Annotated in this window: 53 protein-coding genes and 2 tRNA genes (1 of these 55 running past the window's edge); 31 read left to right on the forward strand and 24 right to left on the reverse strand. The window is 60.5% G+C overall.

Features of this window, described 5'->3' with window-relative positions:
* The 3 genes from HA46_RS11885 to HA46_RS11895 form a co-directional block, all read right to left on the reverse strand.
* The coding region (locus HA46_RS11885) for an isochorismatase family protein (protein ID WP_084884437.1) at positions 1–691 on the reverse strand (691 nt) is incomplete at its 3' end.
* A gap of 17 nt (positions 692–708) precedes the next feature.
* The gene (locus HA46_RS11890; protein ID WP_084884440.1) at positions 709–2,325 is read right to left on the reverse strand and encodes a (2,3-dihydroxybenzoyl)adenylate synthase; all 1,617 of its coding nucleotides are present in this window, start codon (positions 2,323–2,325) and stop codon (positions 709–711) included.
* Between the two features lie 10 nt (positions 2,326–2,335).
* Positions 2,336–3,514 (reverse strand): isochorismate synthase, encoded by a 1,179-nt coding sequence (locus tag HA46_RS11895; RefSeq protein WP_084884539.1) that lies wholly within the window; start codon positions 3,512–3,514, stop codon positions 2,336–2,338.
* Between the two features lie 176 nt (positions 3,515–3,690).
* Between HA46_RS11895 and fepB the strand changes: the two genes are divergently transcribed.
* Complete coding sequence (fepB, locus tag HA46_RS11900; protein WP_084884442.1) at positions 3,691–4,656, forward strand: Fe2+-enterobactin ABC transporter substrate-binding protein; 966 nt, start codon at positions 3,691–3,693, stop codon at positions 4,654–4,656.
* Here fepB and entS read toward each other — a convergent pair.
* Positions 4,651–5,901, reverse strand: a complete 1,251-nt coding sequence (gene entS, locus HA46_RS11905) for an enterobactin transporter EntS (RefSeq protein WP_084884445.1) — start codon at positions 5,899–5,901, stop codon at positions 4,651–4,653. The two genes, fepB and entS, sit on opposite strands and share 6 nt — an antisense overlap.
* Before the next feature lie 144 nt (positions 5,902–6,045).
* Between entS and fepD the strand changes: the two genes are divergently transcribed.
* The 3 genes from fepD to HA46_RS11920 are packed head-to-tail and all read left to right on the forward strand — an operon-like array spanning position 6,046 to position 8,809.
* The gene (fepD, locus tag HA46_RS11910; RefSeq protein WP_084884447.1) at positions 6,046–7,035 is read left to right on the forward strand and encodes a Fe(3+)-siderophore ABC transporter permease; all 990 of its coding nucleotides are present in this window, start codon (positions 6,046–6,048) and stop codon (positions 7,033–7,035) included.
* Positions 7,032–8,012, forward strand: coding sequence for an iron-enterobactin ABC transporter permease (gene fepG / locus HA46_RS11915; RefSeq protein WP_033793329.1), 981 nt, complete (start codon positions 7,032–7,034; stop codon positions 8,010–8,012). Before fepD ends, fepG begins: the two co-directional genes overlap by 4 nt.
* A complete protein-coding gene (locus HA46_RS11920) occupies positions 8,009–8,809 on the forward strand; it encodes an ATP-binding cassette domain-containing protein (protein ID WP_084884449.1) in 801 nt (266 codons plus the stop codon). The genes fepG and HA46_RS11920 overlap by 4 nt, the downstream gene beginning before the upstream one ends.
* 168 nt (positions 8,810–8,977) lie before the next feature.
* Here the strand turns inward: HA46_RS11920 and HA46_RS11925 are convergent, their stop codons facing one another.
* The 3 genes from HA46_RS11925 to fes are packed head-to-tail and all read right to left on the reverse strand — an operon-like array spanning position 8,978 to position 14,370.
* Positions 8,978–12,907: an enterobactin synthase subunit F gene (locus HA46_RS11925; protein WP_084884451.1), complete on the reverse strand. Its 3,930-nt coding sequence runs from the start codon at positions 12,905–12,907 to the stop codon at positions 8,978–8,980.
* Complete coding sequence (locus HA46_RS11930) at positions 12,900–13,118, reverse strand: MbtH family protein (protein WP_084884453.1); 219 nt, start codon at positions 13,116–13,118, stop codon at positions 12,900–12,902. The genes HA46_RS11925 and HA46_RS11930 overlap by 8 nt, the downstream gene beginning before the upstream one ends.
* Positions 13,119–13,158: 40 nt before the next feature.
* A complete protein-coding gene (fes, locus tag HA46_RS11935; protein ID WP_084884455.1) occupies positions 13,159–14,370 on the reverse strand; it encodes an enterochelin esterase in 1,212 nt (403 codons plus the stop codon).
* Between the two features lie 276 nt (positions 14,371–14,646).
* Between fes and HA46_RS11940 the strand changes: the two genes are divergently transcribed.
* A complete protein-coding gene (locus HA46_RS11940; RefSeq protein WP_084884457.1) occupies positions 14,647–16,881 on the forward strand; it encodes a TonB-dependent siderophore receptor in 2,235 nt (744 codons plus the stop codon).
* On the opposite strand, the gene pmrB is transcribed toward HA46_RS11940, so the two are convergent.
* From pmrB to dacB, 3 genes are read right to left on the reverse strand one after another with little or no spacing between them, the layout of a single operon-like run.
* Positions 16,882–17,940, reverse strand: a complete 1,059-nt coding sequence (pmrB, locus tag HA46_RS11945) for a two-component system sensor histidine kinase PmrB (RefSeq protein WP_084884459.1) — start codon at positions 17,938–17,940, stop codon at positions 16,882–16,884.
* Positions 17,937–18,599, reverse strand: a complete 663-nt coding sequence (gene pmrA, locus HA46_RS11950; RefSeq protein WP_084884462.1) for a two-component system response regulator PmrA — start codon at positions 18,597–18,599, stop codon at positions 17,937–17,939. The genes pmrB and pmrA overlap by 4 nt, the downstream gene beginning before the upstream one ends.
* A 3-nt stretch (positions 18,600–18,602) precedes the next feature.
* On the reverse strand, positions 18,603–20,036 hold the full coding sequence (dacB, locus tag HA46_RS11955) for a serine-type D-Ala-D-Ala carboxypeptidase (RefSeq protein ID WP_033793339.1): 1,434 nt from the start codon (positions 20,034–20,036) through the stop codon (positions 18,603–18,605).
* A gap of 250 nt (positions 20,037–20,286) precedes the next feature.
* Between dacB and greA the strand changes: the two genes are divergently transcribed.
* Complete coding sequence (gene greA / locus HA46_RS11965) at positions 20,287–20,763, forward strand: transcription elongation factor GreA (RefSeq protein WP_033749304.1); 477 nt, start codon at positions 20,287–20,289, stop codon at positions 20,761–20,763.
* Positions 20,764–20,884: 121 nt separating this feature from the next.
* On the opposite strand, the gene yhbY is transcribed toward greA, so the two are convergent.
* Positions 20,885–21,178, reverse strand: coding sequence for a ribosome assembly RNA-binding protein YhbY (gene yhbY, locus HA46_RS11970; protein WP_033749305.1), 294 nt, complete (start codon positions 21,176–21,178; stop codon positions 20,885–20,887).
* A 126-nt stretch (positions 21,179–21,304) separates the two neighbouring features.
* Between yhbY and rlmE the strand changes: the two genes are divergently transcribed.
* From rlmE to HA46_RS12050, 17 genes are all read left to right on the forward strand, one after another.
* Entirely contained in the window at positions 21,305–21,934 is a 630-nt protein-coding gene (gene rlmE, locus HA46_RS11975; protein ID WP_033749635.1) for a 23S rRNA (uridine(2552)-2'-O)-methyltransferase RlmE, read from the forward strand.
* Between the two features lie 112 nt (positions 21,935–22,046).
* Complete coding sequence (gene ftsH / locus HA46_RS11980) at positions 22,047–23,972, forward strand: ATP-dependent zinc metalloprotease FtsH (RefSeq protein WP_033749306.1); 1,926 nt, start codon at positions 22,047–22,049, stop codon at positions 23,970–23,972.
* An 81-nt stretch (positions 23,973–24,053) separates the two neighbouring features.
* Positions 24,054–24,887 (forward strand): dihydropteroate synthase, encoded by an 834-nt coding sequence (gene folP / locus HA46_RS11985; protein ID WP_084884464.1) that lies wholly within the window; start codon positions 24,054–24,056, stop codon positions 24,885–24,887.
* A 7-nt stretch (positions 24,888–24,894) separates the two neighbouring features.
* Positions 24,895–26,229: a phosphoglucosamine mutase gene (glmM, locus tag HA46_RS11990; protein WP_084884467.1), complete on the forward strand. Its 1,335-nt coding sequence runs from the start codon at positions 24,895–24,897 to the stop codon at positions 26,227–26,229.
* Between the two features lie 215 nt (positions 26,230–26,444).
* On the forward strand, positions 26,445–26,780 hold the full coding sequence (gene secG / locus HA46_RS11995; protein ID WP_033793592.1) for a preprotein translocase subunit SecG: 336 nt from the start codon (positions 26,445–26,447) through the stop codon (positions 26,778–26,780).
* A gap of 48 nt (positions 26,781–26,828) precedes the next feature.
* Positions 26,829–26,915 (forward strand) — tRNA-Leu (locus HA46_RS12000).
* 58 nt (positions 26,916–26,973) lie between these two features.
* Positions 26,974–27,050 (forward strand) — tRNA-Met (locus HA46_RS12005).
* 209 nt (positions 27,051–27,259) lie between these two features.
* Positions 27,260–27,712 carry a ribosome maturation factor RimP gene (gene rimP / locus HA46_RS12010; RefSeq protein ID WP_033749310.1) on the forward strand — a complete coding sequence of 151 codons (453 nt, stop codon included), beginning with the start codon at positions 27,260–27,262 and terminating at the stop codon, positions 27,710–27,712.
* 24 nt (positions 27,713–27,736) lie between these two features.
* Complete coding sequence (gene nusA / locus HA46_RS12015; protein WP_033749311.1) at positions 27,737–29,224, forward strand: transcription termination factor NusA; 1,488 nt, start codon at positions 27,737–27,739, stop codon at positions 29,222–29,224.
* Positions 29,225–29,241: 17 nt separating this feature from the next.
* On the forward strand, positions 29,242–31,929 hold the full coding sequence (infB, locus tag HA46_RS12020; protein WP_033749312.1) for a translation initiation factor IF-2: 2,688 nt from the start codon (positions 29,242–29,244) through the stop codon (positions 31,927–31,929).
* 65 nt (positions 31,930–31,994) lie between these two features.
* On the forward strand, positions 31,995–32,402 hold the full coding sequence (gene rbfA, locus HA46_RS12025; RefSeq protein ID WP_033749639.1) for a 30S ribosome-binding factor RbfA: 408 nt from the start codon (positions 31,995–31,997) through the stop codon (positions 32,400–32,402).
* Positions 32,402–33,346: a tRNA pseudouridine(55) synthase TruB gene (truB, locus tag HA46_RS12030; RefSeq protein WP_084884469.1), complete on the forward strand. Its 945-nt coding sequence runs from the start codon at positions 32,402–32,404 to the stop codon at positions 33,344–33,346. Before rbfA ends, truB begins: the two co-directional genes overlap by 1 nt.
* Before the next feature lie 118 nt (positions 33,347–33,464).
* Positions 33,465–33,734 (forward strand): 30S ribosomal protein S15, encoded by a 270-nt coding sequence (rpsO, locus tag HA46_RS12035; protein WP_033749314.1) that lies wholly within the window; start codon positions 33,465–33,467, stop codon positions 33,732–33,734.
* A 307-nt stretch (positions 33,735–34,041) separates the two neighbouring features.
* Positions 34,042–36,177 (forward strand): polyribonucleotide nucleotidyltransferase, encoded by a 2,136-nt coding sequence (pnp, locus tag HA46_RS12040; RefSeq protein ID WP_033749315.1) that lies wholly within the window; start codon positions 34,042–34,044, stop codon positions 36,175–36,177.
* A 131-nt stretch (positions 36,178–36,308) separates the two neighbouring features.
* Positions 36,309–37,193, forward strand: coding sequence for a lipoprotein NlpI (gene nlpI, locus HA46_RS12045; RefSeq protein ID WP_084884471.1), 885 nt, complete (start codon positions 36,309–36,311; stop codon positions 37,191–37,193).
* A 105-nt stretch (positions 37,194–37,298) separates the two neighbouring features.
* Entirely contained in the window at positions 37,299–37,355 is a 57-nt protein-coding gene (gene yrbN / locus HA46_RS21550) for a protein YrbN (RefSeq protein ID WP_100229640.1), read from the forward strand.
* Positions 37,356–37,371: 16 nt separating this feature from the next.
* Positions 37,372–39,276, forward strand: a complete 1,905-nt coding sequence (locus tag HA46_RS12050; protein WP_033793348.1) for a DEAD/DEAH family ATP-dependent RNA helicase — start codon at positions 37,372–37,374, stop codon at positions 39,274–39,276.
* Between the two features lie 69 nt (positions 39,277–39,345).
* On the opposite strand, the gene HA46_RS12055 is transcribed toward HA46_RS12050, so the two are convergent.
* Entirely contained in the window at positions 39,346–40,092 is a 747-nt protein-coding gene (locus HA46_RS12055) for an SDR family NAD(P)-dependent oxidoreductase (protein WP_084884474.1), read from the reverse strand.
* A 180-nt stretch (positions 40,093–40,272) separates the two neighbouring features.
* On the opposite strand from HA46_RS12055, the gene HA46_RS12060 reads away from it, so the two are divergent.
* Positions 40,273–41,175, forward strand: coding sequence for an AraC family transcriptional regulator (locus HA46_RS12060; protein ID WP_033793350.1), 903 nt, complete (start codon positions 40,273–40,275; stop codon positions 41,173–41,175).
* A gap of 18 nt (positions 41,176–41,193) precedes the next feature.
* On the opposite strand, the gene HA46_RS12065 is transcribed toward HA46_RS12060, so the two are convergent.
* The 3 genes from HA46_RS12065 to ubiU form a co-directional block, all read right to left on the reverse strand.
* Entirely contained in the window at positions 41,194–42,204 is a 1,011-nt protein-coding gene (locus tag HA46_RS12065; protein WP_084884476.1) for a luciferase-like monooxygenase, read from the reverse strand.
* Positions 42,205–42,320: 116 nt separating this feature from the next.
* Complete coding sequence (locus HA46_RS12070; RefSeq protein ID WP_084884478.1) at positions 42,321–43,202, reverse strand: U32 family peptidase; 882 nt, start codon at positions 43,200–43,202, stop codon at positions 42,321–42,323.
* 10 nt (positions 43,203–43,212) lie between these two features.
* Complete coding sequence (gene ubiU / locus HA46_RS12075; RefSeq protein WP_033793353.1) at positions 43,213–44,208, reverse strand: ubiquinone anaerobic biosynthesis protein UbiU; 996 nt, start codon at positions 44,206–44,208, stop codon at positions 43,213–43,215.
* 203 nt (positions 44,209–44,411) lie between these two features.
* Between ubiU and ubiT the strand changes: the two genes are divergently transcribed.
* Together ubiT and HA46_RS12085 are read left to right on the forward strand one after the other, a co-directional pair.
* Positions 44,412–44,936, forward strand: coding sequence for a ubiquinone anaerobic biosynthesis accessory factor UbiT (gene ubiT, locus HA46_RS12080; RefSeq protein ID WP_033793354.1), 525 nt, complete (start codon positions 44,412–44,414; stop codon positions 44,934–44,936).
* The gene (locus HA46_RS12085) at positions 44,930–45,436 is read left to right on the forward strand and encodes a GNAT family N-acetyltransferase (RefSeq protein WP_033793355.1); all 507 of its coding nucleotides are present in this window, start codon (positions 44,930–44,932) and stop codon (positions 45,434–45,436) included. Before ubiT ends, HA46_RS12085 begins: the two co-directional genes overlap by 7 nt.
* Here HA46_RS12085 and HA46_RS12090 read toward each other — a convergent pair.
* Positions 45,420–45,707 (reverse strand): GIY-YIG nuclease family protein, encoded by a 288-nt coding sequence (locus HA46_RS12090; RefSeq protein ID WP_084884541.1) that lies wholly within the window; start codon positions 45,705–45,707, stop codon positions 45,420–45,422. The two genes, HA46_RS12085 and HA46_RS12090, sit on opposite strands and share 17 nt — an antisense overlap.
* Positions 45,708–45,797: 90 nt before the next feature.
* Here HA46_RS12090 and HA46_RS12095 point away from each other — a divergent pair, with 90 nt between their 5' ends.
* Positions 45,798–46,244, forward strand: a complete 447-nt coding sequence (locus tag HA46_RS12095) for a YhbP family protein (protein WP_084884481.1) — start codon at positions 45,798–45,800, stop codon at positions 46,242–46,244.
* A gap of 18 nt (positions 46,245–46,262) precedes the next feature.
* Here HA46_RS12095 and HA46_RS12100 read toward each other — a convergent pair whose 3' ends face one another.
* Positions 46,263–46,784 carry a type 1 glutamine amidotransferase domain-containing protein gene (locus HA46_RS12100; protein ID WP_033749328.1) on the reverse strand — a complete coding sequence of 174 codons (522 nt, stop codon included), beginning with the start codon at positions 46,782–46,784 and terminating at the stop codon, positions 46,263–46,265.
* Positions 46,785–46,927: 143 nt separating this feature from the next.
* Here HA46_RS12100 and HA46_RS12105 point away from each other — a divergent pair, with 143 nt between their 5' ends.
* The gene (locus HA46_RS12105) at positions 46,928–47,554 is read left to right on the forward strand and encodes an NAD-dependent epimerase/dehydratase family protein (protein ID WP_033793357.1); all 627 of its coding nucleotides are present in this window, start codon (positions 46,928–46,930) and stop codon (positions 47,552–47,554) included.
* Here the strand turns inward: HA46_RS12105 and nrdG are convergent.
* The 6 genes from nrdG to argF all read right to left on the reverse strand — a co-directional run bounded on the left by nrdG (position 47,551) and on the right by argF (position 53,488).
* Entirely contained in the window at positions 47,551–48,030 is a 480-nt protein-coding gene (gene nrdG, locus HA46_RS12110) for an anaerobic ribonucleoside-triphosphate reductase-activating protein (protein ID WP_084884483.1), read from the reverse strand. The genes HA46_RS12105 and nrdG overlap by 4 nt on opposite strands.
* A complete protein-coding gene (gene nrdD, locus HA46_RS12115; RefSeq protein WP_084884485.1) occupies positions 48,027–50,165 on the reverse strand; it encodes an anaerobic ribonucleoside-triphosphate reductase in 2,139 nt (712 codons plus the stop codon). Before nrdD ends, nrdG begins: the two co-directional genes overlap by 4 nt.
* 198 nt (positions 50,166–50,363) lie before the next feature.
* On the reverse strand, positions 50,364–50,750 hold the full coding sequence (ridA, locus tag HA46_RS12120) for a 2-iminobutanoate/2-iminopropanoate deaminase (RefSeq protein ID WP_033793360.1): 387 nt from the start codon (positions 50,748–50,750) through the stop codon (positions 50,364–50,366).
* A gap of 82 nt (positions 50,751–50,832) precedes the next feature.
* Positions 50,833–51,297 (reverse strand): aspartate carbamoyltransferase regulatory subunit, encoded by a 465-nt coding sequence (pyrI, locus tag HA46_RS12125; protein ID WP_033793362.1) that lies wholly within the window; start codon positions 51,295–51,297, stop codon positions 50,833–50,835.
* A gap of 12 nt (positions 51,298–51,309) precedes the next feature.
* A complete protein-coding gene (gene pyrB / locus HA46_RS12130) occupies positions 51,310–52,245 on the reverse strand; it encodes an aspartate carbamoyltransferase (protein ID WP_084884488.1) in 936 nt (311 codons plus the stop codon).
* Between the two features lie 235 nt (positions 52,246–52,480).
* Positions 52,481–53,488, reverse strand: coding sequence for an ornithine carbamoyltransferase (gene argF, locus HA46_RS12135; protein ID WP_084884491.1), 1,008 nt, complete (start codon positions 53,486–53,488; stop codon positions 52,481–52,483).
* A gap of 163 nt (positions 53,489–53,651) precedes the next feature.
* On the opposite strand from argF, the gene rraB reads away from it, so the two are divergent.
* The 3 genes from rraB (at position 53,652) to HA46_RS12150 (ending at position 56,420) form a co-directional block, all read left to right on the forward strand.
* Positions 53,652–54,080: a ribonuclease E inhibitor RraB gene (rraB, locus tag HA46_RS12140; RefSeq protein WP_033793365.1), complete on the forward strand. Its 429-nt coding sequence runs from the start codon at positions 53,652–53,654 to the stop codon at positions 54,078–54,080.
* A 56-nt stretch (positions 54,081–54,136) separates the two neighbouring features.
* On the forward strand, positions 54,137–54,898 hold the full coding sequence (gene miaE, locus HA46_RS12145; protein WP_084884493.1) for a tRNA isopentenyl-2-thiomethyl-A-37 hydroxylase MiaE: 762 nt from the start codon (positions 54,137–54,139) through the stop codon (positions 54,896–54,898).
* 733 nt (positions 54,899–55,631) lie between these two features.
* Entirely contained in the window at positions 55,632–56,420 is a 789-nt protein-coding gene (locus tag HA46_RS12150; RefSeq protein WP_084884496.1) for a histidine phosphatase family protein, read from the forward strand.
* Here the strand turns inward: HA46_RS12150 and HA46_RS12155 are convergent.
* Positions 56,415–56,570 carry the 3' portion of a GNAT family N-acetyltransferase gene (locus HA46_RS12155; RefSeq protein ID WP_084884499.1) on the reverse strand. 354 nt of this gene lie beyond the right edge of the window, so only the last 156 of its 510 coding nucleotides appear in the window; the start codon falls outside the window, past its right edge; the stop codon is at positions 56,415–56,417. The genes HA46_RS12150 and HA46_RS12155 overlap by 6 nt on opposite strands.

A 56,570-nucleotide genomic window follows, 5' to 3' on the forward strand; every position in this document is an offset into this window, starting at 1 on the left:
CCGGCACGTCGTCGTCTTCCAGCAGCGGCAGAACCAGCGCGCGCAGATCGTCCTTGCTCAGCGGCAGCGGCATCAAATCTGCGGTCATGACGACTTTACCGCTGCGTCCGGCGGTATAGGTCAGCGCCATCATATGTTCCTCGCGGCTAAAGTCCGCCAGCGCATCCGCCACCATAAAGGGCTGGATGTTGCGCATAAAGGCATCGGTCGCGGTGGTGAGACAGCCAATGTGGGCATACACGCCGGTAATGATCAGCTGATCGCGTCCCATCTCCTGCAGGATCGACTCCAGCGGCGAGCGGACAAAGGCGCTGTAGCGCCACTTGGTCAGCACCTGATCATCGGCGTCGGGCGCCAGCGCATCGACAATCTTCTGCTGCTCGGGGTGCTTGTTCAGGCCCGGCCCCCACATATCATTCAGCAGCGCGCGATCTTCATCGCTCTGCTGATTGGGCTGCGCGGTATAAAACACCGGGATGCCCTGCGACTTGCACCAGGCGCGCAGGCGGGCGATGTTCTCCACGACCTGATTGACCAGCGGGCTGTTTTCGCCCCAGAAGTTAAGGAAGTAGGCCTGCATATCATGAATCAGCAGGGCGGCGCGCTGCGGATCCAGCGTCCATTTCACCTTGTTGGCGGGCAGCTCGGCGGCAGCGGGCAGCGAATATGAGGTCAGTTTTGGAATAGCCATAAAATCTCCGGAACAGGTCAGGCTTGCGCTTGTTGATCGGCAAGCTGTTGGCGCAGGCGTTTCTTGTCTACTTTGCCGACGGGCGTCAGCGGCAGCGCATCCACGCAGGTAATACGGTCGGGCAGTTTATATTCGGCGACGCCCAGCTCGCGCAGATGGCGGCGCAGCGCCACCGGTTTGAGCGGCTGGCGCGCGACGATAAAGGCGCAGCTTTTTTCGCCCATCAGCTCGTCATGCATCGACACCAGCGCCGCATGGATCACATCCGCATGGCGCTGCAGCAGGTTTTCGATCTCCTCGGCAGCGATCTTTTCGCCGCCGCGGTTGATCTGATCTTTCTCGCGTCCCTGCACGGTGATGTAGCCCTGCGGGTTAATCTCGATCAGATCGCCCGAGCAGTAAAAACCCTCGGCGTCGAAACTGGCGGCGTTGTGCTCCGGGCTTTTGTAGTAGCCACGGAAGGTATAGGGGCCGCGCGTCATCAGGCGGCCGATGGCGCCGGCCGGCAGCGGAGCGCCGTTCTCGTCGGCTACCCAGACCTCATCGTCCGGCGAAATCGGACGGCCCTGGGTAGTGAGAATGGTCCGCTCGTCGTCGTCGAGCCGGGTGTAGTTCACCAGCCCTTCCGCCATGCCGAACACCTGCTGCAGCCGGCAGCCGATCTCGCTTTGAATGCGTGCCGCCAGCGTCTCGCCCAGCTTAGCGCCGCCGACCTGCATCCGCTGCAGCGACGCCAGCGCCTGGTTGCTGCCCCCTTCCTGGATCGCCTGCAGCCACAGGCTGACGGCGGGCGGCACCAGGCCGGTGTCGGTAACCTTGTGCTTTTCAATCAGCGGGAAACAGTGGGTCGCGCTGGGATCCTCGGCCAGAATCACCTGGCCGCCCGCGTAGAAGACGCCCAGCGCGCCGGGCGAACTCATCGCAAAGTTATGCGGCGCGGGCAGGGCGATCAGATAACGCGTGTCGGCGGTGACCGCGCAGATTTCGTCGCTGGCGCGGATGCTGTAGTAGTAGTCGTTATGGGTGCGCGGGATCAGCTTCGGCGTGCCGGTGCTGCCGCCGGAGAGCTGGAAAAAGGCGACTTCGTCGGCGGCGGTCGGCGTCGGCTGAAAATCGCCCGCGGCTTCAGCCATAAGCGCTTCCAGCGTATTTTCCGGCTGGCTGTCGTTGCGCAGGATCACCTGTCGCAGCGACGGCTGCGCGGCGCACAGCGCGTCGATAAAGCGGTCGTCGGCGAATAGCCCATGGCGGCGATCGGCGATCAGCAGCGCTGGTTCGATCTGCGCGGCGTAGGATTGCAGCTCGGTGCGCTGGTGGCTGAACAGCGCGTAGACCGAGGCGACGCCCAGCTTGAACAGGGCGAAAACGGTGACGTAAAAGTCGGCGACGTTGCCGAGCTGCACCAGCGCGGTGTCGCCGTTTTTCAATCCGCGGCGCCGTAGCGCGGCGGCGAGGTTGTCGCTGCGCTGCGCCAGCTGGCGGTAGCTCAGCCGCAGATCGCCTTCAATAACGGCGATGGCGTCGCTGTTTTCATGCCGCGCCAGGATATCGGTCATCGGCACATCCAGCCAGTAGCCTTTCTCGCGGTAGCGCGCCGCCAGATCGTCTGGCCAGCGATGGTAGGGGATCGACATGGTATTTCCTTTATTGCAGTCCAAAAGCGCGCAGCATGGTGTCGAGTTTGACACCTGTCTCGCGCCATTCTGATTCCGGTTGTGAATCGGCCACGATGCCCGCGCCGGCGAACAGGCGCACCCGCGCGCCGTGCACGGTGCCGCAGCGGATAGTCACGACCCATTCGCCGTTGCCCTGCTCGTCGCACCAGCCGACGATGCCGCCGAACAGACGGCGGTCAAACGGCTCCAGCGTCTGGATCAGCTGCTGCGCGCGCCCGTGCGGGAAGCCGCTCAGCGCCGGCGTCGGATGCAGCAGGCAGGCGAGCGACAGCGCGTTCTCCTGCTCGTCGAGCGCTTCGCCGTCGATCTGCGTCGCCAGATGCCACAGCGTGGCGGTGGTCAGCAGAGAAGGGGCGGCGGGCACCGAGAGCAGGCGGCTGCGCGGCTGCAGCACCTCGCGCATCGCGTCGGTCACCAGCTTGTGCTCGTGGCGATCCTTCGCTGATTGCATCAGGGCGTCGCCCGCGGCCCTGTCGCGCTGCGCGTCGGCGTCGCGTCGCGCGGAGCCGGCCAGCGGGCAGGAGCTGAAATCACGCCCCTCTTTACGCAGCATCAACTCCGGGCTGGCGCCCACCAGCGAACCGCCCTGCGGCAGCGGCAGGTGAAAGTGATAGCTGTTTGGGTTCTGCGCCACGATGCGCTGCATCAGCGCGGCGATGTCTACCGGCTGCTCCGTCACGATATCCATCAGGCGCGACAGCACGACTTTATCCAGCTCGCCGCGCTGCGTGGCGGCCACGGCCTCTGCCACCATGGCGGTAAAAACAGCGTGCTCCGGCACGGCGGCGCGGCGGCGCACCTGCGGCAGCGGCGCCTGAACGGCAGGCAGCGCAGCCTGAAGGTCGGCGCGGTTAAAGGTCTGATGCGATTCCGGAATAAACAGCGCGGCAGGCTGCGTAACGTCGAAGGGGATAGCGCCGACCAGGATCGGATGGGCGATGCCCTGTTTTTTTGCGGATGCGAAGTGGTGTCGCAGCTGCTGTTGAAAGTCGCCGCTCAGCGCGTCGCCATCGGTCGCCGGCGTGGCGATCGTGGTGTAGCAGCCTTGCGTAGCGATACTGCGCCACGGGGATGTGAAGACAAATCCCCGGCACAGCGCGGAGAAATCCTCGAGCAGGGGATTTCCAAACGTCAACGTTTCCACCATAATTTTCACCTATAAATGATAAGATAACTAATAATGATTATCATTTGTATTGTGGTTCTGTAACCTACGTTGATTAAGCTGGAGTGTCAATAAATTCGCGGCATTGAGCGCGCGATCTCAGCATGATTCACAGAGGGACAGGACGTCGTCTTACAGTAAAAGGTGGACTGAATCTTATGTTTAAGCGGATTTTTACCCTGGTGGCCGCGCTGGCTTTCATTACCGTGCTGGCTCACCCGGAGGCGCGGGCGGAAGGCGGCTGGCCGCGCACGCTGCAAAGCGTCGGCGGCAGCGTCACGCTGGATAAAGCGCCTCAGCGCATCGTCTCTACCAGCGTCACCCTGACCGGCTCGCTGCTGGCGATCGACGCGCCGGTCATCGCCAGCGGGGCGACCGCGCCGGGCAGCCGTCTGGCGGACGAGCAGGGCTTTTTCCGTCAGTGGAGCGACGTCGCGAAGCGTAAAAATCTCAAGCGTCTCTATATCGGGGAACCGAGCGCCGAAGCGGTGGCCGCCGAAGCGCCGGATCTGATTATCGTCAGCGCCACCGGCAACGACTCCGCGCTCAAGCTGGCGGATCAGTTCTCGGCTATCGCGCCGACGCTGGTGGTGAACTATGACGATAAAAGCTGGCAGCAGCTGGTGACGCTGCTCGGCGAAGCGACCGGCCGCGAGGCGGAGGCGGCGGCGCGCGTAAAAGCGTTCGATGCGCAGGAGGCGGCGCTGAAGCAAAAAATCACGCTGCCGCCGCAGCCCGTTTCCGCCATGGTGTTTAACGGCGGCGGCCGCGCGGTGAACCTGTGGACCCGCGAATCAGCGCAGGGCAAGCTGCTGGAGCAGCTCGGTTTTACGCTCGCCGTGCCGCCTGCAAATCTGCAGCAGACGCACAGCATGGGCCAGCGCAAAGATATTATTCAGCTCTCCGGGGAGAACGTCGCCAGCGGCCTGAACGGCAACACCTTTCTGCTGTTCGCCGCAGAGAAGCAAGGGGCGAAACAGCTGATGCAGAACCCGTTCCTGGCGCAAACCGCGGCGGTGAAGCAGCAGCAGGTTTACGCGTTGGGCGCCAACACCTTCCGCCTTGACTACTACAGCGCCAGCCATCTGCTGGCGCGTCTGGAGCAGCTGTTCGTTAAATCATGACGCCTCTTCCGCCAGCGTCGGAGCTGGCGGTTGATAGCGCCGCAGCTTCGCCATCAGCATCCACATCACTCCTCCCAGCAGCGCCGCGCCGAAACCGAACAGCGCGGCAGCCTGCTGCGGCAGCAACCATGACCCCAGCGCGCCGATCGTCGCCGCGCCGATCGCATCGCCGGTGACGTTCTGCGCCGTCCACAGGCTGTTGATGCGGCCCAACAGCGCATCGGGCGTCAGCGACTGGATCAGCTGGTACTGCACCAGGCTGTTGACGGCGCTGAAGTAGCCGAACGCCGCCAGGCAGGCGAGCCCAAGGGCGAACTGCGGCATCAGGCTGAAGGCGCCAAGCGCGAGGAAAGCGGCGACGGCGCTGGCTAAGATCACGTTGCCAGGCTGCGGCGTCTGCGCCAGCCGTCCGCTGGTCAGCGCCCCCAGCGCCGCGCCGAGCGGCACGGCGGCGTACATCAGGCCCAGCTCATCGAGGCTGACCTGCCAGTGCGGCGCCAGCGCCGGATAGAGCACGCGCACCGCGCTCGCCAGCGTCACCAGCGCGCCGATCAGCGCCGCCATGCCGACCAGCGGCGCGGCGAACAGGAACTGCACGCCGCTGGCGAGCGCCCGCAGCGGATGTTCGCGCGGCTGCGGCGGCGGCGGCATCACGGGCAGCCGCAGCAGGGTCAGCACGGTGAGCAGCGTACCCAGGGCAGCGAGGCCGTAGTTCCACGCCGCGCCGCCGTGCGCCAGTATCAGACCGCCGACGGCAGGCGAGAGAATGGCGCCGAAGCGCACCGTCAGCATGGTAATGGCGCCCGCCTGCATCAGGTTTTCGCGTCCCACCAGCGCCGGCGTCGCCGCCAGCAGCGCCGTGACGCCGATTGCGCCGAAGAAGCCGTCCCACAGGCCGAGCAAAAAAACCGCGCTGACCGACGGGGACGGCAGCGAGGCATTAACGGCCAGCGCCACGAAGCCGAGGCCGCAGGTGGATCGCGCAATCAGGATCAGTCGCTTGCGCTCATAGCGATCCGCCAGCACGCCGCCGGCCAGCAGTCCGACGAACATGCCCGCGCCCGCCAGCGTAACCGCCAGCCCGACCAGCGCGGGCGAGCGGGTCAGCTGCTGGATCTGCACCGGCACGGCGACGGCCAGCATGCCGAGCGCGAGGATAGAGATAAAACGGGCGATAAAGACGGCGCGAAAAGCGGGATGCGTCTTCAACAGGCTGAGATCGATGAGATGGGAGGGTTTGTTCATTGCTTCGCCTTTTGCTGCGGTTTTCCTCGCTATGGTCGAGGCGAATCATGGTAACATACAAAAATACGAGTAATAACGATAACAAGTATCATTATCAAATTGACGCGTTCGCTGCGTCAGTGAACAGTGAAGGTTCGGAACGTTATGCGCCAACTCACCGCCATAGCCGCCTCGGGGATGCTGCTGTTGCTCCTGCTCGCGCTCAGCCTGATGCTCGGCGCCAAATCGATCGCCATTCATGATGTTTCCCTTGCCCTGACCACCCACTGCGGCAGCGCCGACTGCGTTATCGTGCGCGAAGCGCGCCTGCCGCGCACGCTTGCCGGTTTGCTGGCGGGCTGCGCGCTCGGGCTGGCGGGCGCGCTGATGCAGAGCCTGACGCGCAATCCGCTTGCCGATCCCGGGATTCTCGGCGTCAACGCTGGCGCAGGTTTCGCCGTGGTGCTGGGCATTGCCCTGTTCGGCGCGGATTCGCCGGCTGACTGGCTCGGCTTCGCCTTTGTCGGCGCGCTGCTGGCGTCGCTGCTGGTGGCGCTGACCGGCGCGCTCGGCGGCGGCCGCGTCAATCCGGTGCGCCTGACCCTGGCGGGCGTGGCACTCGGCGCGGTGCTGGAAGGGCTGACCTCCGGTCTTTCTCTCCTCAACCCCGATATTTACGATCATCTGCGTTTCTGGCACAGCGGCTCGCTGGATATTCGCAGCTTTGCCGTGCTGCGTGCCACCTGGCCAGCGGTGGCGGTCGGCGCGCTGATCGCGCTGCTGCTGGCGCGCGCGCTCAATACCCTGAGCATGGGCGGCGATCTGGCGACGGCGCTCGGCACGCGCGTGGCGCGTACTCAGCTGCTGGGGCTGCTGGCTATCGCCCTGTTGAGCGGCGCCGCCACGGCCGCCGTCGGCCCTGTCGCCTTTATCGGGCTGATGACGCCGCATCTGGCCCGCTGGCTGTGGGGCAACGATCACCGCTGGATGCTGCCTGGCACGCTGCTGACCACCCCCTGTCTGCTGTTGGCCGCCGATATTCTGGGCCGCCTGATGGTGCCGGGCGAGCTGCGCGTCTCGGTGGTCACCGCGCTGCTCGGCGCGCCGATGCTGATCGTGCTGGTGCGCCGCAAGCTGGGGAGGGGGCAGGTATGAGTCGGGCGATGATGCACGCCATCTGGCTGCTGGCGGCCTGCGCGCTGCTGGCCTTTTTCGGCGTGACGCGCGGCGCGCTGCCGATTACGGGCGCGCAACTCTGGCAGCTGGTTACCGGCGAGGCGGCGCGCAACGTTCAGCTGATCGTGCTGGAGTGGCGACTGCCGCGCGTGGCGATGGCGCTGCTGCTCGGCGCGGCGCTCGGGGTGAGCGGCGCGATTTTTCAGTCGCTGCTGCGCAACCCGCTCGGCAGCCCCGATATTCTCGGCTTCAATACCGGCGCCTATAGCGGCGTGCTGGTGGCGCTGGTGCTGTTTCAGCAAAACAGCGAGGCGATGACGCTGGCGGCGCTGCTGGGCGGCGTGCTGACCGCTGGCGTGGTTTATCTGTTCGCCTGGCGCAACGGCGTAGAGACCTTCCGGCTGATTATCGTCGGCATCAGCGTGCGTGCGTTGCTGATGGCGCTCAACGGCTGGCTGATTATCAGCGCCTCGCTGGAGGCGGCGCTCAGCGCCGGGCTGTGGAGCGCCGGATCGCTTAACGGCATCACCTGGGCGAAAACCGCGCCGGCGGTCGCCGTGCTGGCGGCGGCGCTGCTGCTGACCGCGCTGCTGGCGCGGCGTATGCGCCTGCTGGAGATGGGCGACGATACCGCCTGCGCGCTGGGCGTGCCGGTGGAGCGCAGCCGGCTGTGGCTGATGCTGCTCGGCGTGGTGCTGACCGCCGCCTCGACCGCGCTGGCCGGTCCCATTTCGTTCGTCGCCCTGCTGGCGCCGCAGATCGCCCGTCGCCTGTGCGGCGGCATCAAGGGCGCGCTGCCGCTGGCGGCGCTGTGCGGCGCGCTGCTGCTGCTGGCGGCGGACTATGCGGCGCAGCATCTTTTCCTGCCGTATCAGCTGCCGGTCGGCGTGATTACCGTCAGCCTTGGCGGGCTTTATTTGATTGCACTACTGATCAGGGAGGCGCGACGCCAATGACAGAGAAGATTGCGCGCCTGCAGGGCGAGGCGCTGACGCTGGGCTACGAGAAGAAGATTGTGGCGGAGGGACTGTCGGTCACCATTCCGGATGGCGAACTGACGGTCATTATCGGCCCCAACGCCTGCGGCAAATCAACGCTGCTGCGCGCGCTGAGCCGCCTGGCGCCGCCGCTGAAGGGGCAGGTGCTGCTCGACGGCGAGGCGATTTCGCGCCTCTCCACCAAAGAGGTGGCGCGGCGTCTCGGGCTGCTGCCGCAGAGTTCGCAGGCGCCCTCCGGCATCAGCGTCAGCGAACTGGTGGCGCGCGGGCGCTATCCGCATCAGCCGCTGTTCGGCCGCTGGCGCGACGAGGATGAGGCGGCGGTGCAGCAGGCGATGCGGGCCACCGGCGTGGCGGATATCGCCGCGCAGCCGGTGGATCAGCTTTCCGGCGGCCAGCGTCAGCGCGTCTGGATCGCCATGGTGCTGGCGCAGCAGACGCCGCTGCTGCTGCTGGACGAACCCACCACCTGGCTCGATATCACCCATCAGATCGAACTGCTGGAGCTGATGCAGGATCTCAATCAGCAGCATGGCCGCACGCTGGTGGTGGTGCTGCACGATCTGAATCAGGCGTGCCGCTACGCTACGCATCTCATCGCGATGCGCAACGGCCAGGTTGTCGCCGAGGGCAGGCCGTCGGAGATCGTGACGCCGGCGTTGATCGAGGCGGTCTACGGGCTGCGCTGCGTTATCGTTGAGGATCCGGTAGCGCATACGCCGATGATTGTGCCGCTGGGACGCGGGCGCAACTGAGGCGCTAGCTAAAACCCGCACTGAATAGGGATGGTTTAGGAGAGAGGTGCCAAAGCGGATGGTATGGCCCGATCGCAAAGTCCATGGCATCCCTGCTCGCTCGGCCCGCGACATCCTTGTCGCGGGACGCTTTGCTCTCCGGGCCATACCATCCGCTTTTCGAGCTAATCAGCTGCCTTTAGAAAACACCATCAGCAACTGCTGCAATTGCGGCCCGATCTGCTCGAACATGCGCGGCGAGATAATCTCGACGTGGGCGCATGCCAGCGGCCGCACCTCCAGCTCGCCGACATAAGGCGCCCAGGCGCGACGCGCATCCTGACCCGGCTGCTGCGTCTCGGTGGCGAGGAACAGCGTGACGCGACCGCTGAAGCGCGCGCTGCGCGCCGTCGCCAGCAGCCGCACCGAGCTGGCGTAGTTGGCCTCGATCGCGTCGAACATCGCCTCCAGGCCTTCGCCTGCCTGCTGACGCTGCGCGGCGACAAACTGATCGCGCTCGCGGTTAACCTCTTCCAGCACCGCCGGATCGAGCTGGTTCTCGCCGCGCTTCTCGTCCCAGTTTTGCGTCTCTGGCGGCCAGGTGTCGAGCAGGCCGAGGAACGCCACCTCTTCGCCGAGCGCTTCAAGCCGCGCGGCGATACCCTGCGCCAGCGTGCCGCCCAGCGAATAGCCGAGGAAATAGTAAGGGCCCTGCGGCTGCTGCCGCCGCAGCGTGGCGAGATGCGCGTCGCACACCTCATCCAGATGCGCCGCCTGATTCAGCGGGGCGCTGGCGTCAGGCGACTGAATGCCGACGATAGACCAGCGCGCATCGAGATAGCGCTGCAGAATGCTGAACTGCCACGCGAAGCCCGACGCCGGGTGGAAGCAGAACAGCGTCGGCCCGCTGCCCAGGCGCAGCGGCAGCACCGGCTCGAAACCGGCGTTTTGCGCTGTCTGCGCATCGCTCAGCAGGGCCGCCAGCTTCTCAACCGTCGAGGCGACCATAATCTGGCCGACGGAAACCGGCAGCTTCAGCGCGCGCCGCAGCTGCGCGGCCAGCCGCATCGCCAGCAGCGAATGGCCCCCCAGCGCAAAGAAGTCCTCCTGCGCGCCGATCGCGTCGCGCTCCAGCAGCGCGGCGAACGCCTCTGCCAGCTGCGTCTCCAGCCCCGGCAGCGGCGCGCGGCCGGCGTCGCCCGCGCGGCTTTGCGGCAGCGGCAGGGCCTTGCGATCCAGCTTGCCGTTGCTGCTGAGTGGCAGCGCCTCCAGCGCGACGATCGCCACCGGCACCATATGCGCCGGCAGCTGCTGCGCCAGCGCGGCGCGCATCGCCTCGCCATCAACCGAGCGGTCTGCCACCACATAACCCACCAGCTGGCGCGCGTCGCCCTGCTGCGCGTCGGCGTTGCCCAGCACCACCGCGTGCGTGACCGCCTGCTGCACGCCGGGCAGCGCCGCCAGCGCATGGTCGATTTCGTTCAGCTCGATACGCTGGCCGCGGATCTTCAGCTGGTCGTCGCTGCGGCCCAGATATTCCACCGCGCCGTTCGCCAGCCAGCGCGCCACGTCGCCGGTGCGATACATGCGCGTGCCGTCGCCAAAGGGGTCGGCGACGAAACGGCTGGCGGTGAGGTCGGGACGATCGAGATAGCCGTGCGCCAGCTGCACGCCGGTAAGATAGAGATCGCCCGCGACGCCTGGCGGAACCGGCTGCAGGCGCGCGTCGAGGATGCGCAGGCCGGTGTTCCAGACCGGGAAGCCGATCGGCACGCTGGCGCCCTCCACCGCCGCCAGCTCCGGACCGAAGGCGGGGTAGTAGCTGACGTCTACCGCCGCTTCGGTGGGGCCGTAAAGATTATGCAGCGGCGTCTGAGTCAGGGCTTCCCACTGACGCGACAGATCGGCCGGTAGCGCTTCGCCGCTGCAGAAGACGCGGCGCAGGCTGGCGCAGCGTCCCACTGCATCCTCGTCCTGCAGCGAGGCGACGAAGGCCGCCAGCATCGAAGGAACAAAGTGGGTGGTGGTGACGCGATAGCGTGCGAAGAGCTGCTGCAGCGCGTCGGGATCGCGGTGCGCGTCCGGCGGCGCCATTACCAGCTGCGCGCCCGTCAGCAGCGGCCAGAAAAATTCCCAGACTGAAACGTCGAAGCTGCTGGGCGTTTTTTGCAGCACGACATCTGTGGCATCGAGCGGATAGCTCGCCTGCATCCACAGCAGACGGTTGACGATCGCCTCATGGCCGACCAGCACGCCTTTTGGCCGGCCGGTCGAGCCGGAGGTATAAATAAGATAGGCGCCGTCCTGCTGGCGCGGCGGCTGCGCATGCGCGGGCGCCGCGACGTCGGGCTGCAGCGCGTCATAGAAGAGCGGAGCAACCGGCGACAGGGCGGCGAAGCGCGCCGCCAGCACGCGGCTGACGATCAGCGTCTTCGGCGCGGCGTCCTCCAGCATCATCTGCAGGCGGTCGTCGGGATAGCCGGTATCCAGCGGCAGGTAAGTTGCGCCGACGCTGACGATCGCCTGCAGCGCCAGCGACAGAAAGACCGTGCGCGGCAGCGCCACGGCAACGATATCGCCGCGCCGCACGCCGCTGGCGATCAGCTGCTGCCCCAGCGCCTCGACCTGCCGCCGCATCTCGCGGTAGCTGAGCCGGTGGCAATCGTCCGCCAGCGCGGGCGCGTCCGGGGTACGCAGCGCCTGCGCCTGCAGCAGGCTGTCGAGCGTGGCCGCCGGCAGCGCCGTCGCGGTCTGGTTGATGTTCTCCAGCTGCTGATGTTCCGCCTCGGTCAGCAGATCCAGCTCGCCGCAGGGGCGATCCGGCTGCGCCGCCAGCTGACGTAGCAGCAGATCGAAACGGCTGGCGTGCTGCGTCAGCGTCGTTTCCTGATAGCGTTCCGCATTAGCCAGCAGCTCTAGCGTCAGCTCGCCCTGTTCGCTGAGGTAGATCGCAATCTCCAGGTCGCGCACCGGCCCGGAGGCGAGCTGATGCGTTATGCCTTCCACTCCGTTGAAGTCGAGCTGATAGTCGAACATCTTCAGGTTGATCACCGGGCCGTAGAGCGGATCGCCGTCGCCGAGCCGTCCGGCGTCGCGCTGCACCTGCTCGGCGTCGAAGCGCTGATGACGACGCATCTTTTTCACTTCCGCGGCCAGCTGGCGCGCCAGCGCGCCGAGCGGCTGGGCGGGATCGTAATGCACCGCCATCGGCAGCACGTTAATCACCGGTCCGGTGGCGCAGAGCGCCGCCGAGCCGATGCGCCGCATAAAGATAAAGCCGGCGGCGAAATCGTTCTGGCCGCTCAGGCGCGCCAGCCACAGCGCCACCAGCGCAAAGGCGGCGTCGGCCGCGCTGACGGCCATCTGCTCTGCCAGCCTCTGGAAGCGCGCGCTATCCAGTGAGAAAGTGTGGCGCAGCAGCGCGGTACTGGCGCTCTGTCCGGCCAACGGCAGCGGGGAGAGAGAGGCGGGCGGCGGCAGCTGCGCGCTCTTTTCGCGCCAGAAGTCGCGATCCCGCTGCCAGTTGGGCGACGCCTGATAGCGTTGATACTCCTCAACTACCTCGCTGAAGGGGGTAAAAGGCGTCGGTTCCGGCGTTTCGTTGCGCATCCACGCGGTATAGAGGTTGGCGATGCGGCGCGTCAGGGCGGTAAAGCTAAAGCCATCCACCACCAGGTGATGATAGCGCTGATACCAGAACCAGCGCCGTTCTCCCAGCCGCATCAGCTGGTGATGCCACAGCGGCGCGCCGCTCAGCACGCGCAGATCGCCAGCCATATCGACGCGCATCAGATGGCGCGCGGCGGCGTCTGGATCGGCGTGCTGACGCAGGTCGACGATGTCAGGCAGGGTAAACGTCTGCGGCGACAGCCACTGCACCGCCTCCCCCTCAAGCTCGCCGAACGCCATGTTCAGCGTATCCGCCTCCTGCATGCCGGCGACGATCGCCTTGCTCAGCAGCGCGCTGTCCAGCTCGCCGCGCAGCTCGACAAAGTGCGCGACCGCATAGGCGTTAGTCTGCCGCGACAGCTGGTCGGCCATCCAGATGCCGGGCTGCGCCGCCACCAGCGGCAGGATTTTCTGGTCGGTATGGCATGGGTTCATCAGCGTCTCAGACATGGTCACTCCGGTTCGCGCTCGGGTGGACCGGGCGAATATCGCGCCAGTTCGCGTTTAGCCAGCTCAGGCATTCCACCTGCGGCTGCGGGCCGAAGAGGCAGCGCCAGCCAGCGGGCAGGGCGCGAAAGGCGGGCCAGAGGCTGTACTGCTGGCGATCGTTGATCAGCACGAGACAATCCTGCTGCGGATCGTCAAAGGGATTAGGTTGCATATCGGTCTCCTGCCCGCAACAGTCGGGCTAGCCAGGCGATTTAAAGAAGATGTTGCCACATTGCTTTCAGTCCATTGAGCAGCCCGCCGCGCCAGCACAGCGCGTCGTGGCCCCCGTCGACCGGATGAAAAACGACCTGATGCCCTGCGGCTGACAGGTCCTGTTGAAGCTGCTGGTTTGCTTTGAATATCAGCTGTTCGCGGCGTCCCGCTTCCAGATAGATGCGCGACGACGCGAGACGGTATTCGCCCTGCTGCAGCTGCTGGATCAGCCTGCCGTTGGGCTGGCCGCGTTCCGGCCACCAGAACGAACCGGAGAGGCTGATGGCGCCGCCGAAATGGTGCGGCCAGTTAAGCACGGCGTAGACGGATGACAGCCCGCCGAAGCTCTGTCCGCTCACCAGCGTCTCGGCGGCGCTGGCGCGATGCGGCGCCCAGCCCTGCAGCTGCGGCAGCAGCTCTTCCTGCAGGGCCAGCCAGAAGTCGGGATTGCAGGGCAGTTCGCGGCTGCGGTGTTCGCGGTCGATGATATCGATCATGACGTAGACCGCCGGCGGTAGTTCGCCGGCGTCGGTGAGCTGCTGCAGCGGCCAGGCGATCGGCATGCTGTTGGCCCAGAACTGGCCATCCAGCAGCAGCGCCAGCGGACGTTCGGTCGGCTGCGCCTCGCCGGTGGCGTAAATCCATACCGAACGGCGATTGCCGAGGCGCGCGCTGTGCCAGATATGGTGCTGAAGCGGCAGCGTGGGCGCGCGACCGCTGTCGACCGCCTGCCAGACGCGCTGATCGGGCGCGTCCGGCAGATGCAGCGGCGAGACATGCATGCCGCGCCCGCCCGTCCAGCCGCGCTGCGGATTGAGCGCATCCGCCTGCGCGGTGGGAAATTTTTCGCGCCACCAGGCGCGCAGGGTCGTCATATCCGGTTCGCCCTCAAAGTCGGCGGGATCGCCGTCGGGCATCAGGCAGTAGCTGCCGCGCCAGCTGGCGGGCAGCTGCGTGCGCCAGAACCAGACGTCGGTGCCAGGGATGCGGCTGAGCGAGCGGGGCGCGGCGCGCTGATGATGATCGGTGACGCCGGTGATATTGATCCAGACGCGACGGGTAGAGGAGGTGGCTTCGCTTCCCTGCGGATCGCGCCAGAAAAAGGTGACGCCGCATTCGCCGCGCTCGGCGGGTTCGATTAAGGGGAGACCCTGCTGCTGTAATGTTCGCCACCAGGATTCACTGCCGGTTTCGTTGGTTAACCACGTCATAGAGAGCTTATTTACTGGGCCAGGCGCACCTGTAGGTACGCGGATGTTATGAAGAATACTATTGATAATTATTTGCATTTGCAATAGGGTGTTTCCCGCTCCGATATCAAGGAGCGCGCGCGTTCCGCCAGCCTCATCAGCCTGTATTGTCAGACGGATGTTCCGCAAAGGAGAGCCTGGGCGCGGCTGGAATGCTTGCTCGCAAGGAAAGACTCTTTTACCGGCGCGCCCGCAGGAGACGGTGAGGTTTCCGCAGGCAATCCAGGAATATAAAAAATGCCTACATTATCCCGTTTGTCATTAGCCATTCTCATTGAACTCGGCCTGGCCGCGACCAGCGCGCAGGCTGCCGACACCAGCACCGCTTCAACTGCCGACGTCGGCGATACCCTGGTGGTCAGCGCGGCGCAGCAGAACCTGCAGGCGCCGGGCGTCTCCACCATCAGCGCCGACGAGATTAAAAAGCGTCCGCCTGCGCGCGACGTATCGGAGATTATCCGCACCATGCCGGGCGTCAATCTGACCGGCAACTCCACCAGCGGCCAGCGCGGCAACAATCGCCAGATCGATATTCGCGGCATGGGGCCGGAGAATACCCTGATCCTGGTGGACGGCATGCCGGTCTCCAGCCGCAACTCGGTGCGTCTCGGCTGGCGCGGCGAACGCGATACGCGCGGCGACACCAACTGGGTGCCGCCGGAGATGATCGAACGTATCGAGGTGATCCGCGGCCCGGCAGCGGTGCGCTACGGCAACGGCGCGGCGGGCGGGGTGGTGAATATCATTACCAAAAAGTATGACGACAAGCAGTGGCACGGATCCTGGAACGCCTATTACAACGTGCCGGAGCATAAAGACGAGGGCGCGACGCGCCGCACCAACTTCAGCCTGGAGGGGCCGCTGGGCGACGACGTCAGCTTCCGACTCTACGGCAATCTGGCGAAAACCCAGGCGGATGCGTACGACATCAACGAAGGGCATGCGGCGGACCGCACCGGCACCTACGCCGGAAGCTATCCGGGCGGGCGCGAAGGGGTGGTCAATAAAGATATCAACGCGCTGCTGCGCTGGGCGTTCGCGCCGATGCAGGCGCTGGAGTTTCAGGCGGGCTACAGCCGTCAGGGCAACCTCTATGCTGGCGACACCCAGAACACCAACACCAGCGCGCTGGTGAAAAGCCTGTACGGCAAAGAGACCAACCGCCTCTACCGTCAGAACTTTGCGGTGAAGTGGACCGGCGCCTGGGATAACGGCATCAGCACCAACAGCTACGCGCGCTATGAAAATACCCGCAACTCGCGCATCAACGAAGGGCTGGCGGGCGGCACCGAAGGCATCTTCTCCAACAGCGGCTTCAACACCATCGAGCTGGACGACGTGCTGCTGCACAGCGAAGTCAGCGTGCCGTTCGAGATGCTGGTGAATCAGACCGCCACCCTCGGCGTCGAGTGGAACCAGCAGCGAATGAAAGATCCTTCTTCGACCACGCAGGCCGCCTCTAACGGCGCGGTGCCGGGCATCGCCAGCAGCGGACGCAGCCCCTATTCGCAGGCGGAAATTTTTTCGCTGTTCGCCGAAGACAATATGGAGCTGACCGACAGCACCATGCTGACGCCGAGCCTGCGCTTCGATCACCACTCTATCGTCGGCGATAACTGGAGCCCGTCGCTTAACCTTTCCCAGGGCTTAGGGGATGACTTCACCCTGAAGATGGGCATCGGCCGCGCCTATAAAGCGCCGAGCCTTTATCAGACCAACCCGAACTACCTGCTCTACAGCAACGGCCAGGGCTGCGCGGCCAGCACCGGCGCCTGCTATCTGCAGGGCAACAGAGACCTGAAAGCGGAAAACAGCATCAATAAAGAGATTGGCCTGGAGTGGAAGCATGAAGGCTATCAGGCGGGTCTGACCTGGTTCCGCAACGACTATCGCAACAAGATCGAAGCGGGCTATGGGCCGTCAGGCAAAGCCTCGAACGGCACCACCGACATTTATAAGTGGGAGAACGTGCCGAAAGCGGTGGTGGAAGGGCTGGAGGGCTCGGTGAATATTCCCGTGACCGACAGCATCGCGTGGAATAACAACTTCACTTATATGTTGCAGAGCAAGAATAAAGAGACCGGCGATCGCCTGTCGATTATTCCCGACTATACGCTCAACTCCACGCTGAGCTGGCAGGCGACGCAGGATTTGTCTCTGCAAACCACCCTGACCTGGTACGGCAAGCAGGTGCCGAAGAAGTATGACTACAAAGGCAATGCCGTTACCGGCAGCGCGACCGATGAGGTGAGTCCTTACTCAGTGGTCGGTCTGAGCGGCACTTATGACGTTAATAAATACGCCAGCGTGACGCTCGGCATCGACAACCTGTTCGATAAACGCCACTACCGCCAGGGCAACGCCCAGACCACCGGCAACGCCAACACCAACTCTTATCTGTATGGCGCGGGCGCGAATACCTACAATGAGTCCGGGCGCACCTGGTACGTCAGCCTGAATACGCGATTCTAATCAGTTAAGCCGTAACGGCAGCACGCAGCGGGCAATCAGCCCGCTGCGATCGCTGCGATTAATCAGCTTTAGCTCGCCGTAGTGCATCTGCAAAATGCGCAGCACGATATTCAGCCCGAGGCCGCTGCCGCCGTAGCGCTGATCGCGACGGCGAAACGCTTTAGTCAGCTCTTCCGCCGCGTCGGGATCGATGCCCGGCCCCTCATCAATCACGCTGAGGACGATCTGGCTGTCGCTCTCTTCGAGCGTAATTTCAATCTGGCCCCCCGTCGGGCTATAGCGCGAAGCGTTCTCCAGCAGATTGCGCAGCAGCAGACGCAGCAGCACCGGTTCGCCCTGGCCTGGCGCCACCGCTTTGTCTGGCCAGATAAGCTGCTGCTGGCGCTGTTCAACCAGTTCGCGCATCTCCGGCTGCAGCGGCTGCAAAATGTCCGCCTGCCAGTGAATAGCCTGCGCATGCCCGCTGGCCAGCGCCTGGCTGGCGCGCGCCAGCATCAGCAGCTGCTCGACGGTATGCATCAGCTGATCGATACGCGCCACCAGCATTTCGCTGTGCGGCACGCCCTGCTGCTGCAACAGCTCAAGATGCAGGCGCAGCCCGGCGAGCGGGGTGCGCAGCTCATGCGCGGCGTCCGCCGTGAAAAGCCGCTCCTGCTGCAGCGTGTGATCGAGGCGCGCCAGCAGCTGGTTAATCGCGCCGGTTACCGCCACCACCTCTTCCATATCGGACTGAATGGCGAGCGGCGTAAGGTTGTCGGCGGAGCGCTGCGCCAGGCTGGTCTGCAGCGCGCGCAGCGGACGCACGATCCAGCTAATCGCCCAGAACGAAAGCACCAGCGTCAGGCCGACCATGACGACAGAGGGCAGCAGCAGCGAGGCGATCGCTTCGCGGATCTCATTTTCGACGCGATCGTTGCGCGCCTTAGCGGAAAGGGTTTCGTTGACGAGAAAGCTGATCTGCTCGCGGCTCTCGTGCCACAGCCAGAAGGCGCTCATGATCTGACAGGTAAGCAGAATCAGCGCCAGCATAATCAGCAAGCGCTGACGCATGCTGTTCATTCGCGGTTCTCCAGCCGGTAGCCGACGCCGCGCACGGTTTTAATGCGATCTTTGCCCAGCTTGCGGCGCAGATTATGGATATGCACCTCCAGCGTGTTAGAGCCGGTATCGTCCTGCCAGCTGTAGAGATCCTGCTGCAGCGTTTCGCGATGCACATTCTGGCCGATGCGCATCAGCAGACGCGTCAGCAGCGCGAACTCTTTGGGCGTGACGTCGAGCGGCTGATTCTCCAGCAGCACCTGCTGCGATGAGAGGTTCAGCGTGAGATCGCCCTGGCGCAGCAGGTTGTCGCTGTGGCCCTGATAGCGGCGGATCAGGGCGCGCACGCGCGCCTGCAGCTCCGCCAGCGCCAGCGGCTTGATCAGATAGTCGTCGGCGCCGGCGTCGAGCCCCTCCACGCGATCGCTGAGCGCGTCGCGCGCGGTCAGGATCAGCACCGGCAGATCGACGCCCGCTCGCCGCCACTGTCGCAGCAGATCGCCGCCGTCGCGATCCGGCAGGCCGAGATCCAGCACGATCAGGCTGTACTGCGCGCTGTGCAGCAGCGCGTCCGCCTCGGAAGCGCTGGAGGCGCAGTCAACGGCATAACCCTGGCTGCTCAGCGCCTGGCTCAGACCGCCCTGCAGCAGGACGTCGTCCTCAACGATCAATATTTTCATGCGTTAGTTGTTCTGATAGATATCCCGATAGAGGCGGCTCTCGAAGCGCACCAGCGGAATGCGCCGCGTGCGCTGATCCTGCGGCGGTACCGCATAGCCCGACAGGTACTGCACAAAGGCGACGCGCGCGCCGCTGGCGGTGGTAATAAAGCCAGCCAGATTATAGACGCCCTGCAGCGAGCCGGTTTTCGCCGACACTTTGCCGTCCACGCCCGCTTCGTGCAGGCCGCCGCGATACTGCAGCGTGCCGTCGTGGCCCGCCAGCGGCAGCATGGAGATGTAGTCCAGCGTCGCGTCGTTTTTCGCAATGTACTGCAATACCTGCATCATGGTGTCCGGCGCGATCAAATCGTGGCGCGACAGCCCCGATCCATCCACCTGAATGCTGTTGCCTAAATCAATGTTGGCTTTCTCACGCAGAATACGGCGGATAGCGTCCGATCCGGCGCGGAAGGTGCCGGGCACGTTGAAATAGTGATGGCCGATGGTGCGGAACACCGTGTCGGCAATCATGTTGTCCGACTTTTTCAGCATAGTACGCAACAGCGAATGCAGCGGCGCGGACTGGGTCGACGCCAGCACGGTGCCAGGCGGCGTGACCTGCGTCTGACGTACCAGGTGACCGCTGTAGTCGATATCGGCCTGACGCAGTTCCTGCTTCAGGATCTCTCCGGCCCAGGCGGCGTCGTCCTGTACGGCGAACGCCAGCGGCAGCGGCTCAGCGCGCTGGCGCATGCAGCCGGTCAGCGTATAGCGGTTGAGCTCGCCCGGCACCACGTCCAGCTCGCAATACTGCGCTTCGCCGCTGTTGCGGCCGAGGGTGCGTACCTGGCTGAACATATGGGCAGGGTAGTAAGAGGCGATGCGCACGAAGGCGGTTTCGCCCGGCGTGCTGGCGCTGTAGAGCGAAACGGAGAAGCAGTTTTTGTCTACGATAGCCGCGCCCGGCGGCGCGCTGAAGCACTGTGTCAGATCGTTCCACGGCCAGCCCGGCGCCATGTCATGGCTGGCGAACACCGACGTGTCGATCACCAGGTTGCCTTTGATATGGGTGACGCCCTGCTTTTTCAGCGCGGCGACCATATTGCGCAGATCCTGACGGCCCAGCGTCGGATCGCCGGCAAAGCGCGCGACCAGATCGCCGTTTAGCGTGCCGTCGCTGATGGCGCCTTTGGTTTCCAGCGTGGTCTGGAAGCGATAGTCGCCGCCCAGCTCCAGCAGCGCCGCCAGCGCGGTAATCACCTTCATGGTGCTGGCGGGCAACGCCATCTGTTTGCCGTGATAATCGATTATTGGGGTGCTGGCGCCGATTTTCTGCACCATCAGCGCCAGATTGGCGCCATCCGGCAAATACTGCATGTATTCATCTACGGGCGCTGCTTGTGCCTGCAGCATAAACGCACAGGTTAGTCCGGTAACAAGTCGTGAAAATCGCATAATCTCGCGGTAACTGGCAGGTGAAGCCGTCAATACTACGTCCCGCAGCGGTGGAAAGTAAACGATGACCCGCAGGGAACTCTGGGTTAAAATACGTATCAAAATGCAAAACCACATTCTGGCCTGGAACCTTTTCCGGGTCAGGATTCTTTTATTTGCAAAACGAGGGTCAGGCCCTGCAGAACCGGTTTTTCTGTGGACACTGGTCAGGATGACGCCGTTAAAACAGGAAAGAGAGCGAGGAGCTTAAATGAATCAGATTCCGATGACGTTAAGGGGCGCCGAAAAGCTGCGCGAAGAGCTGAACGAGCTGAAAACCGTTAAACGCCCGCGCATCATCGCCTCAATCGCTGAAGCGCGTGAGCACGGCGATCTGAAAGAGAACGCGGAGTATCACGCCGCGCGCGAAGAGCAGGGGTTTTGCGAAGGCCGTATTCAGGAGATCGAAGCCAAGCTTTCTAATGCGCAGGTTATCGACGTCACCACCATTCCAAACAATGGCCGCGTGATCTTCGGCGCGACCGTAACCGTGCTCAACACCGATACCGACGAAGAGTCGACCTATCGCATCGTGGGCGACGACGAAGCGGACTTTAAGCAAAATCTGATTTCGGTCAACTCGCCGATGGCGCGTGGTCTGGTAGGAAAAGAGGTGGACGATGTGACCATCATCAAAACCCCGGGCGGCGATGTTGAGTATGAAATTCTTAAAGTGGAATACCTTTAAGAGAGAGCTACGCTTTGAAAAGCGTCGAAGCATTATGTAAAGAATGGAAAAGGCCGCGATGCGGCCTTTTAACCCATGCGGGAGCATGGCACTTTCTCTGGCCGGTTGACCGGCAACGCCTTTAGCGCGGCAGAGAAATCTTGCTCTCTTTAGACGGGCGATACAGCACCAGCGTTTTGCCGATTACCTGCACGTTGCCGGCTTTGGTCTCACGCACGATAGCCTCAACGATCAGCTGTTTGGTTTCACGGTCTTCCGAGGCAATTTTCACCTTGATCAGTTCGTGATGTTCCAGCGCGGATTCGATTTCGGCCAGCACGCCTTCGGTCAGGCCGTTGCCGCCGATCATGACCACGGGTTTCAGTGGATGGGCGAGGCCTTTCAGGTGCTGTTTTTGTTTGGTACTTAGATTCATCGTATTTTTTGCTTACTCAGGGATTGAAAACGGTTCATTCTACCGCCATCTCGGGGTTATCACCAAATCAACGCAACCCATTGCGTGCAGGTTTATCGCTGCGATGACGATTTAGTTGAGAAAATTATGACGGGTAAAAAGCGTTCGGCCAGCTCCAGCCGCTGGTTACAGGAACACTTTAGCGATAAATATGTGCTTCAGGCACAGAAAAAGGGGTTGCGTTCGCGCGCCTGGTTTAAACTTGATGAAATACAACAGGGTGACAAGCTTTTCAAACCCGGTATGACCGTGGTAGATCTGGGTGCGGCACCCGGCGGCTGGTCGCAGTACGTGGTCCAGCAGATCGGCTCTTCGGGACGCGTTATCGCCTGCGATATTCTGCCGATGGATCCTATCGTCGGCGTCGATTTCCTTCAGGGCGATTTTCGTGAAGAATCGGTGATCAAGGCGCTGCTCGATCGCGTAGGCGATCAAAAAGTGCAGGTGGTCATGTCGGATATGGCGCCCAACATGAGCGGGACGCCGGCAGTCGATATTCCCCGGTCGATGTATTTGGTTGAACTGGCGCTCGAAATGTGTCGGGATATCCTGGCACCGGGCGGCAGTTTTGTAGTGAAAGTGTTTCAGGGAGATGGCTTCGATGAATACCTGCGGGAAATTCGCTCCCTGTTTACGAAAGTGAAAATTCGTAAGCCGGACGCTTCGCGATCTCGTTCGCGCGAAGTGTACATTGTGGCGACAGGGCGCAAACTATAGCCCAATTGATGAAGTTGCAGCCCACCAGCCGCGATTCCATGTATGAAGGATATATAGTACCCTACGCTGTCTGTTAACACCGTTGTAATATGAGGTTAATCCCTTGAGTGACATGGCGAAAAACCTGATTCTCTGGTTAGTCATCGCGGTCGTGCTGATGTCAGTATTCCAGAGCTTTGGGCCCAGCGAGTCGAATGGCCGTAGGGTTGATTATTCAACCTTCCTGTCGGAAGTGAACCAGGATCAGGTCCGCGAGGCACGTATTAACGGGCGTGAGATTAACGTAATCAAGAAAGACAGTAATAAATACACGACCTACATTCCTGTCAATGATCCCAAGTTACTCGATAACCTGTTGACCAAAAACGTCAAAGTGGTTGGCGAACCGCCGGAAGAACCGAGCCTGCTGGCTTCGATCTTTATTTCCTGGTTCCCGATGCTGCTGCTGATTGGCGTGTGGATCTTCTTTATGCGTCAGATGCAGGGCGGCGGCGGCAAAGGCGCGATGTCCTTTGGCAAAAGCAAAGCCCGTATGCTGACGGAAGATCAGATCAAAACCACTTTCGCCGACGTGGCAGGCTGCGACGAAGCGAAAGAGGAAGTGGGTGAACTGGTCGAGTATCTGCGCGAACCGAGCCGCTTCCAGAAGCTGGGCGGTAAAATCCCTAAAGGCGTGCTGATGGTGGGCCCGCCGGGTACCGGTAAAACCCTGCTGGCGAAAGCTATCGCAGGCGAAGCGAAAGTACCGTTCTTTACTATTTCCGGTTCCGACTTCGTGGAAATGTTCGTCGGCGTCGGCGCATCTCGCGTGCGCGACATGTTCGAACAGGCCAAGAAAGCCGCACCTTGCATCATCTTTATTGATGAGATCGACGCCGTCGGTCGTCAGCGCGGCGCAGGTTTAGGCGGCGGTCACGATGAACGTGAACAGACTCTGAACCAGATGCTGGTTGAGATGGACGGCTTTGAAGGCAACGAAGGCATTATCGTTATCGCCGCGACTAACCGTCCAGACGTTCTCGACCCGGCGCTGCTGCGTCCAGGCCGCTTTGACCGTCAGGTCGTCGTGGGTCTGCCGGACGTGCGCGGTCGCGAACAGATTCTGAAAGTGCATATGCGCCGCGTGCCGCTGGCGACCGATATCGACGCAGGCATCATCGCGCGCGGTACGCCGGGCTTCTCCGGTGCGGATCTCGCGAACCTGGTGAACGAAGCGGCGCTGTTTGCCGCGCGCGGCAACAAGCGCGTGGTATCGATGGTTGAATTCGAGAAAGCGAAAGACAAAATCATGATGGGTGCGGAACGTCGCTCCATGGTGATGACGGAAGCGCAGAAAGAATCCACCGCGTACCACGAAGCGGGCCACGCGATTATCGGCCGTCTGGTGCCGGAACACGATCCGGTGCATAAGGTAACGATTATTCCGCGCGGACGTGCGCTCGGCGTGACCTTCTTCCTGCCTGAAGGCGACGCCATCAGCGCCAGCCGTCAGAAGCTGGAAAGCCAGATCTCTACCCTGTACGGCGGCCGCCTGGCTGAAGAGATTATTTACGGTGCGGAACACGTTTCCACCGGTGCCTCTAACGACATCAAAGTGGCCACTAACCTGGCGCGCAACATGGTGACGCAGTGGGGCTTCTCGGAAAAACTGGGTCCGTTACTCTATGCGGAAGAAGAGGGCGAAGTCTTCCTCGGCCGTTCCGTGGCGAAAGCGAAACATATGTCTGACGAAACCGCGCGCATTATCGACCAGGAAGTTAAACACCTGATCGACAGCAACTACCAGCGCGCGCGCCGTATTCTGAGCGAGAATATGGACATCCTTCACGCGATGAAAGACGCGCTGATGAAGTATGAAACCATCGATGCGCCGCAGATCGACGACCTGATGGCGCGCCGCGAAGTGCGTCCGCCAGCAGGCTGGGAAGATCCGGGCAGCAACTCCGACAGCAATGGCACGCCGAAGGCGCCGCGTCCGGTCGATGAGCCGCGCACGCCGAATCCTGGCAATACCATGTCAGAGCAGTTCGACAAATAACAGGGTTTCACCCTTGCAAAAACCCCGGCTGGTCCGGGGTTTTTTACATCCGTAATCAGGTAATCAGAGGAGATTTTCCCCATGAAGTTGTACGCCCGTGATACCCATCTGGATTTATCGTTTCCCCATGTGATGGGCATTTTGAATGTCACGCCGGACTCCTTCTCCGATGGTGGAAAACATCACACGTTGGTCGAGGCGCTGACGCACACCAATGAAATGGTTAACGCGGGCGCCACCATTATCGACGTGGGCGGCGAGTCGACCCGTCCGGGGGCGGATGAGGTCAGCGTCGACGAAGAGCTGGCGCGCGTCATTCCGGTGGTAGAGGCGATTGCGCAGCGTTTCGAGGTGTGGATTTCGGTTGATACGTCAAAAGCCGAGGTTATCCGCGAAGCGGCGCGAGCGGGCGCTCACATCATTAACGACATTCGCTCTCTCTCCGAACCGGGCGCGCTGGAAGCGGCGGCGGCGGCTAATTTGCCGGTTTGCCTGATGCATATGCAGGGCGAGCCGCGCACTATGCAGCAGGCACCTGAGTATCGCGATGTTGTAAGCGAAGTGGATGCTTACTTCGCGGATCAAATCGCGCGCTGCGAAGCGGGGGGTATCAAAAAAGAACATCTGCTGCTCGACCCTGGCTTCGGTTTCGGTAAGAATCTCAACCACAACTATGAGCTGCTGGCCCACCTTAGCCATTTTCACCATTTCGGGCTGCCCCTGCTGGTGGGCATGTCGCGCAAGTCTATGATTGGTCAGCTGTTGAACGTCGGGCCGTCGCAGCGCCTGACGGGTAGCCTGACCTGCGCAGTGATTGCCGCGATGCAGGGCGCGCAGATCATTCGCGTACATGACGTTAAAGAGACGGTCGAGGCGATGCGCGTTGTCGAAGCGACACGGAGAGCAAAAGGATAATTAAGGCATGAGTAATCGTAAATATTTTGGTACGGACGGCATTCGCGGCAAGGTTGGCGAAGCGCCGATTACCCCTGACTTTGTACTGAAGCTGGGCTGGGCGGCAGGCAAAGTGCTGGCGCGCCACGGCTCGCGAAAGGTGCTGATCGGTAAAGATACGCGTATCTCCGGCTATATGCTGGAGTCGGCGCTGGAGGCAGGCCTGGCCGCAGCGGGCTTGTCCGCCGCCTTTACCGGCCCAATGCCGACGCCCGCCATCGCCTATCTGACGCGCACCTTCCGCGCCGAAGCGGGCATCGTCATCTCCGCGTCGCACAACCCGTTTGACGATAACGGCATTAAATTCTTCTCCGCCGAAGGCACCAAGCTGCCGGACGAGGTAGAAGAGGCGATTGAGCTGGAAATGGAGAAGCCGCTGACCTGCGTCGAGTCCGCCGAGCTGGGGCGCGCCAGCCGTATCGTAGACGCCGCCGGCCGCTATATCGAGTTCTGCAAGGGCTCCTTTCCGAGCGAGCTTAGCCTTAACGGCCTGAAAATCGTGGTTGACTGCGCGAACGGCGCCACCTACCACATTGCGCCGAACGTGCTGCGCGAGCTGGGCGCCACCGTTATCGCCATCGCCACGCAGCCTGACGGCATGAATATCAACAAAGAGTGCGGCGCGACCGATCTGCGTATGCTGCAGCAGCGCGTGCTGGCGGAGAAAGCGGATATCGGCCTAGCTTACGACGGTGACGGCGACCGCATCATGATGGTCGACCATCTGGGCGAGAAGGTCGATGGCGACCAGATCCTGTATATCATCGCGCGCGAAGGGCTGCGTCAGGGCCAGCTACGCGGCGGCGTGGTCGGGACCCTGATGAGCAATATGGGCCTCGAGCTGGCACTGAAGCAGCTCGGCATTCCTTTCGCCCGCGCCAAAGTGGGCGACCGCTACGTGCTGGAAAAGATGCAAGAGAAGAACTGGCGTCTTGGCGCGGAGAACTCCGGCCACGTTATTCTGCTGGATAAAACCACCACCGGCGACGGCATCGTAGCAAGTTTGCAAGTGCTCACTGCAATGGTGCGCAACCATATGAGCCTGCACGATCTGTGCAGCGGCATGAAGATGCTGCCGCAGGTGCTGGTCAACGTGCGCTTCAGCGGCACCGGCGACCCGCTGGAAGACGAGGCGGTAAAAAGCGTGACGGCGGAGGTGGAAAAGACCCTGGCCGGACGCGGACGCGTGCTGCTGCGTAAATCGGGTACCGAGCCGTTGATTCGCGTCATGGTGGAAGGGGAAAACGAAGCGCAGGTCACCGAGCTGGCGCATCGTATCGCCGAACAGGTCAAAGCGGTTTAAGGCGTGAACGGCGGACGGTTTTACGCCGATCCGCCGTTAAAACATCAGGATGGCGCTTTTTTCCGCAGTCGATCGCGGCGAAGAAAATTACCCTTGCAGAGGGGGGCGCCTTTGGTTAGTATTCACACCCGCTTCTGATGGGTGATGACGACACGGCCCATCTATACTGGCTGAAGCTTAACTGTGCGGTTATCGCGCAAGGAAACAGGTTGATTATGTACGAAGCTCTTTTAGTTATCTTCCTTATTGTAGCCATCGCCCTCGTGGGTTTGATTATGCTGCAGCAAGGTAAAGGCGCTGATATGGGAGCCTCATTCGGTGCAGGCGCATCCGCAACGCTGTTCGGTTCTACGGGTTCAGGTAACTTCATGACTCGCATGACCGGCATTCTCGCGGCACTGTTCTTCATCATCAGCCTTGTTCTGGGTAACCTGAACACCAATAAGACTTCAAAAGGAAGCGAGTGGGAAAATCTGTCAGCGCCGGCGCAGTCAACGCAATCGACTCAGCCTGCACAACCGGCAACGCCGGGTAACGACATCCCGAAATAAGTTCGTCATGCTTGCGACGCGACAGATTCAAGTCGTGGTCTGAACAGTGCCGAGGTGGTGGAATTGGTAGACACGCTACCTTGAGGTGGTAGTGCCCGATTGGGCTTACGGGTTCAAGTCCCGTCCTCGGTACCAAATCTGGTTTTACTTGCAAATATCGCAAGATCAGCGTAACATTCGTCACGTTTTCGGACGCGGGGTGGAGCAGCCTGGTAGCTCGTCGGGCTCATAACCCGAAGGTCGTCGGTTCAAATCCGGCCCCCGCAACCACTTTCCCTTAGAGTTCTTTTTCAAATATACTGTGTGCATCGACGGGCGCATCGCAGCGAGTTTTGAAAAAAATTCTTCTGGACGGTGCCGAGCCGCTTAGCGGCGTACAGGGTCCAGTCACAAAAAGCCCCGAATTTTCGGGGTTTTTTGTTATCAGGAAATCGTAACACTGGGCTATTAAGCCCTTTTTTTATGTCTTGGGGGTGGGCTTGTCCACATTAGAGCAAAAATTGACAGAGTTGGTATCGGCTCCGGTAGAAGCGCTCGGCTACGAACTGGTCGGTATCGAATTCGTTCGTGGTCGCACATCAACCCTGCGCATCTATATTGATAGTGAAGATGGCATCAATGTCGATGATTGCGCGGATGTCAGCCACCAGGTAAGCGCGGTGCTGGATGTGGAAGATCCCATCACCGTGGCTTACAACCTTGAAGTCTCCTCACCGGGGCTGGATCGCCCGATGTTTACCGCGGAACATTACGTGCGGTATACAGGCGAAGAAGTCAGTCTGGTCCTGCGCATGGCGGTACAGAACCGTCGTAAATGGCAGGGCATCATCAAGTCGGTCGACGGCGAGATGGTGACGGTGACCGTTGAGGGTAAAGACGAGGTGTTCGCGCTGAGCAATATTCAGAAAGCGAACCTGGTCCCCCACTTTTAAAAGTCCGGATTGAGGCTAACCAGGATGAACAAAGAGATCTTAGCTGTTGTAGAAGCCGTTTCTAACGAAAAAGCCCTGCCGCGTGAGAAAATCTTCGAGGCGCTGGAGAGCGCGCTGGCAACTGCAACCAAGAAGAAGTACGAGCAAGAGATTGACGTTCGCGTCAGCATCGATCGCAAAAGCGGCGACTTCGACACCTTCCGCCGTTGGGAAGTGGTAGAAGAAGTGACGCAGCCGACGCGCGAGATCACGCTGGAGGCAGCCCGCTTCGAGGATGAAGCGTTCAATCTGGGCGATTACGTTGAAGATCAGATCGAATCGGTCACCTTTGACCGTATTACTACCCAGACTGCGAAGCAGGTTATCGTGCAGAAAGTGCGCGAGGCCGAGCGCGCGATGGTGGTCGATCAGTTCCGCCAGCATGAAGGCGAGATCATCACCGGTGTGGTGAAGAAAGTGAATCGCGACAACATCACCCTGGATCTTGGCAGCAACGCCGAAGCGGTGATTTTGCGCGAAGACATGCTGCCGCGTGAGAACTTCCGTCCGGGCGACCGTATTCGCGGCGTGCTTTACGCCGTACGTCCTGAAGCGCGCGGCGCGCAGCTGTTCGTGACCCGTTCTAAGCCGGAAATGCTGATCGAACTGTTTCGCATCGAGGTGCCGGAAATCGGCGAAGAAGTCATCGAAATTAAAGCGGCGGCTCGCGATCCGGGTTCACGCGCTAAAATTGCGGTGAAAACCAACGACAAACGCATCGATCCGGTCGGCGCCTGCGTCGGTATGCGCGGCGCGCGCGTGCAGGCTGTTTCCAGCGAGCTGGGCGGCGAGCGTATCGATATCGTGCTGTGGGACGATAACCCGGCGCAGTTTGTTATTAACGCCATGGCTCCGGCCGACGTGGCGTCAATCGTGGTTGATGAAGATAACCACACCATGGATATCGCTGTTGAAGCCGGCAATCTGGCTCAGGCGATCGGCCGTAACGGCCAAAACGTGCGTCTGGCTTCCCAGCTGAGCGGCTGGGAGCTGAACGTGATGACCGTCGATGATCTGCAGGCGAAACACCAGGCCGAAGCGCATGCTGCTATTGATATGTTTACTAAACATCTCGACATCGACGAAGAGTTCGCCACCGTACTGGTGGAAGAGGGCTTCTCTTCGCTGGAAGAGCTGGCATACGTGCCGATCAACGAGCTGCTGGACGTTGATGGTCTGGACGAAGAGACCGTAGAAGCCCTGCGTGAACGAGCCAAAAATGCGTTAACCACCCTGGCGCTGGCGAAAGAAGAGAGCCGTGGTAATCAGGAGCCCGCTGAGGATCTTCTGAATCTCGACGGCCTGGATCGTACGCTAGCGTACCGCCTGGCGGCGAAAGGCGTTTGCACGCTGGAAGATCTCGCCGAGCAAGGTGTCGACGACCTGACGGATATTGAAGGGCTGAATGATGAGCAAGCCGGCGCGCTGATTATGGCCGCGCGAAATATCTGCTGGTTCGGCGATGACGCGTAATAACAGGAAGGAACAGCATGACAGATGTAACCGTAAAATCGCTGGCCGCAGAGATTCAGACCCCGGTCGATCGCCTGGTTCAGCAATTCGCTGACGCAGGGATCCGCAAGTCGGAGAACGACGCGGTCACGCAGCAAGAGAAAGAAACTTTATTGTCGCACCTTAATCGCGAGCATGGTCAGACCGGCTCAAGCAAGTTAACATTGCAGCGTAAGACGCGCAGTACCTTGAATATCCCAGGCACCGGGGGTAAAAGTAAATCGGTGCAAATCGAAGTCCGCAAAAAGCGCACCTACGTAAAAGGTGATGCGGAAGCTGAACAGGCAGAAGCAGAAGCCCAGGCTCAGCGTGAAGCGGAAGAAAAGGCGCAACGCGAGGCTGAAGAAAAAGCCCGTCGCGAAGCTGAAGAAAAAGCGCAACGTGAAGCCGAAGAGAAAGCCAAGCGCGAAGCCGCTGAAAAGGCGAAGCGTGAAGCAGCGGAAAAAGAAAAAGTGACGAATCATCAAACCGACGATATGACCAAGGCTGCGCAGTCCGACAAAGCCCGTCGCGAAGCCGAAGCGGCTGAACTGAAGCGTAAAGCGGAAGAAGAAGCACGCCGTAAGCTCGAAGAAGACGCTCGCCGCGTCGCTGAAGAAGCGCGCCGCCTGGCTGAAGAAAAATCAGCTGAATGGGAAAAACCTGAAGAAGAGGATAAAGGCGACTATCACGTCACCACCTCGACTCATGCCCGTCAGGCGGAAGACGAAAACGACCGTCAGGTAGAAGCGGGCCGCGCGCGCGCGCGCACCACTGCCAAAGCGGCGCGTCCGGCGAAGAAAGGCAACAAGCATTCTGAAGCCAAAACCGATCGCGAAGAAGCGCGCGCGCAGATTCGCGGCGGCAAAGGCGGCAAACACCGCAAGCCAAGCGCACTGCAGCAGGGCTTCAACAAACCTGCCCAGGTTGTTAACCGCGACGTCATCATCGGCGAAACCATCACCGTAGCCGAACTGGCTAACAAAATGGCGGTGAAAGGTTCGCAGGTCATCAAAGCGATGATGAAGATGGGCGCCATGGCGACCATCAACCAGGTTATCGACCAGGAAACGGCTCAGCTGGTTGCGGAAGAGATGGGTCACAAAGTGATCCTGCGCCGCGAGAACGAGCTGGAAGAAGCGGTAATGAGCGATCGCGATACCGATGCCGCGCAGGAATCCCGCGCGCCGGTCGTGACCATTATGGGCCACGTCGACCACGGTAAAACCTCGCTGCTGGACTACATCCGTTCGACCAAAGTCGCCTCTGGCGAAGCGGGCGGCATTACCCAGCACATCGGTGCTTACCATGTCGAAACCGACAACGGCATGATCACCTTCCTCGACACCCCGGGCCACGCCGCGTTTACCGCGATGCGTGCGCGTGGTGCGCAGGCGACGGATATCGTTATCCTCGTGGTGGCGGCTGACGACGGCGTGATGCCGCAGACCATCGAAGCGATCCAGCACGCGAAAGCGGCGGGCGTGCCGGTTGTGGTTGCCGTTAACAAAATCGATAAGCCGGAAGCCGATCCGGATCGCGTCAAGAACGAACTGACTCAGTACGGCATCATCCCGGAAGAGTGGGGCGGCGAAAACATGTTCGTCAACGTCTCTGCGAAAGCCGGTACCGGCATTGACGATCTGCTGAATGCGATTCTGCTGCAGGCGGAAGTGCTGGAGCTGACCGCTATTCGCGAAGGCATGGCGAGCGGCGTGGTGATCGAATCCTTCCTGGATAAAGGTCGTGGTCCGGTCGCTACCGTGCTGGTGCGCGAAGGTACCCTGAACAAAGGTGACATCGTGCTGTGCGGCTTCGAATATGGCCGCGTGCGTGCGATGCGCGACGAACTGGGCCGCGAAGTCATGGAAGCGGGTCCGTCCATTCCGGTGGAAATCCTCGGTCTCTCCGGCGTGCCGGCAGCGGGCGACGAAGCGACCGTCGTGCGTGACGAGAAGAAAGCGCGTGAAGTGGCTCTCTATCGTCAGGGCAAGTTCCGCGAAGTCAAACTGGCGCGCCAGCAGAAGGCGAAGCTGGAGAACATGTTCGCCAACATGACAGAAGGCGAAGTCTCCGAGCTGAACATCGTGCTGAAGTCCGACGTCCAGGGTTCTGTGGAAGCGATCTCCGACTCGCTGCTGAAACTCTCCACCGACGAAGTGAAGGTGAAGATTATCGGTTCGGGCGTAGGTGGTATCACCGAAACCGACGCCACCCTGGCTGCGGCGTCCAACGCCATCATCCTCGGCTTCAACGTGCGTGCCGATGCCTCTGCGCGTCGCGTCATCGATGCTGAAAACGTCGACCTGCGTTACTACTCCGTTATCTATAATCTGATCGACGAAGTGAAAGCGGCGATGAGCGGCATGCTGGCTCCGGAGTTCAAACAGCAGATTATCGGTCTGGCTGAAGTTCGCGATGTGTTCAAGTCACCGAAATTCGGCGCGATCGCCGGCTGTATGGTTACCGAAGGCAACATCAAGCGTCACAATCCGATCCGCGTTCTGCGTGACAACGTGGTTATCTACGAAGGCGAGCTGGAATCTCTGCGTCGCTTTAAAGATGACGTCAACGAAGTGCGTAACGGCATGGAGTGTGGTATCGGCGTGAAGAACTACAACGACGTTCGCGTTGGCGATATGATCGAAGTGTTCGAAGTGATCGAAGTTAAGCGCACCATCGAATAAGCATTACGCGATGTGTTGCAATTTGGGAGGCCGCTGGCCTCCCGAATTATTTTGGAGAGATGATTATGGCGAAAGAATTTGGCCGCCCGCAGCGTGTGTCGCAGGAGCTGCAAAAAGAGATCGCAATCATTCTGCAGCGCGAGATTAAAGATCCGCGTCTCGGCATGATGGTCACGGTTTCCGGCGTGGAAGTATCGCGCGATCTCGCGTATGCCAAAGTGTTTGTCACCTTCCTTAACGACAAAGACGAGGAAGCGGTAAAAAATGGCCTGAAGGCGCTGAAAGAGGCTTCTGGCTATATTCGTATTCTGCTCGGCAAAGCGATGCGTCTGCGTATCGTGCCGGAACTGACCTTCTTCTACGACAATTCGCTGATTGAAGGTATGCGCATGTCGAACCTGGTGTCGAACGTCATCAAAAACGACGTCGAGCGTCGCGGTGAAAACCCGGCGGAAGATGACAAGGAGGACTAATGAGTCGTCCTCGTCGTCGCGGTCGCGACGTCCACGGCGTGTTCCTGCTCGATAAGCAGCAGGGCGCCTCGTCCAACGATGTGCTGCAAAAAGTTAAACGTCTGTTTAACGCCAACAAAGCGGGTCATACCGGCGCGCTCGATCCGCTGGCAACCGGCATGCTGCCGATTTGTCTCGGCGAAGCGACCAAGTTCTCCCAGTATCTGCTCGACTCGGATAAGCGTTATCGCGTTATTGCGCGTCTTGGCGAGCGTACCGATACTTCCGACGCCGACGGCAATATCGTTGAAACGCGTCCGGTCTCCTTTAGCCAGGATCAGCTCGACGCGGCGCTGGAGAGCTTTCGCGGCGAGACGATGCAGGTGCCGACCATGTTTTCGGCGTTGAAGTATCAGGGCCGAAAGCTATATGAGTACGCGCGCGAAGGCGTAACCGTGCCGCGCGAAGCGCGTCCGATTACCGTCTTCGAGCTGCAGTTTATTCGCTGGGAAGGGAATGAGCTGGAGCTGGAAATTCACGTGTCTAAAGGCACCTATATCCGCACCATTATCGACGATCTGGGCGAGAAGCTCGGCTGCGGCGCGCATGTGATTATGCTGCGCCGTTTGCAGGTGGCACGCTATCCGATCGAAAAGATGATGACGCTGGAGCAGCTGCAGGCCGTCGCGACGACAATAAGCACGGCGGAAACGCCCGACTACGCGCCGCTCGACGCGCTTTTGCTGCCGATGGATAGCCCGGCGGACGCGTTTCCCATCGTTAACCTGCCCTCCGCCGTCGCCGCCTTTTTCAAACAGGGCATGCCGGTTCAGGCAGCGGATGCCCCGCAGCAGGGGCTGGTGCGCGTAACCGAAGGCGATGCGCATAAATTTATCGGCATGGCGGAAGTCGCCGCTGACGGGCGCGTGGCGCCGCGTCGTCTGGTGGTGGAGTATCCCGCGTAACCCTGGGCAACGCTGCATTTGCGTTGCTCCCGGGCGAAGAGTAGAATAGCGCGGCTTTAAAGCGGGTAGCTGAATTAGAGATCGGCGCCCATACATTCATTTATTACTGGAGTTTATTATGTCTCTAAGCGTAGAAGCTAAAGCAGAGATCGTTGCTAAATACGGTCGTGGTGCTAACGACAGCGGCTCAACCGAAGTTCAGGTTGCACTGCTGACTGCACAGATTAGCCACCTGCAGGGTCACTTCTCTGAGCACAAGAAAGACCACCACAGCCGTCGCGGTCTGCTGCGCATGGTATCTCAGCGTCGTAAGCTGCTGGACTACCTGAAGCGTAAAGACGTTGCACGCTACACCAGCCTGATCGAAAGCCTGGGCCTGCGTCGCTAAGTCTGAAGAATCTGATCAAGGATGTAGCGCAGAGAGTTTGCGAAAAAACGCGTCTTGCGATCAGATTTGTGCGAGTTTCACGAAAAGGGGGCCTTTACGGCCCCTTTTTTCGAGCAATGCGCAGCAATCCGGACCAAACTCATGTATTGTTGCAGTGAGTGATCTTCGTTTGCAGAGGTTCGCGCGGCTAATGAGAGGCTTTACCGCAGATTCGGTTAAGGGTTGTCATTAGTCGCGAGGATGCAACTGAAGATCGGTAATCCATGGCACGCCAGAAAGGTGCTGCCCCGAAGTTAAGGAATTCATTTTGCTGAACCCGATCGTACGTCAATTCCAATATGGTCAGCATACCGTCACGCTGGAAACCGGCATGATGGCGCGCCAGGCCACCGCAGCCGTTATGGCCAGCATGGACGACACCGCTGTATTCGTGACCGTTGTTGGCCAGAAAAAAGCCAAGCCCGGTCAGGACTTTTTCCCGCTGACCGTGAACTACCAGGAGCGTACCTACGCCGCTGGCCGTATCCCGGGCAGCTTCTTCCGTCGCGAAGGTCGTCCAAGCGAAGGCGAAACCCTGATTGCGCGTCTGATTGACCGCCCGATTCGTCCGCTGTTCCCGGAAGGCTTCGTTAACGAAGTTCAGGTTATCGCCACCGTGGTTTCCGTTAACCCGCAGGTTAACCCGGATATCGTCGCGATGATCGGCGCCTCCGCTGCACTGGCGCTGTCAGGCCTGCCGTTCAACGGTCCGATCGGCGCCGCGCGCGTCGGCTACATCAACGACCAGTATGTGCTGAACCCGACTGCTGACGAGATCAAACAGTCTCGTCTGGATCTGGTGGTTGCCGGTACGCAGAACGCGGTACTGATGGTGGAGTCCGAAGCGGACATCCTGACCGAAGATCAGATGCTGGGCGCAGTGGTGTTCGGCCACGAGCAGCAGCAGGTCGTCATCGAAAACATCAATTCTCTGGTCGCAGAAGCGGGCAAACCGCGCTGGGACTGGCAGCCTGAGCCGGCTAACGACGCGCTGATCGCACGCGTTGCCGCCCTGGCTGAAGCGCGCATCAGCGACGCTTACCGCATCACCGACAAGCAAGAGCGTTACACCCAGGTTGGCGTCATCAAAGACGAAACCATCGCCGCGCTGCTGGCTGAAGACGAAACGCTGGACGACGCTGAAATCGGCGACATCGTTCACAGCCTGGAAAAGAACGTGGTGCGTACCCGTATCCTGAACGGCGAACCGCGTATCGACGGCCGTGAAAAAGATATGATCCGTGGCCTGGACGTTCGCACCGGCGTACTGCCGCGCACGCACGGCTCGGCGCTGTTCACCCGTGGCGAAACGCAGGCGCTGGTTGCCGCGACGCTGGGTACCGCGCGTGACGCGCAGAACCTGGACGAGCTGATGGGCGAACGTACCGACAGCTTCCTGTTCCACTACAACTTCCCTCCGTACTCGGTAGGCGAAACCGGTATGGTCGGCTCGCCGAAGCGTCGTGAGATTGGTCACGGTCGCCTGGCGAAGCGCGGCGTGCTGGCCGTGATGCCGAAGCAGGAAGAGTTCCCGTACACCGTGCGCGTTGTCTCTGAAATCACCGAATCCAACGGCTCGTCCTCTATGGCTTCCGTGTGCGGCGCTTCACTGGCGCTGATGGATGCCGGCGTGCCGATCAAAGCGGCCGTTGCAGGCATCGCGATGGGTCTGGTGAAAGAAGATGAGAAGTTCGTGGTACTGTCTGACATCCTCGGCGACGAAGATCACCTCGGCGACATGGACTTCAAAGTAGCCGGTAGCCGCGAAGGCATCACCGCGCTGCAGATGGACATCAAAATCGAAGGCATCACCCGCGAAATCATGCAGGTTGCGCTGAATCAGGCCAAAGGTGCGCGTCTGCACATCCTGGGCGTGATGGAGCAGGCAATCAGCACGCCGCGTAAAGAGATCTCTGAGTTCGCGCCGCGCATTTACACCATCAAGATCAATTCAGACAAGATCAAAGATGTGATTGGTAAAGGCGGTTCCGTAATCCGCGCGCTGACCGAAGAGACCGGCACCACCATCGAAATCGAAGACGACGGCACCGTGAAAATCGCGGCGACCGACGGTCTGAAGGCGAAAGAGGCGATTCGTCGCATCGAAGAGATTACCGCCGAGATCGAAGTGGGCCGCGTTTACAGCGGTAAAGTGACCCGTATCGTCGACTTCGGTGCCTTCGTCGCCATTGGCGGCGGCAAGGAAGGGCTGGTACACATTTCTCAGATCGCGGATAAGCGCGTAGAGAAAGTGACCGACTACCTGCAGATGGGCCAGGAAGTGCCGGTTAAGGTACTGGAAGTGGACCGTCAGGGTCGCGTCCGTCTGAGCATCAAAGAAGCGACAGAGTCTAAGCCTCAGGGCGAAGAAGCTGCCGTGACCAGCGCGCCAGACGCAGAGTAATTCCCTGTTTGCCTCTCCTTATCCCATCGCGGATGGGAGAGGCGTTTGTGTCATCGCGAGGGCGGGAATCCTTGTGCACAGCAGGCGGATAACAGGAGCGTTGTCCTAATGTTTGTATTCGGGAGTGGGAAATGAAGCCTTTTTTGCGCTGGTGTTTTGTTGCGACAGCTATCACGCTGGCAGGATGCAGCAACTCCAATTGGCGTAAGAACGAAGTTCTTGCAGTACCTCTACAGCCCACACTGCAGCAGGAAGTGATTCTGGCGCGCATGGAACAAATTCTTGCCAGTCGCGCCCTTACCGATGATGAACGCGCACAGCTATTATATGAGCGCGGAGTGTTGTATGATAGTCTCGGTCTGAGAGCACTAGCGCGGAACGATTTCTCGCAAGCGCTGTCTATAAGACCAGATATGCCGGAAGTGTTTAACTATCTCGGCATATATTTAACGCAGGCAGGCAATTTTGATGCTGCCTATGAAGCGTTTGATTCTGTACTTGAGCTTGATCCAACTTACAATTATGCGCATTTAAATCGTGGTATCGCCCTCTATTACGGCGGTCGATACAAGTTAGCGCAAGATGATCTGCTGGCGTTTTATCAAGACGATCCCAACGATCCTTTCCGCAGCCTGTGGCTCTATCTCGATAAACGCGAGATGGACGCTGATAAGGCGAAAGTTGCGCTGCAGCAGCGTTACGACAAAGCGGCCCGTGATCAATGGGGATGGAACATTGTCGAATTCTACCTTGGCGACATCAGTGAAAGCACGCTGATGGAACGTCTCAAGGCAGACGCAACGGATAACACCTCGCTCGCTGAACATCTCAGTGAAACCAACTTCTATTTAGGTAAGCATTACCTAAGTCTGGGGGAGAAGGACAACGCGAAAGCGCTGTTCAAACTGGCGGTGGCCAACAACGTCAACAACTTTGTTGAACACCGATACGCATTGTTGGAACTGGCGCAACTCGGCCAGACACAAGACGATTTATCAGAATCTGACCAGCAATAGCTGACGAACTTTTATTGCCCGAAGTACCCGTTATGTCATCATCTTCCGGGATGAGGGCTTTTCTGTTCGTCAAAACTTCTAATTTGAGCCGGTTCACACTTTTTGATGAAAATGACTGAAAATTTTCACGACGAGTTATGTAGACTGGCCGCCGCAATCTAAGAGGCACGTGTACTACATGACTGATATCCAAACCACTTTTGCTGACCTGGGCCTGAACGCCGACATCCTCGAATCACTGAACGGCATGGGCTATGTTAAGCCTTCTCCGATCCAGGCTGAGTGTATTCCTCACCTGCTGGCGGGCCGTGACGTACTGGGCATGGCGCAGACCGGCAGTGGTAAAACCGCAGCGTTCTCGCTGCCGCTGTTAAACAACATTGATCCTTCTCTTCGCGCACCGCAGATCCTGGTGCTGGCGCCGACCCGCGAACTGGCGGTTCAGGTTGCCGAAGCGATGACCGAATTCTCTAAACATATGCGTGGCGTCAACGTCGTGGCCCTTTACGGCGGCCAGCGTTATGACGTGCAGCTGCGCGCGCTGCGTCAGGGCCCGCAAATCGTGGTGGGCACCCCGGGTCGTCTGCTCGACCACCTGAAACGCGGCACGCTGGATCTCTCTAACCTGCGCGGCCTGGTGCTGGACGAAGCTGATGAAATGCTGCGTATGGGCTTCATCGAAGACGTTGAAACCATCATGGCGCAGATTCCGGAAGGTCATCAGACCGCGCTGTTCTCAGCGACCATGCCGGAAGCGATCCGTCGCATCACCAAGCGTTTCATGAAAGATCCGCAGGAAGTCCGCATCCAGTCCAGCGTCACCACGCGCCCGGACATCAGCCAGTCTTACTGGACGGCGTACGGTCGTAAAACCGACGCGCTGGTGCGTTTCCTTGAAGCGGAAGACTTCGATGCCGCTATCATCTTCGTGCGTACTAAAAACGCTACGCTGGAAGTGGCTGAAGCGCTGGAGCGCAGCGGCTACAACAGCGCCGCGCTGAACGGCGACATGAACCAGGCGCTGCGCGAGCAGACCCTGGAGCGTCTGAAAGATGGCCGTCTCGATATCCTGATCGCCACCGACGTTGCGGCGCGCGGTCTGGACGTGGAGCGCATCAGCCTGGTCGTTAACTACGACATTCCGCTGGACGCTGAGTCTTACGTCCACCGTATCGGTCGTACCGGCCGCGCCGGTCGTGCTGGCCGCGCGCTGCTGTTCGTCGAGAACCGCGAGCGTCGCCTGCTGCGCAACATCGAGCGCACCATGAAGCTGACCATTCCGGAAGTCGAACTGCCGAACGCTGAGCTGCTGAGCACCCGCCGTCTGGAGAAATTCGCCGGACGCGTACAGCAGCAGCTGGAAAGCAGCGATCTGGACCAGTATCGCGCGCTGCTGGAGAAACTCTCTCCGCAGGACGATCTGGATATGGAAACGCTGGCCGCAGCGCTGCTGAAAATGGCGCAGGGCGAACGTCCGCTGATCGTCCAGCCGGACGCGCCGCGTCCGCAGCGTCGCGAGTTCCGCGATCGTGACGACCGTCGTGATGACCGTCGCAGTCCGCGTGACAGCCGCGAAGGCGGCGATCGTCCGCGTCGCGAACGTCGCGACGTCGGCGAAATGGAACTGTACCGCATTGAAGTGGGCCGTGATGACGGCGTTGAAGTGCGTCACATCGTCGGCGCTATCGCCAACGAAGGCGACATCAGCAGCCGCTACATCGGCAACATCAAGCTGTTCGGCACCCACTCGACGATCGAGCTGCCGAAAGGCATGCCGGGCGATATCCTGCAGCACTTTACCCGCACGCGTATTCTCAACAAACCGATGAATATGCAGCTGCTGGGCGATGCGCAGCCGCAGAGCGAAGCGCGCGGCGAACGTCGCGGCGGCGGCCGTGATTTCGGCGGCGAGCGTCGTGGCGGCGGCAACCGTGAAGGTGGTCGCGAAGGCGGACGTCGTTTCTCTTCCGAGCGTCGCGAAGGCGGTCGTGAAGGCGGACGCAGCAGCTTCAGCCGTGAAGGCAGCCGTGGTCCGCGTCGCGAAGAGGGCGCTGCTGCAGCGCCGCGTCGTCGCGAGTTCTGATAATCAGCCAGGCTGATTGATAAAAAGGGAAGCCCTCGGGCTTCCCTTTTTTTATCTTCAATTCTGGCGTTACGCGCCGCCGGCTATCAGGACACGCTCGCCGCTGATATAGGCGGCCTCCTCCGAGGCGAGAAACAGCGCCACCTGCGCCACATCCTCCGGCAGTCCGAAACGCCCCAGCGGCGTCGCCGCCAGCAGCTGCGCCTTGAGCTGCGGATTGAGCTTCTTCGCGGTCAACAGCCCTTCCGTCATAATGATGCCCGGCGCCAGCGCGTTAACGCGAATATTGCGCGGGCCCAGCTCGCGCGCCAGCCCCTGCGTCAGCGTATCGATCGCGCCTTTGGTCGTCGCCCAGAGTACCGAACCGGGCGTGCTCTGCTGGCTGTTCAGCGCGCTAAGATTGATGATGCAGCCGCCGTGCGCCGGGAACCGCCGCGCCGCCTGCTGGCAAACCAGCAGCGTGCCCAGCAGATTTACGTTGAGCTGCTGCTGCATCTCCAGCAGGCTCAGGGCGCTAAACTCGCCGTAATGGAACTGACCGGCGTTATTGACCACGATATCGGGCGCGCCGAAGTGCGCCAGCGCGGTTTCGAACAGCCGCTCGACGTCCGCTTCGCGGGAAATATCCGCCTGTACCGCCAGCCCTTCGCTGCCCAACGTGCGAATGTCGCTCACCACATCCGCCGCGCCCACCTCATCCTGGCGGTAGTTGACGACTACGCGCGCGCCGGCTGCGGCGAACGCCATAGCAATCGCCGCGCCAATGCCTTTCGAGGCGCCCGTCACCAGCGCAATTTTTCCGTCAAGTGCTTTCATCTTGTCTCTCCACCTGAGTATCGCGTTTGCAAAATATGCGCTTTCAGGTCGAATGTGCGGTAGCGCAATCCTGCAAGTCTCTTGCACGATCCTGCAAATCTGGCGACGAGGCGGGTGCGTTCGTCGCGGGTTCGGGTAACATGTTCACTACCATTTACTCGCGGGGAAAAGGAAGAGGATATGGCGGAACCGGCGCAGCTGGCGCATCTGGCGCAGCTTATCGCGCGTCATGCGGCCGACGATGGCCGTCACGACAGCGCGATTGATTTTCTCTTTTTCGGCCGCAGCTCCCGGCCGTCCGAACCCACCTATCATGCTCAGTGGGCCAGCTTCGCGCTGGTGGCGCAGGGCGGAAAGGCGCTGCGTATGGGTGAGGAGATTATTCATTACGGCCCCGGCGATCTGCTGCTGGTAACCATGGATATGCCGGTGCGCTCCTGCGTAACGATCGCCACGCCCGAGAAGCCGAATCTTGGCATCGGCATCTCCATAAACGAGGAGAGACTGATGCGCTACCTCGACAGGTTTCCGCTAACTTCGCCGCTGGTGGAGGCGCGCACCGAGCGCGGCATCGCCGCGCACAAAGTGTCGCCGCTGCTGGTGGATGCGGTTATCCGCCTGGTTCGCCTGCTGGATCAGCCGCAGGATATCGCCGCGCTGGCGCCGCTTATCGAGCAGGAGATCTTCTATCGTCTGCTGACCGGTCCGGAAGGCGGCCGCATCCTCAACATGGCGCTGGCGGAGCGGCCGGGCAACAAGGTGGCGCGCGCGGCGCGCTGGCTGCGGGAGAATTTTCATCAGCCGTTGAAAATCGGCCGGCTCGCCAGCAGCGTCGGCATGAGCGCCTCTTCGCTGCACCATCATTTCAAAGCGGTCACGGCGATGACGCCGATGCAGTATCAGAAGCAGCTGCGCCTCAACGAGGCGCGACGGCTGATGATGGTAGAGAAGCTGGATGCCGGAACGGCGGGCTATCGCGTAGGGTATCAGAGCGCGTCGCAGTTCAGCCGGGAGTACAGCCGTTTTTACGGCCGATCTCCCGCGCGCGACGTGCGCCAGCTGGCGGTGGGGCCGGAAGCGTAGCGCCCACCGTAGAAGAGCTTACAGCGAGCGGGCCGCTTCCATCGCGATGGCGAAGGAGCGCAGACGCGCCTCGGTATCGAAGATTTGGCCGTTGACCATGATCTCGTCCGCCTGGGTTTCACGCATCAGTCCGGCCAGGCCGTGACGCACTTTGTCGATATCACCCACCAGCGACATGCTCAGCGCCTGCTGCACGCCATACTGCTCTGAAGGCGACCACAGATTATCCATGTTTTCCACCGGCGCAGGCAGCGGGCCCGGCTTGCCGCGGCGCAGGTTGATAAACTGCTGCTGCTGCGAGGTGAACAGGAAGCGCGCGTCGCGCTCGCTGTCGGCGGCGACGACGTTGATGCAGACCATGGCGTACGGTTTGTCCAGACGCGCCGAAGGCTGGAATTTTTCACGATAGAGATGCAGCGCCTGGAACAGCTGATCGGGCGCGAAGTGCGACGCAAAGGCGAACGGCAGGCCGAGCTGCGCCGAGAGCTGTGCGCTGTAGAGGCTGGAGCCAAGCAGCCAGACTGGGATCTTCATGCCAAGGCCCGGCACGGGCTGAACCGGCGGCTGCGCATCTTCGTCGGCGTCGAACCAGTTAATCAGCTCCTGAACATCATCCGGGAAGGTATCCGCATGGATGCTGGAGAGGTGGCGGCGCAGCGCCATCATGGTGCGCTGATCGGAGCCCGGCGCGCGGCCCAGGCCTAAATCGATGCGGCCGGGATAGAGCGACGCCAGGGTGCCGAACTGTTCGGCGATCACCAGCGGCGCATGGTTCGGCAGCATAATGCCGCCCGATCCCAGATGCAGGGTAGTGGTGTTGGCCGCCAGATAGCCGATCAGCACCGAGGTCGCCGCGCTGGCGATGCCGGTCATATTATGATGCTCGGCCAGCCAGTAACGTTCATAGCCCAACGCTTCCGCCTGACGCGCCAGCGCCAGCGAGGTATGAAAGGCATCGCGCGGGGTGGCACCCTGCGGAATCGGCGCCAGATCCAGCACGGAAAGACGAAGGGGTTTTTTCTCAGACATGGGCACTCCAGTTGGGTATGGCGCAGGTGATGATTAACCTGCACCAACCAGTATTACGTAATAATGCCCATATTAAAACTGCTAACAAAGGCAGGCGGATAGCCTGTATGTGCCTTTCAGGATGTCAGCAGCCTCATGCCGGCCACTTTACGCCAGTAGCCGTTGCAGTCGTTGCCGTTGGCCATCATCAACGGCGACTGCCCCTCTTCATTGGCGCGGAAGCGGGCGATCTCATCCAGCGTCGCGGCGTTTTGCGGCGACAGACGCAGAATATCGACCCAGCCGCGCATGCCGACCAGATCGTTGCCGAGGTTGTAGCAGTAGCCGCTCATGGTCTGAATGCCGTTCAGCACGAAGACCTGCTGACCCTCCTGCGAGTGGACGCGGCGTCCGTTAGGGTAGTTGATGCAGCAGGTCTGACAGTCGTCTTTGGCGCGATGTTCGGCGCGAGCGGTAAAGCAGCGCGCCGACAGCGCCAGCGGCAGATAGCCGTAGCCCAGCACTTCGACCTCGAACCGGCTGCGGATGTTACGCTCCTCGCTCTGCCAGAGCAGCTGCAGCAGCCAGTCGCGCGACATCTCTACCGGCATGCACCAGCGCGTCATCCCCTCTTTTACCAGCAGATGCAGGGTTTCGACGTTATAGACGTTGAGCGTTGGTCCGGCGACAAAAGGCAGGCCGCGCTCGGCCGCCATATTCACCGTGCCGACGTCGTTGGCCTCGATGAGAAATTCGCCGTTATCGACGTAGCGCTTCAGCTCTTTCAGCTCCGAGGGCGACTGAAGCAGCGCCAGCGTGCTCAGCACCACCTGCTTGCCGCTGGCCGCCAGCTCGCGCGCCATCTCCATCCAGCGCTGATACGGGGTGGCGCGTCGTTTGCTGCACACCGCTTCGCCAAGGTAGACGATATCTGCGCTGCTGTTCGCCACCTGCTGATAAAAGCTCGCCAGCTGCTCTGTCGGCCAGTACCACAGCACCGGACCGATTGCGTATTGCATTCTGTTCTCCTTATTGCCATTCACGGTGGTAAGCGCCAAGCGTGGTCTGCGAGCCTTCGGAGAGCTCATCGAGCGCCGCCGTCCAGGCCTCGGTGACCGCAAAGTTCTCCGGCTCGCGCCTGCAGCGATCGATCGCCTGGCGCCAGACGCGCGCCACCTGCGCCACATAGGCCGGGCTGCGCTGGCGTCCCTCAATCTTCACCGAGGCGACGCCAGCGCGCAGCAGATCCGGCAGCAGCGTCAGGGTATTGAGGCTGGTGGGCTCCTCCAGCACGTGATAACGCTGCCCGTCGACCTGATAGCGGCCTTTACACAGCGTGGGATAGCCGGCGCTCTCATCCGGCGCGTAGCGGTCGATCAGCACGTCGTTAAGGCGCGATTCCATGCCGTTGGGCGTTTGCTGCCAGCGCACGAACTTCGCCGGCGAGCAGGCGCCCGCGCTGTTGGGCGACTCTCCGGTCAGCCAGGAGGAGAGATAGCAGCGGCCTTCCGCCATAATGCAGAGGCTGCCGAAGGCGAAGACCTCGAGCGGCACCGGCGTTTCGCGCGCCAGCTGCTTCACCTGATGCAGCGACAGCACGCGCGGCAGCACCACGCGGCTCAGCGCAAAGTGACGATGGTAGAAGCGCACCGCCTCCAGATTGGTGGCGGAGGCCTGCACCGACAGATGACGTTCAACCTCGGGATAGCGCTGCGCGGCGTACTCCAGCGTGGCGATATCGGCAAGGATCAGCGCGTCCGCGCCGTTTTGCGCCGCCACGTCGATGGCGCGTTGCCAGCGGTCCATGCCGTCAGGATGAGCGAAGGTATTAATGGCGACATGTAATTTACGGCGATGCTGATGCAGATAGCGCGCCGCTTCCGCCAGCTTCTTGTCGGTAAAGTTCAGCCCGGCGAAGTGGCGCGCGTTGGTGTCATCTTTCAGTCCGACATACACCGCATCGGCGCCATTCTCCACCGCTGAACGCACGGCGGGCAGATTGCCGGCCGGACACAGCAGTTCCATAGTGATCCCTCGTCGACAGGATAAGGCGACGAGTCTAGGCAAGCGGGCGGGGGGAAATGTTGATTTGGGGCAGTGAATCGCCAGTTGACGAGACAGATAGCGGAAAATTCGCGCAGCGTGGCGGTGAAATTATTGATCTCGGCTGCGGCGTGCGGCGGCGGATGTGGCAATATACCTGAAATTTTCTAAAGGGAGAGACGCTCGTGTTTCAACAGTTACGTGCTGAGTTAGTGAAAAAAGGCCCGAAATTCCTGGCGTTACCTGTTTCGCTGACCCCGTTCCCGCTAAAAAAAGCCTTTCTGCAACAACTCCTAAACTGGCAATTTCGTCATGCTTTGGCGGAAGGTGAGTTAGACTTTCTGCAGGCGCGTCATCTGGGTATCGAGATCGCGGATGTGGGTTTACGCTGGATTACCACCATTGAAGAGGGCCAGCTCAGGGTCGTACAGAATGCCGAAGCGGACGTCTGGTTTCGCGGCAATGCTAACGATCTGCTGCTGGTCGCCGCCCGTAAAGCGGATCCGGATATGCTGTTTTTCCAGCGTCGTCTGCTGATCGAAGGCGACACGGAGCTGGGACTGGAGGTAAAAAACCTGATGGATGCTCTGGAACTCGAGGCCATGCCCACGGCGTTGCGCACGGGACTGCAGCAGCTGGCTGCGTTTGTCGAAGCGGGATTGAAACAGGACGCGAAGGCCGCACAGGCGCGCGCGGAGAGTGTATGTTAATTCGCACAGAAATAGGCGTGGATGCGGCAAGCATCGACAGTTTGTTAAGACGCAGCTTCAAGAGCGAAGCGGAAGCCGAACTGGTGCAGCAGCTGCGGGAAGACGGGCTGCTGACGCTGGGCGTGGTGGCGACGGACGATGAAGGCCAGGTGCTGGGCTACGCCGCGTTTAGCCCGGTGACCTTGCAGGGCGAAGATCGCAACTGGGTCGGCCTGGCGCCGCTGGCGGTAGATGAAAGCGTGCGCGGCCAGAAAATCGGCGAACAGCTGATCTACGCCGGGCTGGATACGCTGAATGAGTTCGGCTACGGCGCGGTGGTGGTGGTGGGCGATCCGGCTTATTACAATCGCTTCGGCTTTGAGCCGGCCGCGCGCCACGGGCTACGCTGTCGCTGGCCGGGTGCCGAAGCGGCGTTTCAGGTCTATCGCCTGGCGGACGACGCCTTCGTCGGCGCGGAAGGCGAGATCGATTTTGCCGAGCCGTTTAGCCGGCTTGCGTAAGCCAGCTGGAGAGGCAGTCCGGCTGCTGCGCCACCAGCCGCAGCTTCTGCTGGCGGCTGAGCTGCTTGACCTGGTACTCCAGCCGCGACGCCGCGGCGCGGTCGCCGGCGTCGCAGCGATACACCAGCGCCAGCGGGCCTCTGCCGCGCAGCGCGCGCGCGCCGCGTCCGGCTGCATGCTGCTCAACGCGCCGCGTCACGTCGGTGGTGATGCCGGTATAGAGCGCGCCGGCGGCGGTCTGGACGATATAGAACTGCCAGCTCTCATTCATAATCTGCATCCCTGAATCTTTACTGCCGGGCAGTGTAGCGCGCCCGCGGCGCGGCGGCTATCCGGCAATCTTTGCACGGAGCAATAGAACGTGTCTGACCATTCTCATCTGGTGCGTTACCTGAAAAAACAGCATGTCCTCTCTCTTTGCTGCCAGGCCGATGGCGATCTCTGGTGCGCCAACTGCTTTTACATCTTTGACGAGGCGCGTATGGCGTTCTGGCTGATGACCGAACCCGATACGCGCCACGGTGCGCTGCTGCAGGCGAATCCGCAGGTCGCGGGCACGGTGAACGGCCAGCCGAAAACCGTGCTGCTGATTAAAGGCGTGCAGTATCGCGGCCATATCGCGCTGCTCGACGGCGATGCGGAAGCGCAGGCGCGCAAGGCTTATCAAAAACGTTTTCCGGTGGCGCGCAAAGTCTCTGCGCCGCTGTGGGAGATTCAGCTGGATGAGGTCAAGATGACCGATAATGCGCTGGGGTTTGGCAAAAAAATTAGCTGGCGGCGGGAAGAGAGTGAAATCCCTTTCCCTTAAGGGAAAGGGAAGCCGGCTTTACGACGCCTGCAGAATACGCAGCGACTCGCGGTTAAAGGCGGGCAGATCGTCCGGGGTGCGGCTGGTGACGAGACGATCGTCATCCACAATCACCTCTTCGTCATAGAAGTCCGCGCCGGCGTTGCGCAGGTCGATAGCGATCGCCTTCACGCAGGTCATCTTGCGGCCGCGCACGCCGTTCGCGCTGATCAGCAGCTGCGGGCCGTGGCAGATAGCGAAAATCGGTTTGCCGCTGGCGACGAACTCTTTGGTGAAGGCGACGAAACGGTCGTCGCTGCGCAGCGAATCAGGCGAGTGGCCGCCTGGCAGCAGCAGCGCGTCGAATTCGGCCGGGCTGACCTCGTCAATGGCGCGGTCGATTTTCACCTGCGCTTCGCCCTGTTTGCCGGTAACGGTTTTACCCGCTTCTTTCTCAATGGTCACCACCTCAAAGCCCGCCTGTTTGTAGGCATCGGCCGGTGAGGTGAACTCTGAATCTTCAAATTCGTCGGTAATCAACACCGCAATCTTCTTGCTCATTTTTCCCCTCCTCATGATGGCTTGCGCACAATGCGCTCTCCTGATGAACAGGTTAAGCCTGGTTGTTTGTGCTAAAAATGCAAGCCAGACGACAAAAGCTGACTATATTTCAGAGTAATGGCAACAGGTTAGCGGGAGGCGAGATGCATCGTGTATTGGTAACCGGCGCGACGGGACTGGTGGGCGCGCATCTGCTGCGCTTGCTGGTGGCGGATGCGCGCGTCGACGAAATCATCGCGCCGACGCGTCGTCCGCTGCCGCCGATGAATAAGGTGGTCAATCTGGTGGAGGCGGACCTGACCGACGTACTGCGCCCGCTCAACGTCGCTATCGACAGCGTATTTTGCTGTCTCGGCACCACGCGCAAAGAGGCGGGCAGCAAAGCGGCGTTTCTGCACGTCGACTATACGCTGGTGGTGGATACCGGCCTGAACGGCCTGCGGCTGGGGGCGAAGCAGATGGTAGCGGTCAGCGCGCACGGCGCGAATCGCCACTCGCCCTTTTTCTATAACCGGGTAAAAGGCGAGATGGAGACGGCGCTGCGGCATCAGGGCTGGCCGCGCCTGACGCTGATTCGTCCTTCGCTGCTGCTGGGCGAGCGCACGCGCAAACGTACCGGCGAAAGCCTGATGGCGCCGCTGTTCGGCGTGCTGCCCGGCAACTGGCGTTCGGTCTCTGCGCTGGCGGTGGCGAAATGCATGCACGCCTGCGCTTTTCAGCCGGGCGGCGACCGCGTCGAGATTATCGAGTCGGGGCAAATCCCACGCTAGCCGCGCTCTTTGCTCAGATCCCAGATCATCTGGTTGCGGCTGCCGCGCCACAGCAGCGTCGCATCTTTCTCCGCCTCGACGAAGCGCCCGTCAATCAGCACGTCGATATAGCTCAGCACCTCGCGCTGGGCGCAGCTTAGCTCGGCGCGCTGATAGCCGGTCCAGAGCCAGATATCTTTTCCGGGACACTCGGCGCGCACGCGTTTCACCAGCCGACGGATATGCGGCACGTTGTGCGGATGCAGCGGATCGCCGCCGCTCAGCGACAGCCCCTGACGGCGGATGCGCCTGTCCTGCAGGTCGGCGATCAGGCGCTCCTCGTGTTCCAGGGTGAAAGGCGTGCCGGAGTCGAGCCGCCAGGTGCTCTGGTTATAGCAACCGCGGCACTGATGCTCGCATCCGGCCACGAACAGCGTGCAGCGCGTGCCGGGGCCGTTAACGATATCGACATCGTAGTAGCGATGAAAATGCATCATCCCAGCGGCCCGCTCTCCAGATGTTTAACGCGTCGCTGCACCTCTTCCTGCTTGCCGGCGTTGAACGGGCGCGCGTCGGGGCTGCCGAGATAGCCGCAGACGCGGCGCGTTACCGACACGCGCGCCGGATCGTGATTGCCGCAGTTCGGGCAGGTAAAGCCGCGGCTGGTGCAGCTGAACTCGCCGGTAAAGCCGCACTCATAGCATTCGTCGATCGGCGTATTGGTGCCGTAATAGGGCACGCGATCGTAGCTGTAGTCCCATACATCCTCGAGCGCCTTGAGGTTATGCTGCACGTTGGGGTATTCGCCGTAACAGATGAAGCCGCCGTTCGCCAGCGGCGGGTAGGGGGCTTCAAAGTCGATTTTGTCGTAAGGATTGACCTTCTTCTCGACGTCGAGGTGAAAGCTGTTGGTGTAGTAGCCTTTATCGGTGACGCCGGGCACTATGCCGAACTGCGCGGCGTCAAGCCTGCAGAAGCGGTCGCAGAGGTTTTCGCTCGGCGTGCTGTAGAGGCTGAAGCCGTAGCCGGTTTCCGCTTTCCAGGCGTCGGTCGCGGCGCGCAGGCGCGAGACGATCTCGATTCCTTTAGCGCGCAGCGCGGGATCGTCATAGGGATGGCGCGCGCCGCCGCTCAGCGCGTTCAGCGTTTCATGCAGGCCGATATAGCCCAGCGACAGCGAGGCGCGCCCGTTGCGGAAAATCGGCCCCACCTCGTCATCGGCGTTAAGCCGCACGCCGCAGGCGCCCTCCATGTAGAGGATTGGCGCCACGCGCGCTTTGGTTTTTTCCAGGCGGGCGATTCGCGTCATCAGCGCGCGCTTCGCCAGCGCCAGCCGCTCGTCGAGCAGTCTCCAGAAGCGCGCCTCGCTGCCCTGCGCCTCAAGCGCGATGCGCGGCAGGTTAAGGCTAATGACACCCAGATTGTTGCGGCCGTCGTGAATCTCGACGCCGTTTTCCTCATAGACGCCGAGAAAGCTGCGGCAGCCCATCGGCGTTTTAAAGGAGCCGGTAACTTTTACTACCTGGTCGTAATTAAGAATATCGGGATACATGCGCTTGCTGGCGCACTCCAGCGCCAGCTGTTTGATATCGTAATTGATATCGCCCGGACGGCGATTGAGCCCTTCGCGAATCGCGAATACCAGCTTGGGAAAAACGGCGGTCTTGTGGTTTTTGCCCAGCCCGGCGATGCGGTTGCGCAGGATCGACTGCTGGATAAGCCGCGCCGCCCAGCAGGTGCCGAGCCCGAAGCCGAAGGTGACGAACGGCGTCTGGCCGTTGGCGGTGTGCAGCGTGTTGACCTCGTACTCCAGCGACTGAAAGGCGTCGTAGCACTCTTTTTCGGTGCGCGCCCGCGCATAAGCCTCGACGTCGGCAATCTGCCATTCGGCGGCGATAGCGCGATGCTTTTCCATGCTGAGCTGCACAAAGGGCGCCAGCACCTCGTCGATGCGGTTAATGGTGGTGCCGCCGTAAATATGGCTGGCGACCTGCGCGATAATTTGCGCGGTGACCGCCGTAGCGGTAGCGATCGACTTCGGTGGCTCGATCTCGGCGTTGCCCATTTTGAAGCCGTTGGTGAGCATGCCTTTCAGATCGATCAGCATGCAGTTGAACATGGGGAAGAACGGGGAGTAGTCGAGATCGTGATAGTGGATCTCGCCGCGCTCGTGCGCCTGCACCACGTCGCGCGGCAACAGCTGCTGCTGCGCATAGTGTTTCGCAACGATGCCTGCCAGCAGGTCGCGCTGCGTCGGGATCACCTTGCTGTCTTTATTGGCGTTTTCGTTCAGCAGCGCGGCGTTGGTCTGATCGACCAGGCCGCGAATGGCGTGGTGCAGCTTGCCGCGCTGCTCGCGCGCGACGTCGCGATCGTGACGATATTCGATATAGGCGCGCGCCAGCTGCGGCCAGGGGCCGCACATCAGCGTCTCTTCGACCGCGAACTGAATATCGCGAATATCCACTTCAGCGCGATCCGCCAGCTTCTCGCTGACGCGCTGAGCCACCGTTGCGCACCAGGGGGCGTCCTGGACCTGTGCCGCGCGCGCCGCAGCGGCCACCGCCGCCTCGATGCGTGCGGCGTCGAACTCTGATCGACAGCCGTCGCGCTTTACCACTACTTTTGCCATGCTCTCTCCATCCGCTACATGTTGTGCTGCGGAAGATTCTAGCCACTATATATGGACATCAGGAGAATATAATCGCCACGGTTTTGACCTGAAGCAAAGAAGATCGGGTCGTGGTGCAAAGCCAGGCAGACGAGAAAACGCTAGGGCAATAAGCGGGGAGAAGGGATGCGCGCTGCGGGCGCAGCGCGCAGCGGAGCCTTAGCGGCGCAGGGCGATCGCTTCGATCTCGATCTTCACGTCTTTCGGCAGACGCGCCACTTCCACGCAGGAACGCGCCGGGAAGCTGGCGTTATGCTCGGTGAAGAAGGCTTCGTAAGTGGCGTTGACGGTAGCGAAGTCGTTAAGATCCTTGACGAAAACCGTGGTTTTCACGATGTCGCCGACCTGCAGGCCAGCCGCTTCGACGATCGCTTTCACATTTTCCAGCGACTGACGCGCCTGGGCGTCGATCGCCTCCGGTACCGCGCCGGTCGCCGGATCTACCGGGATCTGGCCGGAGGTGATGATCATACTGCCCAGATCCACGCCCTGCACATAGGGACCGATCGCCGCTGGCGCTTTTTCCGTACTGATTTCGCGAGACATACTTGCTCCTTAAGAGTGACGCAGCGGCGGCAAGCCGCCGCTGGCGAGAAACATCGCCCCATTATAGGGACGGGCAAGGCGATTACCAGTGACCGAGCACCACGTGGTGCGCAAAGGCTTTCTCGCAATATTTGCAGGTCAGCACCACCTCGGCGTCGCGCTTTTTCACCGCAAAGCTGGAGAAGACCGGCTCGCTGCGGCTGATGCAGTTGCCGTTGGGGCAGGTCAGCACGCGCTCAATGCGCTCTGGCAGCGTCGGCGCGATTTTCGCCACCACTTCATAGTCGTCTATGCGGTTCACCGTGGCGTGCGGCGCATAGACCGCCAGCTGGTTGATCTGATCCTCGGTGAGGAAAGTGTTCTCGATCTTGATCAGATCTTTGCGCCCCAGCTCGCCCGAGGGCAGGTTAAGGCCGATGGTGATGCGCTGATCGGTTTCGGTGAGGCGAAACAGCGACAGCAGCTTAAACCCAACCTGCGCCGGAATGTGGTCGATGACCGTGCCGCGCTTGATCGCTTCCACCTGCAGTTTATTGTCGTGAGTCATGGCGATTGCTCCTTACAGATCCTGTTCGCTGTTGAGTACCAGCGCCAGCAGAGCCTGACGCGCGAAGATGCCGTTGCCCGCCTGCTGGAAATACCAGGCGTAGGGCGTTTTATCCACGTCGGTGGCGATCTCGTCAACGCGCGGTAGCGGATGCAGCACTTTCATATTGTCGCGCGCGCCGGCCAGATCCGCCGCGCGCAGAATAAACTGCGCCTTGACGTTGGCGTATTCCGACGGGTCGAGACGCTCTTTCTGCACGCGGGTCATATAGAGAATATCGGCGTGCGGGATCACCGCTTCGATGCTGTCGTGGCGCGACCAGACGATGCCGCGCTCGTCCAGCGTATCGGTGATATAGGCCGGCATCGCCAGCGCGTCGGGCGCGATAAAGTAGAAGCGGTTGCCGTCGAATTTCGCCAGCGCCTGCGTCAGGGAGTGCACCGTGCGGCCATATTTCAGGTCGCCGACCATGGCGATGCTCAGGTTATCCAGGCGGCTCTGCGTCTCAAGGATGGTAAAGAGATCCAGCAGCGTCTGGGTCGGGTGCTGATTGGCGCCATCCCCGGCGTTAAGGATCGGCACGCCGCCGGAAAACTCCGTGGCAAGCCGCGCGGCGCCCTCTTGCGGATGACGCATCACGATGGCGTCGACGTAGGTGCCGATAACGGAAATCGTATCCGCCAGGGTTTCGCCCTTTTTGCCGAGCGAGGTATTGCTGCCGTCGGCGAAACCCACCACCGACGCGCCCAGCCGGTGCATCGCCGTTTCAAACGACAGGCGCGTGCGCGTCGAGGCTTCAAAGAAGCAGCTGGCGATGACCTTGTGCTTCAGCAGCTCCGGCCGCGGATTGGCTTTCAGTCGCGCGGCGGTGTGCAGCACCAACTCCAGTTCGTCGCGACTCAGATCGTTAATAGAAATAATATGTTTGCGATATAACGGGTTAGCCATAGTTCGCCTCTCTGCGCTGCCGAATTGCGGACAAAAAAAAGCCCCTGCTTAAGGGGCTTTTTTTACGATCGGGTTAATGACGGAAAAAACAGGGGCGCCGCCTGCGTTCAGGCGTGATGTCGCATGAATGTTTGCGCTGCGCTGTTGCATGCTTCCTCCGGAAAATTGGGGCGCATTATACCCGTCCGGCGTTTTGCATCAAGGGAAAACGTTTGCGGAGCGGTTGGCTGACCGGCTATGCCTGGCTCAGCGTCGCCACCATGACCGCTTTGATGGTGTGCATGCGGTTTTCCGCCTGGTCGAATACGATGCTGTGCTCCGATTCGAAGACCTCGTCGCTCACCTCCATGCCGCCGTGCAGGCCGTACTGCTCGGCCATTTGCCGACCCAGCGTGGTCTGATCGTCATGAAACGCCGGCAGACAGTGCAGGAACTTCACCTGCGGGTTGCCGGTCAGCTGCACCATCGCCTGATTGACCTGATAGTCGCGCAGCAGCGCGATGCGCTCTTCCCATACCGCTTTCGCCTCGCCCATCGATACCCAGACGTCGGTATAGATAAAGTCCGCGCCCTTGACGCCTGCGGCGATATCCTCGGTCAGGGTGATGCTGCCGCCGGTTTTCTGCGCCGCCTGGCGGCAGGTTTCGACCAGATCGGCTTCCGGCCAGCAGCCTTTCGGCGCGACCAGGCGCAGATCCAGACCGGTCACCGCCGCCGCTTCCAGCATGCTGTTGCCCATGTTATTGCGGGCGTCGCCGACGTAGACCAGCGTCATCTCGCTCAGCGCCTTGCCCGGCAGATGCTCCTGCATGGTGAGCAGATCCGCCAGCAGCTGGGTAGGGTGAAACTCGGTTGTGAGGCCGTTCCACACCGGCACGCCGGCGAATTCCGCCAGCGTCTCCACCAGCGCCTGGCCGTAGCCGCGGTACTGGATGCCGTCATACATGCGGCCCAGCACGCGGGCAGTATCTTTCATCGACTCTTTGTGGCCGATCTGGCTGCCGCTCGGGCCGAGATAGGTGACATTAGCGCCCTGATCGTATGCGGCAACTTCGAAAGAGCATCGGGTACGGGTCGAGTCTTTTTCGAAGATGAGCGCGATATTTTTGCCCTTCAGGCGCTGCGTTTCGCTACCGTTTTTTTTAGCGCGTTTTAATTCAGCGGCGAGGTCAAGCAGGGAGGTGATATCGGCCGGGCTAAAATCGAGCAGCCGAAGGAAGTGGCGTTGAAAAAGGTGACTCATAACGGGCTCCAGTGCGTCCATTCTGATTGAATGAAAATTCAATCTAAACGTATGAATATTCATTTTCAACCCCAGCGTAAAGAAACTTTCCGTTTTGAGTAGTGGCGCGCCGGGCAGTGTGGGAAAATACTTGTTTATTGCCGAACACTGAGGGGAATTCGCCATGGCATATGAAGCATTGCTGGAAGAGCAGCGTGAAGAGACACGCCTGATCATTGATGAGCTGCTGGAAGACGGCAGCGATCCGGATGCGCTCTATACCATTGAACATCATCTCTCCTGCAACAACTTCGACTCGCTGGAAAAAGCGGCCGTTGACGCGTTTAAGCTGGGTTATGAAGTGACCGAGCCGGAAGAGCTGGAGCTGGAGGACGGCACCACGGTGATGTGCGTCGATATCCTCAGCGAGTCGGCGCTGAAGCCTGAGCTGATCGACGCGCAGGTTGAGCAGCTGGTCAATCTGGTGGGCAAATACAACGTCGACTACGACGGCTGGGGCACCTACTTCGAAGATCCCGACGCCGAAGATGAAGATGACGACGAAGATGGCGACATTATCGACGGCGACGAAGATAACGGCGTACGCCACTGATTTCCCCTGGCGGAGCCGCGCGCTCCGCCTTTCCGTTTCCTGCCTTTTGAACAGACATGAACTACGCACCGCTGCTTGAGCCTATCTATCAGTTTCTACTCTGCCGCACGCCGCAAGCCTGGATTGACGAGGCGCGCAAACCGGAAAACCTGACGCTGCTGCTGACCGACCATCTGGTTTGCGAACTGAAAGCGGCGCAGACCGCCACCTGGCTGATCCGTAAGTATGTCGCCGACAAGCCGAGCGGCGAGGCGATCCTCGCCTGGCTGAAGCCCTACGAAGATTTTATTTTCCGCGAGCAGCCCGACAGCCAGTTTATTCAGGCGCATAAAAGCCTCTCTAAAAGCATCATTGTGCGTAACGAGCTGCCCTGGGCGGACGATCTGGTGGAGAAGATGGTGCTGCTGATCAAAGAGGAGCTGCACCACTTTTATCAGGTATGGGAGATTATGCAGGCGCGCGGCTTGCCCTATAAAAAGATCACCTCCAGCCGCTACGCCAAAGGGCTGCTGCGGGAGATCACTACGCACGAGCCCGATACGCTGGTGGATAAGCTGATCTGCGGCGCCTATATTGAGGCGCGCTCCTGCGAACGCTTCGCCAGCCTGGCGCCCTGGCTGGATGCGGAGCTGGAGAAGTTCTATATCTCGCTGCTGCGTTCGGAAGCGCGCCACTATCAGGACTATTTGGCCCTGGCGGCGCAGATCTCGCCGAAAGATATCGCGCCGCGCGTGCGGGCGATTGGCATTACAGAAGGGCGGTTAATCAGCGAGCCGGACGACGAGCTGCGCTTTCACAGCGGCGTACCGATGTGGTGAATCTGAACAGGGCTCAGATTTAGAGTGCCGGGCCCTATTTTGATAATGAATTCACTTATCAGATTAAAAAAAAAGCCTCACGAGATTATTTTTGCGTAATGCATCACACGAATCATTTTTACGGCTGACTGAAAAGCGAAAGTTAATTATATTTTCCTTAATCAGCGCGGGGATTTATTGATATCGTCATTTTTCTGTGGCTGGCTGATTGCATTTTTCCATGCGTATTTTCTCTCCCGACGCTGGCCTCGTTGGGATTCATAATGGAAAAGTGCACTCTTTGAAAAAAGTATTGATCGTTGTCAATTATTTAAACGAACGAGGTCACAGTCAGGCGGAGAGGCGTCAAAGATCATTTTCGTTTCTAAGTAGAGCCGCTACTGGATACGTTTCTGTGAGCGAATCTGATGCTCATCAGATAAAAGGAGCGTCTTATTATATTCCTGCTGAAAAAGCTGACTGGCGTAATCAAGAACATTAACAGCCGGATCTGTCGCAGCCAGAAATATTCTATTCATGAATAAAGTAATATCAATGTGAGTGCAGCTTAAATCATTAGCCGATTAAGTAAGGAGGTTGGATTATCAGAACTCTGCTGACTTGCACTATTTCAGATAAAAGAAATTTGCCAATGCGGCAAGTTAATCATCTTAGAAAAAGATGTGCACGAGGTGCCTGCCAGACAGAATGACTACTGAGGGAAAATTAAATACTTTTAATCAGGAGCTTGAAAATGAGAAGAGAACTTAAAACATTATTTTTGATTTTCGTTGTGCTGGCAGGCGGTATGGGCGGTGCCTGGGGGGCGGATGTCATGCTTTATGTGACGCGACATGGCAAGACGATGTTTAACACGGTTGAGCGTGCGCAGGGCTGGTCTGATACGCCGCTGACCCCGGCTGGTGTCGCGGTTGCGGAGCAGCTGGGGCGTGGTTTGCAGCCTCTCAATTTTGTCGCCGCCTGGTCCAGCGATGCTGGCAGAGCAAGAGAGACTGCACGTCTCATCATGAAAGCATGGAAAACGCCGCTGCCGTTAAAAGAGCATAAAGGTTTACGAGAGGTCTGTTTTGGCTTATTTGAGGGCGATCTGGACAGAAATATGATGGAGGCGGCTGCACGACAGGGAGGCTATGCTTCTGAAGAGGCGCTGCTGGAGGCGTTCAGCGCCGGTAAAATTAACATGGATGGCGTGATTGATATTATCAAGGAGACAGAAGCGTCAGGGACCTCTTCACTGAAAGGCATTAAATCTTCCGGAGAAGCTGAAAGCTACCAGCAGGTTGCCAGGCGTATGCTGGAGAGCATGACAGAAATAGCGCAAAAGGCTCAACAGCAGGGCGGTGGCAACGTACTGGTCGTCAGCCATGGTATGGCGATCTCATCATTGCTGCTGGCGCTGGGCGATAAATCACCGAATCAGTGGCTTGAGAATGCCAGCGTAACCCTGTTGCGCTACACCGATAGCGGTAAGTTTGTCGTTGAGACTGTCAACGACATGCAATACGTCAAGGCTGGATTATAGCCGTTTCAGCATCCGCACTTCGCAGTCGACATGGCCGGTGCAGCCCATCGCGCTGTCGATATGCTCAAAGCCTAGCGACTCATAGAGTTTAATCGCTCGCGTCAGGCTGGCGGTGGTTTCCAGATAGCAGCGACGGAAGCCGTGGCTGCG

The sequence above is a fragment of the Pantoea septica genome, from assembly GCF_002095575.1.
GTDB lineage: Bacteria > Pseudomonadota > Gammaproteobacteria > Enterobacterales > Enterobacteriaceae > Pantoea > Pantoea septica.

Excerpts from the sequence above, each read along its gene's own strand:
- rpsO (WP_033749314.1), top strand. The coding sequence starts at position 33,465 with ATGTCTCTAAGCGTAGAAGCTAAAGCAGAGATCGTTGCTAAATACGGT.
- pmrB (WP_084884459.1), bottom strand. The coding sequence starts at position 17,940 with ATGAACAGCATGCGTCAGCGCTTGCTGATTATGCTGGCGCTGATTCTG.
- HA46_RS11890 (WP_084884440.1), bottom strand. The coding sequence starts at position 2,325 with ATGTCGATCCCCTACCATCGCTGGCCAGACGATCTGGCGGCGCGCTAC.
- ubiU (WP_033793353.1), bottom strand. The coding sequence starts at position 44,208 with ATGGAACTGCTGTGTCCGGCCGGCAATCTGCCCGCCGTGCGTTCAGCG.
- HA46_RS12070 (WP_084884478.1), bottom strand. The coding sequence starts at position 43,202 with ATGCAATACGCAATCGGTCCGGTGCTGTGGTACTGGCCGACAGAGCAG.
- fepD (WP_084884447.1), top strand. The coding sequence starts at position 6,046 with ATGCGCCAACTCACCGCCATAGCCGCCTCGGGGATGCTGCTGTTGCTC.
- truB (WP_084884469.1), top strand. The coding sequence starts at position 32,402 with ATGAGTCGTCCTCGTCGTCGCGGTCGCGACGTCCACGGCGTGTTCCTG.
- HA46_RS11920 (WP_084884449.1), top strand. The coding sequence starts at position 8,009 with ATGACAGAGAAGATTGCGCGCCTGCAGGGCGAGGCGCTGACGCTGGGC.
- HA46_RS11930 (WP_084884453.1), bottom strand. The coding sequence starts at position 13,118 with ATGCAACCTAATCCCTTTGACGATCCGCAGCAGGATTGTCTCGTGCTG.
- argF (WP_084884491.1), bottom strand. The coding sequence starts at position 53,488 with ATGAGTCACCTTTTTCAACGCCACTTCCTTCGGCTGCTCGATTTTAGC.
- HA46_RS12100 (WP_033749328.1), bottom strand. The coding sequence starts at position 46,784 with ATGAGCAAGAAGATTGCGGTGTTGATTACCGACGAATTTGAAGATTCA.
- rlmE (WP_033749635.1), top strand. The coding sequence starts at position 21,305 with ATGACGGGTAAAAAGCGTTCGGCCAGCTCCAGCCGCTGGTTACAGGAA.
- HA46_RS11940 (WP_084884457.1), top strand. The coding sequence starts at position 14,647 with ATGCCTACATTATCCCGTTTGTCATTAGCCATTCTCATTGAACTCGGC.
- fepG (WP_033793329.1), top strand. The coding sequence starts at position 7,032 with ATGAGTCGGGCGATGATGCACGCCATCTGGCTGCTGGCGGCCTGCGCG.
- HA46_RS11895 (WP_084884539.1), bottom strand. The coding sequence starts at position 3,514 with ATGGTGGAAACGTTGACGTTTGGAAATCCCCTGCTCGAGGATTTCTCC.
- nlpI (WP_084884471.1), top strand. The coding sequence starts at position 36,309 with ATGAAGCCTTTTTTGCGCTGGTGTTTTGTTGCGACAGCTATCACGCTG.
- HA46_RS12065 (WP_084884476.1), bottom strand. The coding sequence starts at position 42,204 with ATGTCTGAGAAAAAACCCCTTCGTCTTTCCGTGCTGGATCTGGCGCCG.
- pyrI (WP_033793362.1), bottom strand. The coding sequence starts at position 51,297 with ATGACTCACGACAATAAACTGCAGGTGGAAGCGATCAAGCGCGGCACG.
- HA46_RS11925 (WP_084884451.1), bottom strand. The coding sequence starts at position 12,907 with ATGTCTGAGACGCTGATGAACCCATGCCATACCGACCAGAAAATCCTG.
- fepB (WP_084884442.1), top strand. The coding sequence starts at position 3,691 with ATGTTTAAGCGGATTTTTACCCTGGTGGCCGCGCTGGCTTTCATTACC.
- miaE (WP_084884493.1), top strand. The coding sequence starts at position 54,137 with ATGAACTACGCACCGCTGCTTGAGCCTATCTATCAGTTTCTACTCTGC.
- rraB (WP_033793365.1), top strand. The coding sequence starts at position 53,652 with ATGGCATATGAAGCATTGCTGGAAGAGCAGCGTGAAGAGACACGCCTG.
- dacB (WP_033793339.1), bottom strand. The coding sequence starts at position 20,036 with ATGCGATTTTCACGACTTGTTACCGGACTAACCTGTGCGTTTATGCTG.
- folP (WP_084884464.1), top strand. The coding sequence starts at position 24,054 with ATGAAGTTGTACGCCCGTGATACCCATCTGGATTTATCGTTTCCCCAT.
- infB (WP_033749312.1), top strand. The coding sequence starts at position 29,242 with ATGACAGATGTAACCGTAAAATCGCTGGCCGCAGAGATTCAGACCCCG.
- fes (WP_084884455.1), bottom strand. The coding sequence starts at position 14,370 with ATGACGTGGTTAACCAACGAAACCGGCAGTGAATCCTGGTGGCGAACA.
- HA46_RS12050 (WP_033793348.1), top strand. The coding sequence starts at position 37,372 with ATGACTGATATCCAAACCACTTTTGCTGACCTGGGCCTGAACGCCGAC.
- nrdG (WP_084884483.1), bottom strand. The coding sequence starts at position 48,030 with ATGATGCATTTTCATCGCTACTACGATGTCGATATCGTTAACGGCCCC.
- nusA (WP_033749311.1), top strand. The coding sequence starts at position 27,737 with ATGAACAAAGAGATCTTAGCTGTTGTAGAAGCCGTTTCTAACGAAAAA.
- secG (WP_033793592.1), top strand. The coding sequence starts at position 26,445 with ATGTACGAAGCTCTTTTAGTTATCTTCCTTATTGTAGCCATCGCCCTC.
- glmM (WP_084884467.1), top strand. The coding sequence starts at position 24,895 with ATGAGTAATCGTAAATATTTTGGTACGGACGGCATTCGCGGCAAGGTT.
- HA46_RS12060 (WP_033793350.1), top strand. The coding sequence starts at position 40,273 with ATGGCGGAACCGGCGCAGCTGGCGCATCTGGCGCAGCTTATCGCGCGT.
- yhbY (WP_033749305.1), bottom strand. The coding sequence starts at position 21,178 with ATGAATCTAAGTACCAAACAAAAACAGCACCTGAAAGGCCTCGCCCAT.
- rbfA (WP_033749639.1), top strand. The coding sequence starts at position 31,995 with ATGGCGAAAGAATTTGGCCGCCCGCAGCGTGTGTCGCAGGAGCTGCAA.
- greA (WP_033749304.1), top strand. The coding sequence starts at position 20,287 with ATGAATCAGATTCCGATGACGTTAAGGGGCGCCGAAAAGCTGCGCGAA.
- pyrB (WP_084884488.1), bottom strand. The coding sequence starts at position 52,245 with ATGGCTAACCCGTTATATCGCAAACATATTATTTCTATTAACGATCTG.
- entS (WP_084884445.1), bottom strand. The coding sequence starts at position 5,901 with ATGAACAAACCCTCCCATCTCATCGATCTCAGCCTGTTGAAGACGCAT.
- HA46_RS12090 (WP_084884541.1), bottom strand. The coding sequence starts at position 45,707 with ATGAATGAGAGCTGGCAGTTCTATATCGTCCAGACCGCCGCCGGCGCG.
- HA46_RS12105 (WP_033793357.1), top strand. The coding sequence starts at position 46,928 with ATGCATCGTGTATTGGTAACCGGCGCGACGGGACTGGTGGGCGCGCAT.
- pmrA (WP_084884462.1), bottom strand. The coding sequence starts at position 18,599 with ATGAAAATATTGATCGTTGAGGACGACGTCCTGCTGCAGGGCGGTCTG.
- HA46_RS12055 (WP_084884474.1), bottom strand. The coding sequence starts at position 40,092 with ATGAAAGCACTTGACGGAAAAATTGCGCTGGTGACGGGCGCCTCGAAA.
- HA46_RS12085 (WP_033793355.1), top strand. The coding sequence starts at position 44,930 with ATGTTAATTCGCACAGAAATAGGCGTGGATGCGGCAAGCATCGACAGT.
- ridA (WP_033793360.1), bottom strand. The coding sequence starts at position 50,750 with ATGTCTCGCGAAATCAGTACGGAAAAAGCGCCAGCGGCGATCGGTCCC.
- nrdD (WP_084884485.1), bottom strand. The coding sequence starts at position 50,165 with ATGGCAAAAGTAGTGGTAAAGCGCGACGGCTGTCGATCAGAGTTCGAC.
- ftsH (WP_033749306.1), top strand. The coding sequence starts at position 22,047 with ATGGCGAAAAACCTGATTCTCTGGTTAGTCATCGCGGTCGTGCTGATG.
- HA46_RS12150 (WP_084884496.1), top strand. The coding sequence starts at position 55,632 with ATGAGAAGAGAACTTAAAACATTATTTTTGATTTTCGTTGTGCTGGCA.